Annotated in this window: 72 protein-coding genes, 1 tRNA gene and 3 pseudogenes (2 of these 76 running past the window's edge); 27 read left to right on the top strand and 49 right to left on the bottom strand. The window is 39.9% G+C overall.

The features are described 5' to 3' along the window. The 22 genes and pseudogenes from IHV77_RS09915 to IHV77_RS09815 form a co-directional block, all read right to left on the bottom strand. Window positions 1–992, bottom strand: a pseudogene (locus IHV77_RS09915) (PBSX family phage terminase large subunit); it reaches 360 nt to the left of the window's first position. Beyond that, window positions 973–1,506, bottom strand: a complete 534-nt coding sequence (locus tag IHV77_RS09910) for a terminase small subunit (protein ID WP_194811795.1) — start codon at window positions 1,504–1,506, stop codon at window positions 973–975. The pseudogene IHV77_RS09915 and the gene IHV77_RS09910 overlap by 20 nt, the downstream one beginning before the upstream one ends. An 11-nt stretch (window positions 1,507–1,517) precedes the next feature. Then, entirely contained in the window at window positions 1,518–2,039 is a 522-nt protein-coding gene (locus tag IHV77_RS09905) for a Rha family transcriptional regulator (protein ID WP_194811794.1), read from the bottom strand. A 142-nt stretch (window positions 2,040–2,181) separates the two neighbouring features. After that, window positions 2,182–2,385 carry an Rz1-like lysis system protein LysC gene (gene lysC / locus IHV77_RS09900; protein ID WP_228550010.1) on the bottom strand — a complete coding sequence of 68 codons (204 nt, stop codon included), beginning with the start codon at window positions 2,383–2,385 and terminating at the stop codon, window positions 2,182–2,184. Beyond that, complete coding sequence (locus tag IHV77_RS09895; protein ID WP_194811792.1) at window positions 2,363–2,701, bottom strand: DUF2570 family protein; 339 nt, start codon at window positions 2,699–2,701, stop codon at window positions 2,363–2,365. The genes lysC and IHV77_RS09895 overlap by 23 nt, the downstream gene beginning before the upstream one ends. Further along, window positions 2,674–3,213 carry a lysozyme gene (locus tag IHV77_RS09890; RefSeq protein ID WP_194811791.1) on the bottom strand — a complete coding sequence of 180 codons (540 nt, stop codon included), beginning with the start codon at window positions 3,211–3,213 and terminating at the stop codon, window positions 2,674–2,676. The genes IHV77_RS09895 and IHV77_RS09890 overlap by 28 nt, the downstream gene beginning before the upstream one ends. Further along, a complete protein-coding gene (locus IHV77_RS09885; protein ID WP_408635296.1) occupies window positions 3,203–3,445 on the bottom strand; it encodes a hypothetical protein in 243 nt (80 codons plus the stop codon). The genes IHV77_RS09890 and IHV77_RS09885 overlap by 11 nt, the downstream gene beginning before the upstream one ends. Before the next feature lie 78 nt (window positions 3,446–3,523). After that, a tRNA-Arg gene (locus IHV77_RS09880) sits at window positions 3,524–3,599 on the bottom strand. Window positions 3,600–3,799: 200 nt separating this feature from the next. Beyond that, window positions 3,800–4,708, bottom strand: a complete 909-nt coding sequence (locus IHV77_RS09875; protein ID WP_194811789.1) for a phage antirepressor N-terminal domain-containing protein — start codon at window positions 4,706–4,708, stop codon at window positions 3,800–3,802. Between the two features lie 312 nt (window positions 4,709–5,020). Then, window positions 5,021–5,110 carry a transcriptional regulator gene (locus tag IHV77_RS09870; RefSeq protein WP_194811788.1) on the bottom strand — a complete coding sequence of 30 codons (90 nt, stop codon included), beginning with the start codon at window positions 5,108–5,110 and terminating at the stop codon, window positions 5,021–5,023. Window position 5,111: 1 nt separating this feature from the next. Further along, on the bottom strand, window positions 5,112–5,600 hold the full coding sequence (locus tag IHV77_RS09865) for a helicase (RefSeq protein WP_194811787.1): 489 nt from the start codon (window positions 5,598–5,600) through the stop codon (window positions 5,112–5,114). 147 nt (window positions 5,601–5,747) lie between these two features. After that, a complete protein-coding gene (locus IHV77_RS09860; RefSeq protein WP_194811786.1) occupies window positions 5,748–6,533 on the bottom strand; it encodes a factor H binding protein domain-containing protein in 786 nt (261 codons plus the stop codon). An 83-nt stretch (window positions 6,534–6,616) separates the two neighbouring features. After that, entirely contained in the window at window positions 6,617–6,988 is a 372-nt protein-coding gene (locus IHV77_RS09855; protein WP_194811785.1) for an antiterminator Q family protein, read from the bottom strand. Continuing rightward, window positions 6,978–7,538, bottom strand: coding sequence for a recombination protein NinG (locus IHV77_RS09850; protein ID WP_194811784.1), 561 nt, complete (start codon window positions 7,536–7,538; stop codon window positions 6,978–6,980). Before IHV77_RS09850 ends, IHV77_RS09855 begins: the two co-directional genes overlap by 11 nt. 98 nt (window positions 7,539–7,636) lie before the next feature. Next, window positions 7,637–8,143 carry a DUF1367 family protein gene (locus IHV77_RS09845; protein ID WP_194811783.1) on the bottom strand — a complete coding sequence of 169 codons (507 nt, stop codon included), beginning with the start codon at window positions 8,141–8,143 and terminating at the stop codon, window positions 7,637–7,639. Further along, the gene (locus tag IHV77_RS09840; RefSeq protein ID WP_194811782.1) at window positions 8,133–8,735 is read right to left on the bottom strand and encodes a DNA N-6-adenine-methyltransferase; all 603 of its coding nucleotides are present in this window, start codon (window positions 8,733–8,735) and stop codon (window positions 8,133–8,135) included. Before IHV77_RS09840 ends, IHV77_RS09845 begins: the two co-directional genes overlap by 11 nt. Before the next feature lie 4 nt (window positions 8,736–8,739). Beyond that, window positions 8,740–9,852 (bottom strand): DnaB-like helicase C-terminal domain-containing protein, encoded by a 1,113-nt coding sequence (locus IHV77_RS09835; RefSeq protein ID WP_228550009.1) that lies wholly within the window; start codon window positions 9,850–9,852, stop codon window positions 8,740–8,742. Beyond that, the gene (locus IHV77_RS11895) at window positions 9,834–10,172 is read right to left on the bottom strand and encodes a DnaB-like helicase N-terminal domain-containing protein (protein WP_228550008.1); all 339 of its coding nucleotides are present in this window, start codon (window positions 10,170–10,172) and stop codon (window positions 9,834–9,836) included. Before IHV77_RS11895 ends, IHV77_RS09835 begins: the two co-directional genes overlap by 19 nt. Next, a complete protein-coding gene (locus tag IHV77_RS11890) occupies window positions 10,172–11,032 on the bottom strand; it encodes a replication protein (protein WP_228550007.1) in 861 nt (286 codons plus the stop codon). Before IHV77_RS11890 ends, IHV77_RS11895 begins: the two co-directional genes overlap by 1 nt. Next, window positions 11,016–11,189 carry a hypothetical protein gene (locus IHV77_RS09825; protein ID WP_194811781.1) on the bottom strand — a complete coding sequence of 58 codons (174 nt, stop codon included), beginning with the start codon at window positions 11,187–11,189 and terminating at the stop codon, window positions 11,016–11,018. Before IHV77_RS09825 ends, IHV77_RS11890 begins: the two co-directional genes overlap by 17 nt. Window positions 11,190–11,230: 41 nt before the next feature. Then, window positions 11,231–11,674 carry a YmfL family putative regulatory protein gene (locus IHV77_RS09820; RefSeq protein ID WP_194811780.1) on the bottom strand — a complete coding sequence of 148 codons (444 nt, stop codon included), beginning with the start codon at window positions 11,672–11,674 and terminating at the stop codon, window positions 11,231–11,233. Window positions 11,675–11,722: 48 nt separating this feature from the next. Then, a complete protein-coding gene (locus IHV77_RS09815; protein WP_194811779.1) occupies window positions 11,723–11,929 on the bottom strand; it encodes a helix-turn-helix transcriptional regulator in 207 nt (68 codons plus the stop codon). 130 nt (window positions 11,930–12,059) lie between these two features. Here IHV77_RS09815 and IHV77_RS09810 point away from each other — a divergent pair, with 130 nt between their 5' ends. The 4 genes from IHV77_RS09810 (at window position 12,060) to IHV77_RS09795 (ending at window position 15,021) form a co-directional block, all read left to right on the top strand. After that, window positions 12,060–12,716 carry a LexA family protein gene (locus tag IHV77_RS09810; protein WP_194811778.1) on the top strand — a complete coding sequence of 219 codons (657 nt, stop codon included), beginning with the start codon at window positions 12,060–12,062 and terminating at the stop codon, window positions 12,714–12,716. Between the two features lie 113 nt (window positions 12,717–12,829). Continuing rightward, window positions 12,830–13,129 carry a hypothetical protein gene (locus tag IHV77_RS09805; protein ID WP_194811777.1) on the top strand — a complete coding sequence of 100 codons (300 nt, stop codon included), beginning with the start codon at window positions 12,830–12,832 and terminating at the stop codon, window positions 13,127–13,129. A 183-nt stretch (window positions 13,130–13,312) separates the two neighbouring features. Then, window positions 13,313–14,140, top strand: a complete 828-nt coding sequence (locus IHV77_RS09800; RefSeq protein ID WP_194811776.1) for an NYN domain-containing protein — start codon at window positions 13,313–13,315, stop codon at window positions 14,138–14,140. 644 nt (window positions 14,141–14,784) lie between these two features. Next, on the top strand, window positions 14,785–15,021 hold the full coding sequence (locus tag IHV77_RS09795; protein ID WP_194811775.1) for a hypothetical protein: 237 nt from the start codon (window positions 14,785–14,787) through the stop codon (window positions 15,019–15,021). A gap of 122 nt (window positions 15,022–15,143) precedes the next feature. Here IHV77_RS09795 and IHV77_RS09790 read toward each other — a convergent pair whose 3' ends face one another. Continuing rightward, complete coding sequence (locus tag IHV77_RS09790) at window positions 15,144–15,497, bottom strand: hypothetical protein (protein WP_194811774.1); 354 nt, start codon at window positions 15,495–15,497, stop codon at window positions 15,144–15,146. A 208-nt stretch (window positions 15,498–15,705) separates the two neighbouring features. Between IHV77_RS09790 and IHV77_RS09785 the strand changes: the two genes are divergently transcribed. From IHV77_RS09785 to IHV77_RS09710, 16 genes are all read left to right on the top strand, one after another. Further along, window positions 15,706–16,389, top strand: coding sequence for a hypothetical protein (locus IHV77_RS09785; RefSeq protein WP_194811773.1), 684 nt, complete (start codon window positions 15,706–15,708; stop codon window positions 16,387–16,389). Then, the gene (locus IHV77_RS09780; protein ID WP_194811772.1) at window positions 16,370–17,440 is read left to right on the top strand and encodes a helix-turn-helix domain-containing protein; all 1,071 of its coding nucleotides are present in this window, start codon (window positions 16,370–16,372) and stop codon (window positions 17,438–17,440) included. The genes IHV77_RS09785 and IHV77_RS09780 overlap by 20 nt, the downstream gene beginning before the upstream one ends. A gap of 78 nt (window positions 17,441–17,518) precedes the next feature. Continuing rightward, complete coding sequence (locus IHV77_RS09775) at window positions 17,519–17,914, top strand: hypothetical protein (protein ID WP_194813302.1); 396 nt, start codon at window positions 17,519–17,521, stop codon at window positions 17,912–17,914. Continuing rightward, window positions 17,911–18,117: a hypothetical protein gene (locus tag IHV77_RS09770; protein ID WP_194811771.1), complete on the top strand. Its 207-nt coding sequence runs from the start codon at window positions 17,911–17,913 to the stop codon at window positions 18,115–18,117. The genes IHV77_RS09775 and IHV77_RS09770 overlap by 4 nt, the downstream gene beginning before the upstream one ends. A 2-nt stretch (window positions 18,118–18,119) precedes the next feature. Next, on the top strand, window positions 18,120–18,296 hold the full coding sequence (locus IHV77_RS09765) for a hypothetical protein (RefSeq protein ID WP_194811770.1): 177 nt from the start codon (window positions 18,120–18,122) through the stop codon (window positions 18,294–18,296). Window positions 18,297–18,304: 8 nt separating this feature from the next. Next, on the top strand, window positions 18,305–18,973 hold the full coding sequence (locus IHV77_RS09760; RefSeq protein WP_194811769.1) for a ribonuclease H-like domain-containing protein: 669 nt from the start codon (window positions 18,305–18,307) through the stop codon (window positions 18,971–18,973). A gap of 3 nt (window positions 18,974–18,976) precedes the next feature. Then, window positions 18,977–19,879 carry an ATP-binding protein gene (locus tag IHV77_RS09755; protein WP_194811768.1) on the top strand — a complete coding sequence of 301 codons (903 nt, stop codon included), beginning with the start codon at window positions 18,977–18,979 and terminating at the stop codon, window positions 19,877–19,879. A 9-nt stretch (window positions 19,880–19,888) separates the two neighbouring features. Continuing rightward, window positions 19,889–20,335 (top strand): single-stranded DNA-binding protein, encoded by a 447-nt coding sequence (gene ssb / locus IHV77_RS09750; RefSeq protein ID WP_194811767.1) that lies wholly within the window; start codon window positions 19,889–19,891, stop codon window positions 20,333–20,335. 25 nt (window positions 20,336–20,360) lie between these two features. Further along, entirely contained in the window at window positions 20,361–20,714 is a 354-nt protein-coding gene (locus IHV77_RS09745; protein WP_194811766.1) for a hypothetical protein, read from the top strand. 70 nt (window positions 20,715–20,784) lie between these two features. Continuing rightward, window positions 20,785–21,579, top strand: a complete 795-nt coding sequence (locus IHV77_RS09740) for a DUF2303 family protein (protein WP_194811765.1) — start codon at window positions 20,785–20,787, stop codon at window positions 21,577–21,579. A 57-nt stretch (window positions 21,580–21,636) separates the two neighbouring features. After that, window positions 21,637–22,038 (top strand): hypothetical protein, encoded by a 402-nt coding sequence (locus IHV77_RS09735; RefSeq protein WP_194811764.1) that lies wholly within the window; start codon window positions 21,637–21,639, stop codon window positions 22,036–22,038. Then, complete coding sequence (locus IHV77_RS09730; protein ID WP_194811763.1) at window positions 22,031–22,234, top strand: hypothetical protein; 204 nt, start codon at window positions 22,031–22,033, stop codon at window positions 22,232–22,234. Before IHV77_RS09735 ends, IHV77_RS09730 begins: the two co-directional genes overlap by 8 nt. Next, the gene (locus IHV77_RS09725) at window positions 22,218–22,430 is read left to right on the top strand and encodes a DUF551 domain-containing protein (protein WP_194811762.1); all 213 of its coding nucleotides are present in this window, start codon (window positions 22,218–22,220) and stop codon (window positions 22,428–22,430) included. The genes IHV77_RS09730 and IHV77_RS09725 overlap by 17 nt, the downstream gene beginning before the upstream one ends. 158 nt (window positions 22,431–22,588) lie before the next feature. Continuing rightward, on the top strand, window positions 22,589–22,786 hold the full coding sequence (locus IHV77_RS09720) for a DUF551 domain-containing protein (protein WP_194811761.1): 198 nt from the start codon (window positions 22,589–22,591) through the stop codon (window positions 22,784–22,786). Between the two features lie 202 nt (window positions 22,787–22,988). Then, window positions 22,989–23,315 (top strand): DUF6378 domain-containing protein, encoded by a 327-nt coding sequence (locus IHV77_RS09715; protein ID WP_194811760.1) that lies wholly within the window; start codon window positions 22,989–22,991, stop codon window positions 23,313–23,315. A 43-nt stretch (window positions 23,316–23,358) separates the two neighbouring features. Continuing rightward, window positions 23,359–23,583 (top strand): hypothetical protein, encoded by a 225-nt coding sequence (locus IHV77_RS09710; RefSeq protein WP_194811759.1) that lies wholly within the window; start codon window positions 23,359–23,361, stop codon window positions 23,581–23,583. 107 nt (window positions 23,584–23,690) lie between these two features. On the opposite strand, the gene IHV77_RS09705 is transcribed toward IHV77_RS09710, so the two are convergent. Next, a complete protein-coding gene (locus IHV77_RS09705; protein WP_194811758.1) occupies window positions 23,691–23,936 on the bottom strand; it encodes a hypothetical protein in 246 nt (81 codons plus the stop codon). 300 nt (window positions 23,937–24,236) lie between these two features. Here IHV77_RS09705 and IHV77_RS09700 point away from each other — a divergent pair, with 300 nt between their 5' ends. From IHV77_RS09700 to IHV77_RS09680, 5 genes and pseudogenes are all read left to right on the top strand, one after another. Next, complete coding sequence (locus tag IHV77_RS09700; protein ID WP_194811757.1) at window positions 24,237–24,449, top strand: hypothetical protein; 213 nt, start codon at window positions 24,237–24,239, stop codon at window positions 24,447–24,449. Between the two features lie 18 nt (window positions 24,450–24,467). Continuing rightward, window positions 24,468–24,780: pseudogene (locus IHV77_RS12085) on the top strand (Rha family transcriptional regulator); the annotation flags it as partial. A gap of 98 nt (window positions 24,781–24,878) precedes the next feature. Further along, a pseudogene (locus tag IHV77_RS12080) lies at window positions 24,879–25,198 on the top strand (phage antirepressor KilAC domain-containing protein). An 81-nt stretch (window positions 25,199–25,279) separates the two neighbouring features. Continuing rightward, window positions 25,280–25,489, top strand: a complete 210-nt coding sequence (locus tag IHV77_RS09685; RefSeq protein WP_194811754.1) for a hypothetical protein — start codon at window positions 25,280–25,282, stop codon at window positions 25,487–25,489. A gap of 10 nt (window positions 25,490–25,499) precedes the next feature. Further along, window positions 25,500–25,679: a helix-turn-helix transcriptional regulator gene (locus tag IHV77_RS09680; protein WP_194811753.1), complete on the top strand. Its 180-nt coding sequence runs from the start codon at window positions 25,500–25,502 to the stop codon at window positions 25,677–25,679. 292 nt (window positions 25,680–25,971) lie between these two features. On the opposite strand, the gene IHV77_RS09675 is transcribed toward IHV77_RS09680, so the two are convergent. The 19 genes from IHV77_RS09675 to IHV77_RS09585 all read right to left on the bottom strand — a co-directional run bounded on the left by IHV77_RS09675 (window position 25,972) and on the right by IHV77_RS09585 (window position 49,109). Further along, a complete protein-coding gene (locus IHV77_RS09675) occupies window positions 25,972–27,129 on the bottom strand; it encodes a chorismate mutase (protein WP_194811752.1) in 1,158 nt (385 codons plus the stop codon). Between the two features lie 8 nt (window positions 27,130–27,137). After that, a complete protein-coding gene (gene ushA / locus IHV77_RS09670; RefSeq protein ID WP_194811751.1) occupies window positions 27,138–28,787 on the bottom strand; it encodes a bifunctional UDP-sugar hydrolase/5'-nucleotidase UshA in 1,650 nt (549 codons plus the stop codon). A 98-nt stretch (window positions 28,788–28,885) separates the two neighbouring features. After that, window positions 28,886–29,803, bottom strand: a complete 918-nt coding sequence (lpxC, locus tag IHV77_RS09665; RefSeq protein WP_194811750.1) for a UDP-3-O-acyl-N-acetylglucosamine deacetylase — start codon at window positions 29,801–29,803, stop codon at window positions 28,886–28,888. A gap of 37 nt (window positions 29,804–29,840) precedes the next feature. Further along, window positions 29,841–31,139, bottom strand: a complete 1,299-nt coding sequence (gene ftsZ / locus IHV77_RS09660; RefSeq protein WP_194811749.1) for a cell division protein FtsZ — start codon at window positions 31,137–31,139, stop codon at window positions 29,841–29,843. 83 nt (window positions 31,140–31,222) lie between these two features. Then, on the bottom strand, window positions 31,223–32,500 hold the full coding sequence (gene ftsA, locus IHV77_RS09655) for a cell division protein FtsA (RefSeq protein ID WP_194813275.1): 1,278 nt from the start codon (window positions 32,498–32,500) through the stop codon (window positions 31,223–31,225). Window positions 32,501–32,520: 20 nt separating this feature from the next. Then, the gene (locus IHV77_RS09650; protein WP_194811748.1) at window positions 32,521–33,279 is read right to left on the bottom strand and encodes a cell division protein FtsQ/DivIB; all 759 of its coding nucleotides are present in this window, start codon (window positions 33,277–33,279) and stop codon (window positions 32,521–32,523) included. Then, a complete protein-coding gene (locus tag IHV77_RS09645) occupies window positions 33,279–34,199 on the bottom strand; it encodes a D-alanine--D-alanine ligase (protein WP_194811747.1) in 921 nt (306 codons plus the stop codon). Before IHV77_RS09645 ends, IHV77_RS09650 begins: the two co-directional genes overlap by 1 nt. A 31-nt stretch (window positions 34,200–34,230) precedes the next feature. Continuing rightward, window positions 34,231–35,658, bottom strand: a complete 1,428-nt coding sequence (murC, locus tag IHV77_RS09640) for a UDP-N-acetylmuramate--L-alanine ligase (protein ID WP_194811746.1) — start codon at window positions 35,656–35,658, stop codon at window positions 34,231–34,233. A gap of 231 nt (window positions 35,659–35,889) precedes the next feature. Continuing rightward, window positions 35,890–36,948, bottom strand: a complete 1,059-nt coding sequence (murG, locus tag IHV77_RS09635; protein ID WP_194811745.1) for an undecaprenyldiphospho-muramoylpentapeptide beta-N-acetylglucosaminyltransferase — start codon at window positions 36,946–36,948, stop codon at window positions 35,890–35,892. Window positions 36,949–36,956: 8 nt separating this feature from the next. Continuing rightward, window positions 36,957–38,141: a putative lipid II flippase FtsW gene (gene ftsW, locus IHV77_RS09630; protein WP_194811744.1), complete on the bottom strand. Its 1,185-nt coding sequence runs from the start codon at window positions 38,139–38,141 to the stop codon at window positions 36,957–36,959. Between the two features lie 12 nt (window positions 38,142–38,153). Then, on the bottom strand, window positions 38,154–39,467 hold the full coding sequence (gene murD, locus IHV77_RS09625; RefSeq protein ID WP_194811743.1) for a UDP-N-acetylmuramoyl-L-alanine--D-glutamate ligase: 1,314 nt from the start codon (window positions 39,465–39,467) through the stop codon (window positions 38,154–38,156). 112 nt (window positions 39,468–39,579) lie between these two features. Then, the gene (mraY, locus tag IHV77_RS09620) at window positions 39,580–40,662 is read right to left on the bottom strand and encodes a phospho-N-acetylmuramoyl-pentapeptide-transferase (protein WP_194811742.1); all 1,083 of its coding nucleotides are present in this window, start codon (window positions 40,660–40,662) and stop codon (window positions 39,580–39,582) included. Then, entirely contained in the window at window positions 40,656–42,029 is a 1,374-nt protein-coding gene (gene murF / locus IHV77_RS09615; RefSeq protein WP_194811741.1) for a UDP-N-acetylmuramoyl-tripeptide--D-alanyl-D-alanine ligase, read from the bottom strand. Before murF ends, mraY begins: the two co-directional genes overlap by 7 nt. 18 nt (window positions 42,030–42,047) lie before the next feature. Beyond that, the gene (gene murE, locus IHV77_RS09610; protein ID WP_194811740.1) at window positions 42,048–43,595 is read right to left on the bottom strand and encodes a UDP-N-acetylmuramoyl-L-alanyl-D-glutamate--2,6-diaminopimelate ligase; all 1,548 of its coding nucleotides are present in this window, start codon (window positions 43,593–43,595) and stop codon (window positions 42,048–42,050) included. Between the two features lie 9 nt (window positions 43,596–43,604). Then, window positions 43,605–45,443: a penicillin-binding transpeptidase domain-containing protein gene (locus IHV77_RS09605; protein ID WP_194811739.1), complete on the bottom strand. Its 1,839-nt coding sequence runs from the start codon at window positions 45,441–45,443 to the stop codon at window positions 43,605–43,607. Between the two features lie 26 nt (window positions 45,444–45,469). After that, on the bottom strand, window positions 45,470–45,790 hold the full coding sequence (gene ftsL, locus IHV77_RS09600; RefSeq protein WP_194811738.1) for a cell division protein FtsL: 321 nt from the start codon (window positions 45,788–45,790) through the stop codon (window positions 45,470–45,472). Between the two features lie 8 nt (window positions 45,791–45,798). Then, entirely contained in the window at window positions 45,799–46,767 is a 969-nt protein-coding gene (gene rsmH, locus IHV77_RS09595; RefSeq protein ID WP_194811737.1) for a 16S rRNA (cytosine(1402)-N(4))-methyltransferase RsmH, read from the bottom strand. Window positions 46,768–46,860: 93 nt separating this feature from the next. Beyond that, window positions 46,861–47,319: a division/cell wall cluster transcriptional repressor MraZ gene (gene mraZ / locus IHV77_RS09590; protein WP_194811736.1), complete on the bottom strand. Its 459-nt coding sequence runs from the start codon at window positions 47,317–47,319 to the stop codon at window positions 46,861–46,863. Window positions 47,320–47,513: 194 nt separating this feature from the next. Continuing rightward, window positions 47,514–49,109, bottom strand: coding sequence for a carbon starvation CstA family protein (locus tag IHV77_RS09585; RefSeq protein WP_194811735.1), 1,596 nt, complete (start codon window positions 49,107–49,109; stop codon window positions 47,514–47,516). A gap of 199 nt (window positions 49,110–49,308) precedes the next feature. On the opposite strand from IHV77_RS09585, the gene IHV77_RS09580 reads away from it, so the two are divergent. Beyond that, window positions 49,309–49,542, top strand: coding sequence for a zinc ribbon domain-containing protein (locus IHV77_RS09580; RefSeq protein ID WP_194811734.1), 234 nt, complete (start codon window positions 49,309–49,311; stop codon window positions 49,540–49,542). Window positions 49,543–49,689: 147 nt separating this feature from the next. Here IHV77_RS09580 and artM read toward each other — a convergent pair whose 3' ends face one another. From artM to lpcA, 5 genes are all read right to left on the bottom strand, one after another. Beyond that, window positions 49,690–50,373 carry an arginine ABC transporter permease ArtM gene (gene artM, locus IHV77_RS09575; protein WP_194811733.1) on the bottom strand — a complete coding sequence of 228 codons (684 nt, stop codon included), beginning with the start codon at window positions 50,371–50,373 and terminating at the stop codon, window positions 49,690–49,692. Beyond that, the gene (gene artQ, locus IHV77_RS09570) at window positions 50,373–51,038 is read right to left on the bottom strand and encodes an arginine ABC transporter permease ArtQ (protein ID WP_194811732.1); all 666 of its coding nucleotides are present in this window, start codon (window positions 51,036–51,038) and stop codon (window positions 50,373–50,375) included. Before artQ ends, artM begins: the two co-directional genes overlap by 1 nt. A 3-nt stretch (window positions 51,039–51,041) precedes the next feature. Then, on the bottom strand, window positions 51,042–51,761 hold the full coding sequence (locus tag IHV77_RS09565; protein ID WP_194811731.1) for a lysine/arginine/ornithine ABC transporter substrate-binding protein: 720 nt from the start codon (window positions 51,759–51,761) through the stop codon (window positions 51,042–51,044). Between the two features lie 16 nt (window positions 51,762–51,777). Then, window positions 51,778–52,509 (bottom strand): arginine ABC transporter ATP-binding protein ArtP, encoded by a 732-nt coding sequence (gene artP, locus IHV77_RS09560; protein ID WP_194811730.1) that lies wholly within the window; start codon window positions 52,507–52,509, stop codon window positions 51,778–51,780. 126 nt (window positions 52,510–52,635) lie between these two features. After that, window positions 52,636–53,220, bottom strand: a complete 585-nt coding sequence (lpcA, locus tag IHV77_RS09555; RefSeq protein ID WP_194811729.1) for a D-sedoheptulose 7-phosphate isomerase — start codon at window positions 53,218–53,220, stop codon at window positions 52,636–52,638. 200 nt (window positions 53,221–53,420) lie between these two features. On the opposite strand from lpcA, the gene IHV77_RS09550 reads away from it, so the two are divergent. Then, window positions 53,421–54,248 carry a DNA ligase gene (locus IHV77_RS09550; protein ID WP_194813274.1) on the top strand — a complete coding sequence of 276 codons (828 nt, stop codon included), beginning with the start codon at window positions 53,421–53,423 and terminating at the stop codon, window positions 54,246–54,248. A gap of 22 nt (window positions 54,249–54,270) precedes the next feature. Here IHV77_RS09550 and miaB read toward each other — a convergent pair whose 3' ends face one another. Then, window positions 54,271–54,529, bottom strand: partial view of a tRNA (N6-isopentenyl adenosine(37)-C2)-methylthiotransferase MiaB gene (miaB, locus tag IHV77_RS09545; protein ID WP_194811728.1) — the 3' end only. 1,166 nt of this gene lie beyond the right edge of the window; the window shows 259 of its 1,425 coding nt (coding positions 1,167–1,425); the start codon falls outside the window, past its right edge; its stop codon occupies window positions 54,271–54,273.

Below are 54,529 nucleotides of genomic sequence, written 5' to 3'. Positions count from 1 at the left end.
GGGATTGACAACCGCACCGCTGGCATTAAAACCGGTAAAGCGAATGCGGCTTTCTGTTCTAGCGAAACGTGCCTTTACACCTGCACCAACACCGATAGAATCGAACACCACTTCATCGGCTTGATGGCTTAATGCCCATTCGTGTGTTTTATCCGCACTGTAAATCACATCGCCCGATTGCCAACTCTCTAAATCCAGTACGATTGAGCCGTGGGCAAAGCAATTTGCATTACTATCCGCACCTTCGTCCGCCACATCAAAGCCGATACGTTTTTTGCCTGCTGCAGCAAACCCTAATTTAAGGTGAGCATTGACCGCACTTTCAATCCACAATGGCTTGATAATCGCCAAATCACTGTCGGCAACCGGTTCGCCTTCCCAGATATGCCGATAAAGTTCAAAATCTCTTTCCTTACATTCTTCCATCTCCAACCGTAAGGTTTCGGGGAAGAAAGGGTTGTGATTGTAATTGACTTTGAGTAAGGCGGTATCACTTGGTTTATTCACGACAAATCGCTGATAGGTATCGTCTAGAATATTCTTCGGATTGAATGAAATCCAAATTTCCGAACCGTCTTTGCGAATGGTTGGAATGAGAATATCCCAGCTTTCCTTTGAGACATTTTCTGCTTCTTCCACCCAACAAATATCGATACCTTCAAGGGATTTAATTTTGGTTGGATTGTTTTTAATACCGTAAAATAGAAATACCGCACCGGTTCGCAGATTGTAGATTTTGTTTTTCTGTACATCAAATTCGGCTTGATAGCCGTAACGCTCAATGGTATCGGCAAGTAACTGAATCACGGAATCACTCTGATGGAGTTTTGCAATTCCCTCGCACAGAGAAAACGGCTGGGGAAACGGCGGGCAATTTCAATCAGTAGGCGGGCAATCGTCCACGATTTTCCGCTGCCACGACCACCATAAGCCACTTTGTAGCGATGTGGTTCAATAAAAGGTAAGAATTTGCTAATCAATTTCTGTGTCATTGGCAAATAAATCCCTGAGTGAACCTAACGCCATTGAACCATCACTGGAAGTCATATCCACTTTTTGAGTAAACATGCCCAAATGCTTGCCGAGTAGTTCAAAGGCTTTATTTGCTCCGCTGGCTTCAAACACAAAACATTCCGTATCTACCGCATTTGCAGTGCCTTCTTGATTGTTTTTGACAACTGTAGTTAATTTCAGTGGCTTTCGCCCCATACAAATATCACGGTATTCGATTAAGTCCGAGATAACCTGATCAACGGTTAAATTGTGGCGTTGTTTGTGTTCATTTTGAAGTTCCTCGACCCTTGGGGTAATCTTGGGGTTGTTCAATAATTTTACTGCTTCTTCGTTGATTGTTTTTGTTGTCATTTTTGAACAATCATAAGCCTGTCTGTAAGCCTCACTCGCATTCCCCAACTCAATATAAAGCTGACAAAATTTCTCTTGTTTTGGTGTTAATTTCCCCACGCCTTTAGACGTGGATTTCACCTCGTCTTTTTTACTCGGCATAGGTTAAATCCTTATTTAATCGGAAGTTCAATTTGCATCTTGTCTTCAAAGAGCTTTAAAGTTGCTTCCAGCACGGGCTTGTCGCCTTTCCATTCGTTCAGCCCTTTACCACATAAGCTCGCAAATGCTCTTTTCGCTTTGTGTTCAATGCACAATTCATTATATTTATGCATCAAGCTATAGCCTTCTTGCTGTAATTTCTCACGCATTAAATCAAAGGCTTTAATAAACTCTACTTTGAATTTCATTGCTTTTTTGGTTCTATATCCCATTACCAAAAGTAAAAATCCATTTTTAGTCATTTGATACATTGGTTGCTTTCTACCCCATTTATCAATATATGAGGTCTCCTCAAAATTGAGGAGAGCAAACTCACCGCAATCTTGTTCAGTAACTAACGCTTTAATATCACGGATAATGTTATCGTGACGTTTGCCAAATACTGTAGCGATATGAAGAGAGCTCGTCACAATACGTTGCTTGTCATCTACCTTTAAGAATTGCTCAAAATTTTCAATTTTTTGTAGGTTCATCTTGGACTCCTATTAAATTTGGGATAATAAAAAACCCGACCATTTCTGATCGGGCTATTTAGTCTTTAGTCCTAACGTAACCTACCTTTCGGCTTGGAGTCTACCAATTTAAAGATGTTAGACAAACTGAAGTTGCAGTGAGTTATTTTTGCGCTTGTTCTACTTGCCATTCTCGAATCTTATCAATCCGATTGAGGCATACATCACGCTCACGTTTTAAGATGACTGCATACTGTGTTACGTCTCCATAGGTACGACCATTAAAAGGCGTTTTATCTAAGTGAGCGATAAAGGCTGCAGGAAGTGTAGGACAGGCAACCGGCTCAGTCTTGGCGCAGGAACTCAATGACACTGCGAGGAGCGTTGCTATAGTAAGCATCACTACTTTTTTCTTGCGCTGATATAGCGTTGATAACTTCATCGGCTTTCCTCCGTGCTTCTGATTCTTGTTTGCTGAGTTCAAGGGTTAAGCGTTGGTTTTCTTCCGCTTGAGATTTAAGCTGAGAAATGACCGCACTTTGTTTGGTAATGGTTTGGGCTTGCGTTTGGTTGACAGCTTTTAGCTCAGTAATAACATTTGATTGGTGCCATAACCACGCACACAAGCCCAAAATGAAAAAAAGTGCGGTGAGTTTTATCGCACTTTCAAATCGCTTAAACATAATGCTCTTTCCTTTTCTCGGCGAGTAACAAGACCTTTTAAAATCTTTCCGCCAGAATATTTCCAACGGGGAAATTGCTCGCACATTGCCCGAATATCACCTTGCTTGGCATAGTGGTAAATAGTAGATGTTTTGAGTTTTCCGCACCCTACGTTAAAGGTTAGTGAGGTTAGCGCCTCAAATGCTCCTTGTGGAAGTTTCTCACCATTGGCAAAACGATTCACACATTGTTCAGCTGTCATAATGTCTCTTGCCCAACGGTCAGCGATTTCCTTATCCGAATAACGCTTATTTGGATCGATTTTCTCACCACCAAATTCTGTTGAGCCTATTCCCACAGTTAATACATCTGCCGGACATCGATACGGGTCACGGCGACAACCTTCTGCATTGCCAATGATTTCTAATCCGGTCTGACCCGTTCGGATTTGGTCACTATATTCAGATAACACTACCCCAATAATTACCGCAACCGAACAAACGCCACCTACGGCAAATTTTTTAAGGCTCATCTCGTAACCCTCGTTTTAATTGTTGTACTTTCAAAGCGTGGATTTCTTCTTCACGTTCTTCCGCACGCTTCCTCGCTTGACCTTCTGAGCATTTGGAATACATATTCACCAGCGCCGTCAGAATACCTACAGCAAGGCTTAATAACATCAGATTTTGCTGATCGCCAAGCCAAGCAAGCAAACCGGAAAAACCCGACCACACCATACTTTGATTGCCTGCGTCTTTAAACATTGTTTTCATGCTCCGCCCCCTGTGTTGAAGGCAATAAAAAAGCCCCAAGCATTTCTGCTCAGGGCTGTATCAGATTTATGGCACTCTGTACTGGAATCGAACCGGTATCGATGACTTAGGAGGTCATTGCTCTATCCTGTTGAGCTAACAGAGTAATTTTATAGGTTACTACCTAATAAAAAGCCCTGACTATTCTAAATCAGGGCTACTAAAATTCATTTGTGCGTTGCTTACGTGCAAAAACCGCACTATGGCATAAATGATATACTTTTAGTCTCACAAAATCAAGACTTTTTTACAAAAAGCACAAATACCGCACTCTCTTTCAAAAGTGCGGTCGGTTTTGGGGGAGTTTTAGAAGGTTTGTTCTCTGGCTTTTGGGTTAAATTGGCGTAGATGCTTTAACACTCGCCAGTTGGAATCTTCATCAAAGTGGATATCTTTCGTGATTCGTTGCAAAATGGCGTTACTAGAACGTAGAACACTGAGATATTCGTAAGCCTGCCCGTAGATTTGTCCGCTCATATTTGAGCCGAGCATTTTAAATGCTTTATGAATATGTTGGAATGTACCTATACCACGTTTGAATGCAAACCATAGCCAAGCCAGTTCTTGAAGTTCGTATTCTGTGAACTCAAAGCTGTAAAGTCCATTTTTCTTCGGTTCAATCAACTCCCCCTCAAGTGGCAATCTCGCTATCAAACTTACCGCCTCCACAAACTGATCGTCATTGATATCTTTGTAGCTTTTACCGAAGTGGGTTTTGAGTGCCGACCACTGGGTAATCGCTGCTTTGGCTTGATGTTCTTTCGGTAATCGTTTAGTGCGATCCATTACAAGGTTTTTGATGAACGTCTGATGATCTTTAGAAAGTTTTTCAATTTCGACCGCACTTTTTACCGCTACACCTTTATTCCAATAATCAAACAACGCTTGATAACATTCTTTTTTGTAAGTAATCAGGGTTTCACGAATTTCAGGTTTTACCCGTTTTACATCAATACCAAATAGCCAACCGTTTAGGTATTGGATTGGGAGGCAAAGCATTTGACGTTCTTTTCCATCATTTGCAACTATGGTTATGATGACCACAGTTGAATTTAATACATCATCACGTTTAATTCTGGCATATTGAGATTTCCAGTCTAAACCGATATTTTCACAGATCGGTTTCATCGCAGTGTAATGCGTGCCATTTTGTTCAAAAGTAATTAAAGATTGATTATGGAATTGGATAGTTTGAAGTTGAGTTGAATTTGTCATTTCTGACTCCTTGTGAAGTTTTCTGATATTTCAAAGGTGTTCGTATGATACAAATACCTTTTGGGCGTCGAGAGGTTCAGAAGCCATCACAAGTTGGCTGGAGTTATTCCCCGAAGGTATTGTATTCCTCGCCCTCTCGACATTGATTAAAATTACCATTTTCTATACTAAAACAGAGAGAAGAAAAAGTTTTAGGTACAAAAAAACCGCATAGGTTTTCGGTTGCGGATTACCGCTTGTGATATAAGGTTCTGACACCTTGAGATGAATGATAATGAAAAACCCCGCATTTGTAAAGCAGGGTTTAGAAAATCATTGTTTTTTTGCTTGTTGGTAAGCTAAACGAGAGGCTTGCATTGCTTGTCGTTTTAGCTCTTTGGCGGTAAGTTTTTTTTCTGACATTTTATCCCTCCTGATAATTTGGGGTTTTGATAATAAAACAGTCTTCATTGTCGCCTAATTGCGTTACTGGAATAAAGTCTACCATAAGTGGGTGGCGATTGTCGCACATTTTTTGATACATTCTGCTTAATGATGGACGCTCTGCGATAAAGAAGTAACATTCAGGCTGATAAGCTAAATAGTGTTTATAGAGCAAGGTTTCAAGTTGCTCTTTTAATTGCTGAATATCGGCTTTTTTAAATTGATGATTTACGGGCGGAGCATATAAATCTACATCAGGCTCGGTGCTTTCATAGTAGGCTTTCACACCAAATTTGACACTGTACGTTTTGCGATTTCTTAATAAATTTTCAATACGTTGATCTAAAGGAAATAAACTTTCAATCACATCACGATCAGACGAGAAATCAATAATATAATCAATATGTGCCACTTTAAATTGAGCAAATTGATGTGGAATTGATTGGTATTCTGATTCAATGAATGGCATAGAGAAGAAAAAGTCTTAGATACAAAAAATCACACTGACGGGGTGAGTAACCGTTTTGCATAAGCCTTTTGAGAGCTTGAACACACTATAAATAAAAAAGCCCCTTCAAGTCAAGAGGCTTTGAATATTATTATTTCACACTAAGGTTTATCTTTTACCTGCAAATGCTTCATAAGGATTTGCGTTATCATCTGCAACATAGCCTATCACTTCTTCAGCATTAGGCCCCATAAATTTACCGCCATAGCCAGAACGAACTTCATAACCATCTACATTTGATTTAGCTACACCTGCAAAATGAATCTCTTCTCCACCTTGACTGATACGTCTAATATCTGTTTTAAGCAGATTAATATCAAATAACTCTTTACCACTAGAAAGTAATTTACGATCTGTAATCGCACCACTTAGGGTTTTGTCTGCGAAGTTCACATTTAATGATAATTTGCCTTCACTATTAGCACCAAATGAAACGCCTGAATAACGATATTCACCAGTTGCCGGTAAGTCCTCAAATTTCGTTCCTAAACCAAATTCCCCCATGTCATCTACCGAAGCTCGCCCATCAACAACACGTCCATATTGATCGGTTTTAACATTTTTTGGCAAAGCATAGCCAATCGCAGAGTATGCCTGATTATACGCTTTACCTTTGATATTACCGCCCAAATCTTTTTCAACAAAGCCAATATTTTCAGAAGCTAAATCAATAACAACGCCCCCAACACTTACCTGTTTCAGTGCTTTTACTTGATCTTGTAAATCACTTCTTACACTTGATAGTGAGCCTTTTGCCGTAGATTCCGAATTTGCATTAGATTGAGAATTATCTTTAGCCGGTGTCGCAGGTGAAGTTGAACTACCACCCCCGCCTCCACCACTACAAGCAGATAAAACAATACCTAACGCTGTAACTAATAACAATTTTTTCATAAAAAGATCTCCATTAGTGAAAATACGGATTTTACCTTATTTTTCATAAATTTCCGTGACGGAGATCACAATTAAGATAACTGCTAGCCGATGTAATGATATTTTACATCCAGTATAGAAAATGCACCCTGTAAAAATCTCACCCCTCTACCACGACAGCGATACATCGTTGCCCTTGAAATATTTAATGCCGTAGTAATATCCTTCTCCCCCATATCCTGAACATACATCGCCATTGTTACTTGATAAGCCAATAAATCTACCGAGTGCAGTGCCATAATTGCACTTTCGATTTTCAAACATTCTTCATCGCTTAAATGTTTCAACCACGCTTTTCTTGGTTTCAAGGGTAATACCGGAATGCTAGGCGTAATGAAGGGATATTCCGTACCGATTCTTGCTCGCCCCCAACAACTTCCCCACTTTTCTAAAATGCGTTCAACACTATAATTCACCGTCCAACTCCTTCACTCTTGCCTTGTAATACTTAATAATTTCCTTACAATCTTCTTTAGTGTATTTCTTTACATCGTGGTCTTGTCGTTCTAACCATTCCACTTTTTCAACACCGATTCGCTTTACAAGGTTAATCCGATACTCAATCGCATTACCACTTTTATGTTGATTGCAAGGTACGCATTGCTTATGGACGTTCAACTCACAAAATCTCAGCTCAGGACAAGCCCCCACACTGCGATAATGCCCAGCATCGTATTTCCCTTGATGATAGTTTCCGCAACTGATACAAGGCTCATTCTTATCACGTAAACGGATAAACTGATTGAACACCTTTTGCGCCTCTTTCAGCCACTGAGAACGGTTTTTTAATTTCGCCTTACGTTCCTTTAGCTTTTGCTTTTCGGCTTTCTCTCGGGCTTTCTGAGCGTTATTTTGAGCAAGCTCAAGCGCACACTTTGGCGAACAAACCTTTTGTAAACTACTCACGGTTTTTACAAAATAATCGCCACAGACTTTGCATTTGTATTCTTTTGGTTTCTTAGCCACTTCTACTTGCTCCGGTTATCCCAATAACTCTCAAGCCACACACAAAATGCCAAGGCAAAACAAAAAGCGATAAAGCCATTAAATTCCATTCCATCTCCCTAAAAAAACGCATAAAGCTGATTAATTACATTCTCATCGGTGGTGTTGCCGAAAACGTGTTTAAGGGCCGCATTGATTAAGGCGGAATAACACCGCTCAAACTCGTCTTGCTCCATATTGCCGTAACTCAGGCTTTCAGCTTCCACCCGTAAACTGCCGTCTAAGGTGTAGGTGACTTCCTTAAAGCCTGCAAGCACCGTCAGATTTTTCCGGAACGTATCAAACTGTTTACGCTCATCAAAATGCTGCCATTCGGTTTTATCTGCCGCCCAATGCTCAAAGCAGAAATTGAAGAAAGCGAACACCTTGCGATGAAATGCAGGATTGCGGGTACGAATAACTTCGATTTCATATTGTTCACCTGTTTTCAACGAATTAAGAGCTTCCGCCTCCATATCATTTAGTGGACTAAGTAATCCGCCGGCAAGTTTAATCACTTGAATGCGAAGTCTTGCTTTATAGCGTTTCCCATGTTCTTTTACGATTTTATCAACGCTATGCGCCATAATACCCACCGCACTTTTTCACAAAATCCAATTCCACCTGACGGGTTACAAAACCCTGCATAAACGGATCGAATACTGCCACCATTGAACCTTTGTTGTTGCCTTTCACTTCTTCACCGGTAACCGGATGTAAAAAGTTAATCCGTCCGCCAATGATGTCGATAACCTCTGTGGCGTTCTCCTGAATTACCTTGTACCACTTCGTAGATTTATCTGCCGGCAATAACATCACTACCAAATAGCCTGCCTTTTTCAACTCCGCCGCACGCTCTACGAAAGGTAAGGGATTGGAGTAAGGGGGATTGACGAAAATGCGTAACATTTCTGTCTGTTCAACCACTTCATCAAGTAGCTTTTCAAACAAATCATCTGCCAAGAAATCAGGTGCAACCGAAATATTGTCAGGAAACGGAATATCATCGTCACCGTATCCATCCGGTGCAGGTTCACCGATATAGCGATAACACAATGCATTGTGATAGCTTGCACAACCGTCAATGTGAAACCAATAAAAACGGCGTTCCAACCAATGAAAAACATAGCGTGGCGTGCGGTAATGGTCTTTGTTAAATTCAGCGGTTTTCTCTGTCATTTTCTTAAAACTCCTGCTTCGCATAAGGCTTACGTTTCGGTTCGGGCTTGCCAATTTCTGCTTTGCGCTCTGCTTCCATTTGGTCGCAGTTAAAAATTGCACCGTTGCGTTGTTCTACATACACTTTGCCGGTGATACCGTGGCGATTTAAACGCGGTAAAATTTCCGTTAAATGCGGGTCGGCTTGTGGGTTGTAAGTGTGTTCTTTGTAAAGCCCGAACCAATAATCACATTCTTGTTCTATTTGTCCGGTATCACGGCTGTCACTGGGCAATGGGCGTTTATCACCACGAGTTTCTAAATTTCGGTTAAGTTGTGTGAGCAACAACACGACACAATCCATTTCGCGCGCAAGGTTTTTTAAATCTTTGGTGAGCTGTCCGTAAGCCAAATCATTACGCTCGGCTTTATCAGTTTTCATTAAGGTGAGATAGTCCACCGCAATTAGCCCGATTTCCCCCTTTTGGCGTTTAATACGGCGGCATTCATTGCGAATATGCGCCATTGTGACTGCCGGTGTATCGTCAATAAACAACAAATCATCTTTGATTAGTTTCCCCACCGCATCCACACATTTTGAAAGCTCCGCATCCACTGAAATACCGACTTTCTCAAGTTCAGCCGGGTCATCATAAAAGACTTGGCTATTCACATTGCCAAGCTGACTAAACATACGTTCAAAGATGGCTTTATCCGACATTTCAAGGCTAAACAATAACGCAGGTTTCTTCTCGTTAATCACGCAGTTTGTGGCGATTGTGGCGAACAAAGCGGTTTTCCCTTGTTTTGGTCTTGCGCCAATCACCGCAAGGGATTGTTTAACGAGTTTCTTCGCACCCAGTAATTTATCCAACGCCGTAATACCGGTAGAAAGCCCGGCTACCGCTTGCGGTTGTGTACGGCGGGTTTCATATTCGTTAAACCATTCCCCATACACCTCACGACCGTTACGTAATCCACGGGTTTTACCGGCTTTGGCGTGGTCGGAAATTTCCGTGACTAATCGGCTGATTTGGTCTAATCGTTCCGCCACCGTCATCGCAGATTTGTCTAACAACAAATTTTCGCAATCCTGTAATTTCCCCAAGGCAAAACGGCTTACTGCGTTCTCTCGCACGATTTGAGCGTAACTGAGAATATTCCCGGCACTTGGCGGTTGTTTGATATTTCTGCCAAATACGCCAACCCACCAACTTCATCGCTGATACCTTGTGCTTTCAAACGGGTATCTAACGTGAGTAAATCCACCGGCTGATTGGCTTTCAACAAGGCTTGCATTTCGGTAAAAATACGCTGATGTTGATAGGCATAGAAACTTTCCGGTTTTAACATCGCAAGCACGTTTTGCGCACGTTCTGTGGATTGATTTAACATCAAGCCCCCAATCACCGCTTGCTCGGCTTCAAGGCTGTATGGCACGGTTTTAATTTGATTCATTACAATGCCCCTTCGCGAACTCTCAAAACTTGTTTTGGCTTAATGGCAAAATCAAAATTAGCTCGCCAACCACGATCGTTTTCGCCAAAATGGTGTGGTTTTGCCGATTCAAAAAATGCCTGAAAATATCTTTCTGCACATTCCACCGTTGGTGCTTTCAGCTCACCAAGAAATTTCTTAATCGCTCGCTTTCGCTCATCGTTAATTTTTTCCACGAAAGGTAATTTCCCCCCGTTTTCTTCGTTTTCGAGATTCCAAAGTTCAGCGATTTTGTCAAAATCTATTTTTTCTCCAACGCTACGCGTTTTTCTTGTCTTGAATTTGCCGTCAGGCAAATTCTCCCCATTAGGGGGTAAGGGGGTATTTATTTTTTCTTTTGTAATAGTTTCTTTTGTGTTTGCATGTTTTGTGCAATCGCTATTGCACGATTTATGCAAGTTTTTTTGCACGTTTTGTGCAAGGTTTGCATGTTTTGTGCAATCGTCTTTTTTCCACTCGGAAATGGTTAAATTCAAACCAATTTTCTTACCCTCTTGACGTAGCACCCTCATTTTTACAAGTTCTTGTTTTGTCTTACTGGCTTTTTGCTCATCCGGTAAATCGACAAGTTCACAAAGTTGCGCATTGCTAATCCAATCCATTTCTTTACGCCAAGAAAGTGTTTTTTGGATCACGACAATCAACACATTAAATTGACGTTGCGTAAAACCAAATTGACCGATTGCAAATAACAATTCATTCGGAATTGCCGTAAAGCCATCATCAACACTCACTTTCTTCACACCTTGCTGTTTTGGTTGTTCAACCGGTTTCTCATCTCTGGATTGAAACCAATCTTCGATTCTAATTACATTGCCCATCATTCAACTCCTTAAAAAGTTTATCGGATTGTTTATCAAGTTCATCAATTGAAAGCCCTTGCTCAATTAACTTCATCAACCGTTTTCGATATTCCAAGGCTTGCCAAAAAGAGGAATGACGTGTAGAATGTGTCTTGTATTTAGTATCATTCCTCATAGGAATGCTTCCTTCTTAACCACGGTTGCAGCCGTGGTTTTTTATTGTCGCTTGTTTAATAAAATCACACTCTCGATCGAAAGCTGTGTTGCCGTAAGGTGTTTACTTAATGCCTGACGGATTTTGTCTTCCTCGCTTGAGGTAATTTCCCCGTCTTGTAAGGCTTGTTCTAATGCGGAATAAAGCAGACCGCGGGCAGAAAGTTCTTGTAGCTGAAGCACGGAGATTTCTTGATTGTCTAAATCATTCGTCGCCACATCAGGCACAAAACGTCCACCGGATAATCGGCAAATTTCGTCCGTGAAATCCGTTACCCCGTATTCCTGCTGAATTGCAATCAGCTCCTCGCATTTAAACCGCTGACCTTTGGTTTGATACAAGCGGTTATTTAATTCCGCTTCGCTAAAGCCGAGAAAACCCGCCACCGCAGATTTACCACCCGGCACTTTCTCGATCATTTCTCGGATAATCCTTTTCATCGCCATAATTTCCTTTGGTTTTTTATGGTTTTCGTTTTTTGGGGATTTGGTAAATTAGCCCTCAGCAGGGAATAACTCGTCAAGCGTGCAATCAATGCCATGATTTTTCATCACAGAAATAATTCTCTGGGCTATATTAATTGGTGGCTCACGTCTGCCAGTTTCATAATGAGCAATTGCGCCTTGTGTAATATTGATTTCCTTGGCGAGTTCCTGCTGAGTCAGATTGATCTTTTTTCTGAACTCTGAAATACGATTCATATTTTTCTCCTAGAAAACAATTAACAATAATACTTTATGTATTTGATAATGTAAAGAGGAAAATACAATTGGTATTTTGAATAATTATTACAATGCGTAATAATTAAACTGATAACTGAAAGGTGGATAAATGAAAAAACAATGGAATGAATATGTTCGTGACAAAATGAATCAGTCACGTAAAAAACAAGAGGATATTGCTGAAGCAATGGGTAAAACCCAAGGCGCTATCGGTCATTGGTTGACTGGACGTAGAACACCAAACTTTAATGATGTAGCTAAAATGCTTGAAGTTACAGGGGAAGAAAAAGTAATTTTAAATTCCGATGGAACATTAGAACCTTTTGATGAAAACATTGCACCTGCAACATTACAAAAAACTTATAGCTATCCACTGCTAAGTGCCATTCAAGCGGGAACATTCACCGAAACTTGCGATTACACCTTTTCAGATGGCTATGAATACCTAGAGTCAAACATTGATACAGAAGGTGAAGGATTCTTTTTAGAGATCAAAGGGCAATCTATGGAAAATAAATTTTCTGAGGGCGATCTTGTACTTATCGACACTGGACTTTATCCCCATCCGGGGCAATTTGTTGCAGCCGTAAATGGTAATGGTGAAGCTACGTTCAAACAATATAAAGAACTAGGGGAAATATCCGAATCCTCCGGTATGCCGCATTTTGAACTTGTTCCTCTTAATCCGGTATTCCCAACACTCAGCACCTTAAAACAAGATATTCGTATTATTGGCGTAGCCGTGGAACATAGACGTTATTTGTAACCGGATACCAACGCCCAATCACTAAAGCATAATTGGCGTTGGGGTGGATACCAAGCCCTCAGCAGATAGGTTGGAGAAGAAAGGGATAAGATAGAACATTTATAGGAGTTGAAATGAAAGAGAGATATTTCTTTTACCCACAAAAACATCTCTGGGATTTAAAAACGATTAAGAAAGGTTATTTGGCCAAAATTCACACAAATGATACAGATTGCTGGCAATTCGGTGATTTTGCAATAGTTGAAATAATGGAAGTCAACAATGAGCAAAGAATCGCTACAATAAAGATTCTTGAATCTAAAGGTGCCATATGGAATGGATCACAACAAAAGAGCTACAAAGCAAAACCAACAAAATTCGGCTACTACAATGTCCCTTTTGACTTTTTCAGTGATGTAAAGAATGAGGAATGATTATAAATGTTCTTGAAAAGAAAGTTGAGCTGTTAGTAAATTATTATAAATTTTTAATAAATTAATTGACAATGCTCGATTAAAGATTAAAATTGGACAGGAAATTAGACGGAACCCATAGCAGCTCACAGACCATTTTTACTATCTGTACGGTTGTTATGGGTTTTTACTTATGAGATAAGAATGAAGAAAACAGCAATTTTAATTGATGGAGGTTTTTTCTTTGCGAAAGTAGGATTCTTTGCAAGAAAATACTTTAAAGGTGAGAATATCACAGCTGAAAATTTAATAGATTTAATGTGGAGAATAGTTAGATTTCACACAGAGATAGAACGTGGTAAACACTCGGGAAGAGAAGCGCAAGAACTTTACCGAATTTATTATTATGATAGCCCACCTCTTGATAAGCAGGTTAAGCTACCACACCCAGAGAAAGGCGAAACAACACCTCGAGATAAAAACTTCAAAGCGGAACCAATGAACAAATTACGATCTGAATTCCATTTAAAACTAAAAGAGAATCGTAAAACTGCATTGAGAATGGGGAGATTGCAATCAACAGATTGGAGACTTAACGAACACACCCTGAAAGCACTCCGCCAAGGGAAGAAAAAATGGGAAGATTTAACCAATGATGATTGGTATTATGAAATAACCCAAAAGTCTGTTGATGTGAAATTAGGAATGGATATTACCATTCTTTCTTATGAGAAACTTGTTGATGTAATTGTTCTTATAGCAGGTGATTCTGATTTTGTACCGGCGGCAAAACAAGCAAGAATAAAAGGTGTCGATTTTATATTAAACCCTCTGAAACAAGAGATTTCTCACGATTTAGCAGAACATATTGATGGTATTCAATCGTTTAGTATTGGAGTTGGATTAGCAGAAATATTAAAATGCAATCCTGATGGAAATCCTGAATGGTGGATAGAATATCAAGATAAAGTAGCCGCAAGTAAAGAGAAACGGAAACAAAGCAAAGTAAAGGCTCGTAAGAAGAAAAAGTAACAAACCGCCCCTGTGGCGGTTTTCTTTTATCTCAACGAAACCAATTTCGCCGACATAACGTCCTACTTTTCCCATTCATTTATCCAAAATTCTCCTAAAAACCAACTGCACTTTTCTTTCTTTTTCTTATTCTTGTTCAAAAAACAAGCAATCAAACAACCTTATCGAAAATTTATTTCCTTAAAAATCAACAATATAAATACCTAATGTATTTTATTTTCCACAAATAATACAAAAAGTATTTACAATGATAAATACATTATGTATTATACCCACATCAAAACAACAGAGAGAAGAAAATGTTTTGACCGCCTAGCAGGTTAAATAAGTGTAATTACACCAAATTAACCGAGATTTAGCAGAGATGGCGGATGTTCTTTAAAAATCAACACACCGTAAGTGATTAAGAGATTGCATTACTTATATCAGCTTTCTACGGTGTGCGACACAATTTGGTTAAGTGGGTTTGGGTTAGCTTGTTTAATACCCCCACGCTGCCGGTCAGTAAAACAAGACTTATTTCAAACCGTACACTCTCTTAAATCAGGAAAAATCGATTTGACGGTAACAAGGTTACACCGAAATGACAAAGTATCGGATTTATCACATTGTATGCGGTTTGAAATAAGGAAGGAGGGAAATCTATGAGTATCACAAAAAATCCGGCAAAGAACTTCAAACGGGCTAAACGTCTCGCCCAAAAGCAAAGTGCCTTAGCCGCTAAACCGAAAAGCAACAACGTTGAAAAAGCAATCAACCTTGCCGGCAGAGAGAAAAAGCTGATTGATATCACCAATTACCACTGCACAAAAGGCAAAGCGAAATCAACAACGGTTCGAGCTACGCAGAAACGGCGATTAGGGCATAGAGAATTAATTTAATTCCTTAGGTGACTTGAGCCTTGCAAGTATAAAGAAAGGCAACCATTAAAAACCGCACTAGGTTCAATCCACCCAAGAAATTTCTAGACAGAAATAACAGTTAATGCGGTTTAACGATATTTTTAATTCAGCACCAGTTTTAAAGTTGGTTCTTGACCAATACATTCTTTAATATGATTACTAAAATCTTGAAGAGCCATCTTTACTTCAGAAAATGAGTTATCTTGATTATCCAGATGAAGGACATTGGCAGTATGCCATACATTTTCCTCCGTACTGTAATAAAGATATATGTTAACTATTTCATTATTGAAATCTTTCTTAAAAATTGGGCGATTTACAGTTGGATCTGGATCTATTTTATCAAAAGACCAACCATATTTCGTAGGGGATGACAATTTAATAACCAATGTGTCGCAATCCATACCGTGAGTTCCATTTAAGGACAAATATAAACCATGAGCAAGGTTGTTCATAATAAAACCCTCTTTGTTAAGTGATTGAAAATAAATTTTAGCTACTCTGCATTATACCACCAAGCAAAGAGGGTTTCATTATGGAAATAATATTGATATCACCCTCTATATTAAACAGCTTTTTATCCCCATCTAGATAATTTTCTTGTTTTTAAACATCAGATGATGTTAAATTATAGGAAATGGCAATTCTAAGTTAGGATAAATTATGGCTGCTTTAAATCAATTTGTAGAAAGTCACTCTGTATCAATTTTAGATCTACAACAAGAAAAGCTAAAACAGTTTGCGCCTACGATATCTCAGGCAATTGAACTCTCTATAAAAGACATAAATTCTCTTCCTCCAAATTTTTGCGCTAAAACCGCACCGGGTACATATCTGTATCATAATGTGTTGAGATACACTAGGGAGTTACTGAAAGAGCATGGGTTTGATTCTATCAATGTGTGGGGTGTAGAATTAGCATATAATAAGGAACTTAATATTGGGTTGTATTATTGTCGTGTCACCGAAGAGGTCAAGTCCTTAGAAAGCTATCCCTTATCATTACGTAAACGTGGGAAGCATACCAAGCAATTATTGCATTTGACCGAAGATAGTTTACTTGCTCCAGATCTATTTCCAGAAACACTTAAATGTATACAACATAATGATTCGTTTCCTTCAATGAGTATATGGGTAATAATGCTATATGCTGATTTTAAAACCGAGCAGTACGTTGCAAATATCGGCTATCCTGAAAGTGTTGATCGTCATTCTCGTATAGATAGTTTTTCTCACCGAATTTCATTATCTCTTGATAACACTGAAATTGTGACAGAAAAACAACCTAATTTTGCCGAAAATCCAGAAACAGAAATTCAAATGAAATATGAAAAGCTTATCGTTTAATCCACAAAGACTAAAACTTGCTCGAGAACGCCGTGGTCTCACTGCAATAGAACTTTCAAAGATACTTGATATTACATCAAGAACTTTATCAAGTTATGAAAATGGGCATAAAGAATTAACTGAGCAAGATGCTATTGTGGAAAAAATAAGTAAGGCACTAAATTACCCTATTCCATTTTTTTTCTCTGATGATCTTGTTCAAATTAAAGCTGAAACGGCTAGCTTTCGTTCAATGGCTAGAATGAGTGCAAAGAAAAGAGATGCCGCACTCAGTGCCGGTTCCATTGCAATGGAGTTTGATAAATGGCTTGGTGAACGATTTAATCTTCCTAAGGTTGATATCCCCGAATTTAACCATTCAGAAAGCACCCCTGATCCTGCTGTAGCAGCCCAACAGCTAAGAGAATATTGGAGGCTTGGAGAAAAATCTATTCCGAATATAGTTCACTTACTTGAATCAAAAGGTATCCGGGTATACTCACTCACTCAGGATTGTGTTGAAGTTGACGCCTACTCCTATTGGATAGACGAGCAACCATTTATATTCCTAAATAATCAAAAAACACCTGAACGTAGTCGTTTTGATGCTGCCCATGAACTGGGTCATCTACTCCTACATAAAAGAGCTGATATCACGAATAAAAAAGCTATTGAGACTGAAGCAAATCAATTTGCCTCGGCATTCTTAATGCCGGAAAGTGCCGTTAGAGCCATTGTACCGTTGCAGCCATCTTTCAAACAGCTCATAGAGCTGAAAAAATATTGGAATGTATCTTTAGCTGCACTTATAAAAAGAACATTTGACCTAAAACTTTCAACTGAATGGCATTATAGACAACTACAGATTACTGCTGGAAAATATGGGTATCGCACAGCTGAGCCAAATGGAATGCTAAAAAGAGAAACATCACAAATTCTAGATAAAATTACTTTGTTACTGAGAGAACATAAAATATCGAATAAGGAAATTGAAAAAAAGCTAAATATCCCATTAAGCGATCTAGCAGAGCTTACTTTCCAAAATCCTTATTTCCGTCTCAGAATAGTCTAACTCAACATCACATGAAACCTGCTTAGGCAGGTTTTTTTTCACCCTAAATTCAGCAAATTGATTAAAAAGGAAACAAAAATGAACAAACGACAGAAACGCAGAAAACGTCAACAACGTAACCAAACCGCAATGCGTTCACGCACCGTATTTTTTGAAGAAAACCAAAAGGAAACCACTATGCACAAATCAATCTTTGAGTTTTTATCATCTCTTGGCAATAAATGCCTTGTTTTAGTTTTAACCGCCATTGCTGTTATAGCAGTCCTTGGCATATCCCAAGCGTACAGCAACCCGACCGATTGGCACGATAACGAACTCAGCGAGCAAATCAGCCAAAAAGCCCGAGAAGAAGCCCGTAAATTATGGCGGAAAGAACACGGTGATTGGCAACCAAACCTCACCGAAACCGAACAAAAAAGACTGCTAAAACTGACCGCACTTTTGCAGGCGGAGCGAGATAAGGAGCAAAGATGAGCCGCTATTATCGAATTGAGCCACATCCAAAAGATTTGGGTTATCAGGCGGTGGAATACATTGGGCGAAAAGTTACTTGGAAAAGCCAAAATCATTGCGCTGAAGAACTTTGCGAAACAGAGATCGCCTTGAGAAAAACACTCTTGCGCAAGGTGGAAGAAGGTAAAGGTAAAGTTAAAACAAAAGGAGCACACTGGAGTTGATTATGTATTTTGAACCACGCAATGACATCATCATAAACCGCTTCGAAATTGACCGCACTTTTGCTCAATTTCAAGCGGAGAATTTAAACCAATTTGAACAATGGCTTTTATCCGGTGCGATCAACCCACAGCACGCCTTAGAAATCATTGAAAAATATTACACCAACATGCCATTTTAAGGAAATCTATGAACATTTATTTTGACATCGAAACAATCCCAACACAAAACGCAACCATCGCCCAAAAAGTGCTGGAAACTCTTTCACCCCCAGCGAATTACAAAAGTGAAGAAGCCATTCAAAAATGGCTGGAAGCCAACAAAGAAACGGCGGTAGAAAAGACTGCACTTTCCGGTACGTTCGGCGAGATTATTTCTGTTGCTTGCGCTATTGATGACAGCCCAGTGCAGGTGTTTTATCTAGCAGATTGGCAGGGGGCTGATCGAGAACAACGTATCTTGACAGATTTTTTCCAATACCTAAACCAACATTACCAGGCAAATAAAGATATTCCGCCGGTATTTATTGGCCACAACCACGTTGCGTTTGATATTCGCTTTGTTTACCAACGTGCCATTGTAAACCGAGTAAAACCTTTTGCCTATTTCCCAATCCACGCCAAAGCATGGGATAAGCAGGTGTTCGATACGATGGTTGAGTGGGCTGGTGTGGGTAATCGAATCAGCATGAATGATTTATGCCTTGCTTTAGGGATTGACGGCAAAAGTGATGATATTGACGGCTCAAAGGTATGGGGTTACGTCCAATCCGGACGTATTGCCGAAGTTGCCGAATATAACAAAGCTGATGTAGAGCGCACTAGACAGATTTATAAACGGATGACGTTTAAGGAGTAAATTATGCAATTTCAAAAAGCAGAACGAAAAAAATCAAAACTTCGCTTGGCACTTACCGGTCCTAGTGGTTCGGGAAAAACTTATGGCGCATTACTTTTAGCAAGTGGGTTGGGTAATAAAATTGCAGTTATTGATACTGAACAAGGTAGCGCCTCCCTTTACTCTCACTTGGCTGAGTTTGATTGTTTAGAGCTTGAACCACCTTATACACCGGAACGCTATCGTGAGGCGTTGAAACTCGCTGTGCAATCCGGTCATGAAGTGGTGGTGATTGACAGTATTACTCACGAATGGTCGGGTTCCGGTGGTTGTCTGGAGTTACTGGAGCAAATAGCAAAAGCAAAATATAAAAATAACACTTGGGCTGCTTGGAATGATATTACCCCAAGACATCGAGCGTTTATTGATGATTTGCTTACTGCACCACTACATATCATCGTAACCGCAAGAAGTAAAACCGAAACAGCACAAGTTGAAGTAAACGGGCGAAAGCAGGTTCAGAAACTGGGAATGAAAACGGAGCAACGGGACGGTATTGAATATGAATTTACTACTGTGTTAGATATTGTTCACGATGGGCATTACGCCTTGCCAAGCAAAGATCGCACAGGTTTATTTAACGCAAATACTCCTGAAAAATTATCAAAGGAAACTGGCGAGCGGGTGAAAAAATGGTTGGAAAGCGGTGTTGAGCTTCCTTCTGCGGGATCTCCTTCAGCACCTCCACAACAACCTAATAATCCAACCATGCAAAAACTCAAAGACGGTTTGCGCGAATGTAAAACCAAGCAGGAGTTAGAAGAGCGTTATTCAAAACAAATGCCGTGGTTGGAAGGGAAATACCCTGACCTGATTGACGAATACAACGGCTTTTATGATGAATGTTTATTAAATTTAAACACGTAGGAGAGTGAAATGGCAGGCGTAAACAAAGTCATTATAGTGGGAAATTTAGGCAATGATCCTGATGTAAGAACGATGCCGAACGGTGATATGGTCGCAAATATCAGCGTGGCAACAAGTGAAAGCTGGACTGATAAACAAACAGGTGAACGCAGAGAAATAACAGAATGGCATCGCATTGTGTTCTATCGCCGACAAGCTGAAATCTGCGGTGAATATCTACATAAAGGCTCAAAAGTCTATGTTGAAGGTCGTTTGCGTACTCGGAAGTGGCAAGACCAAAACGGGCAAGAACATTACACCACAGAAATTCAGGGTGATAAGCTACAAATGCTGGATAGTCGAAACGATAGCGGACAGCCGGCACAAACCAAGCCATCACAAAATAACGCTTACGCACAAGCGAAGTCGGGAGCAAAACCAACCCCCGAACAATTTGATGACGATATTCCGTTTTAACAACCTCAATATGGAGAACTTAAAAATGAGCAACACTAAATTTAGTCAAACCTTATCACAACTTAATCGGGGAGAGCTTGATGATGAACTCACCGAAGCGGTATCCAATGTCATCAAAGCAGTACGGGAAACCCGAAAACAAGGCTCGGTCACATTGAGCCTGAAAATCGGAATGTTAAATACACGCACCGAAAATCAAATCAAAATCACGCCACAGGTAACGTGCAAAGTGCCTGAGCTTGACCGAGAAGAAAGCATTGTATTCTCAACGGCAGATGGCGATGTGTTATTTGACGACCCAAATCAAATGAAAATTGATTTGAAAGTTGTTGATGGCGAAAAGAAAGAAGCAAAAGTATTAAAGATGGCAACCGCTTAATTTAATACTTCTTCACTCACGTAGCACCTTATTGGGTGCTTTTTTATTATCTAAAAATAAGGAAAACAAAATGGAACAATCATTAGTGAATGATATTGCAAAAAATGTCGCAAACGGAAAATCGTTAAATACGCCCATTCCGGCAGTGTTAGCAGCCGGTGATTTTGATATTCGATCACTTGAAGAATATCAATCTGCACCGGCACGCATTAGACAGCACATTTTTTTAAGAACCGAACAATCCTTGATTGATTATGTAAATAAATTTAAACAATCAGGGACGGCTATCTTTGCTAACTTAGATGATTTAGAAATCAAAGCGGTATTTGATTACCACGCCAACCCTGAAAAACCAAACTGGGGCGACCATTCCGCCACTTATAATTGCCCCTACTCAAAAGATTGGAAAGAATGGGCTCGTAAAGACAAACAGGCAATGAGCCAAGTTGAATTTGGTGCATTCTTAGAAAATAACATTCATAGCATTGCAACTGACGGCAATATCGTAAGCGGTGCCGAATTGTTGGCAATGGTACTTGCCTTCGAGGAAACCCGTAAATCTGAATTTAAGTCAGTTAAACGCCTACAAGACGGTACGATGTCCTTTACCTTTACCGACGAACAAACCGGTGGCGGCAAAGCACGCTTGCCGGAAGAAATTGTGTTAGGTATTCAACCATTTCATAATGGCGATTTTTATCAATTAAAAGCCCGTGTACGCTATCGAATTAAAGACGGTAGTTTGGCATTGTGGTACGAGCTGATTAATCCGGAAAAAGTCGTTGAAGATGCGTTCAACACCACACTGGATAAACTCAAAGCGAATATTGCCGATGTTGATTTTTATGAAGCGCAACTAAATTAGTTTGCCCTACCTGGCCGCACATCAAAAGTGCGGTCTTTTTTATACGGGAGAAAGAAAATGACAGCACATATACACGCAAAACTTATGGCAGAGTATGCCAAAGATGCAATGGAAACGGATAAACCGTGGAAAAGATGGGAAGTTAAAAATGACTCAGATGTAAAATGGTATGCTTGTAAAAACCATCCAGCTTGGCACGAAGATAGACAATACAGACGTAAACCAAAAACTATTTTAATTAATGGCATTGAAGTTCCTGAACCAGTTAGAGAACCATTACACAAAGGGGATACATATTATACACCAGATTTTGATAAAAATATGTATAGTGCCTTAGGCTGGTGCGATGATGACTATGATATAGAATACCTTAGAAACGGAATTATCCACTTAACAAAAGAAAATGCGATTGCTCACGCAAAAGCATTGATAAGTTTCACGGAGGTTAAAGATGAATAAGGTAAAAGTTCGTTTTTGTGGTGCAAGTCGTTACTCTGATCGACACGATAATTGTATTCAAGAAGTTGAATACGATAAAGAGGAGTGGGATGAAATGACAGAAGAAGAACGGGAGCAAATCGCACACGAAATAGCACACGAGTGCTTTGAAGTTTCTAGTTGGTATGAGGTAGTAGAAGATGAACAACTGGATTAGAGTTAAAGATAGGCTACCACCACGAGGCACAGATATTCTTATCTATATATCGTCTAGAAATGTAATTGACATTGCGTGGCTTGATGATGGAGCTAATGGTGTAGATTGTTTTGTTGGTACTGAATTTGGGTATGATGCAAAAAACGTATCTCACTGGCAACCATTACCAGAAAAACCGGAGGTTAAAGATGAATGACTTTCTTTTAGCAACAATACTTATAGCAGTAACGGCGATGGTATTTATGCTTGTAAGTGTCTTTGTTATACACATATTAATCGATAACAAGATTTTCAAAGAAAAAGAAGTTCGACATTTCGTTAGACATAAAATATTTAGAATAAAGGATATTGAAAATGACAACAAAAAATAACGAGTGGATAAGTGTCAATGAAACTCTACCAATGTTGGACGGTTGGTATTTATGTTACTGCCCTAGTTATAGTAATCCTTATGTGATTTGGGAATACGATGCAGATTTAGGGGCATTTACAGAAGACTGGGAAGAAGTCACGCATTGGCAGCCATTACCGGAAAAACCAAAAGAGAATTAATATGTCTGGAGGTAATTATGTTTATTGAAGATAAAACAAAAGATAAACAATCATATAAAAGACCCATCATAATTCCATTATGGGTTGTGGTTGCAATTCTTATCACTGCTATTTGGTATATTATTCCGACGGAATAATCTTAAACTCCCACCAAACGACCGCTTATAGGCGGTTTTTTATTACCCAAATAAAAAGAAAAATAATGAACATCGAACACACACTCAACGAACGAGAACAAACCCACGGTGATTTTCATCAAGGCGCAGTAGATTTTAAGGAACTGATGAATGTCATCAATTCTGCAAAGCCAACATTAGATTCATCGCAATACTACGCCCTTACAATGATTGCCGGCAAAATCGTACGTATCTGTAATGGCAATCCACACGAACCCGACCACTGGCGGGATATTGTCGGCTATGCCACGTTAGGCGGTCGATTAAATATCCCCAACGAGCCTTTAACACCACAACCGCATGCCCCTTTTGTGGAATTGCCTGTGGTTGATGTAGGAAATAATGCCGCATAAAGTGCGGTTGTTATTTATTGGGTGAATACAAGAGGTACTTAATATGGAAACAGTAACAATAAGCAAGGCTGAATACGAAGCTCTTTTGAAAGATAAAGAGCGGTTGGATTTTATTCAAAATCGCCGCCCTATAATTCTACAAGATGGCGATGAAAAAGGATTTGAAATCAGTCTTGGTGATAACCTAATTTTAGAAGATTTAGTTTATCACGATGATTTTAGAGCTGGCATTGACATGGTAATAAAAGGTCCTAGCGAAAATGAATAAATTAAAATTTTACTGGATTCGTGAAGAAACCGAAATTTATTGTGGGCGTTCAATTGACCCTAAACCACCAGTTGTCAACTCTTAGTTGACAGTTCATAAGGTAAAACCTAAATTATATTTGTATCAACTAAACTCCAACCAAACTGATTATATTTAAGTGTAGCTTCACTTACTCCAGTTGAAAAATAAAAAACAATATCTACAAAATAGACATCCACATTATCTAGTTGATAACAACTTATATCTCTGTGTGATGGCACGTCTTTCCAGGTATTATTAATTGCTTTTTCAAGCCCAATTTCTAATTCTTCAGGCAAGGGGCAATAACGTTTTTGTGGTTTTATCTTTTTCATAAAATTTCTCATTTTACTATTGACACGCCAATACTAACTTTTATATGCTAACAGGGCAACAGCAAAATCTGTTGTCAGGATTGGAACCCTGAAAGGATATAAGGACGCAAGCCGTTCACGGCTTTTTTTGTGCGTGTCGCATAGCTATACCTAAAATTCAATCAATGGTAGGGCTAAGTGAGAGGGCGAAAGCCCGCCAGTTACCTTGTATCCTGGTAGTTCCAATCTTGCTTAGTCCTATCGCCACGATTGGAACCGTGTAGATAGGTTAATTTAAACTTATGATACAAGGTATAAACTATGAACAATATCCAATCCACTCCATTAACTATCGATCATATTGATAACATCAATCGTTATCTCGCCCAAGCAAAATCTATTGTCAACTTAATTTCAGCTGATGGTGAACGTAAATCAGGCTTCGTATCTTCTCACGAAGATATTGGTAATGCTATTTGGGCAGTAAACGATTTATTGACTCGCATTGATCGTGAAATCAACAACAATCTCTAAAATAATAGGAGCAAGGATATGAGCACAAATTCAACCGCACTTATTAGTCTTAATCCAAACAATGAAAACTTAACAATGAGCAGTCGTGAAATTGCGGAACTAATCAATAAAAATCATAGTGATCTATGTCGCTCTATTGAAAGATTGATGGCAAAGCAGGTAATTAAGGGGTATCAGCCAATGGCTTACACCCATCCTCAAAATGGACAACGCTACAAAGAGTACCATTTAGAAAAGCGTGACTGTTTGATTGTGGTCGCTCAAAATTGTCCTGAGTTTACTGCCGCTGTCGTTGATCGTTGGCAAGAATTGGAAAATCAGCAAAAACCGACCGCACTTATTCCAAACTTTGACGATCCTATCGCAGCGGCTCAAGCGTGGATTGTAGAGAAACAAAAAACACTGGAATTAGAACATAAAGTGGAAGAAATGCAGATTGATGTAAACGCATTCGATCGTATTGCAACAAGATCGGAAGGTGCATTAAATCTCACAGAAACTGCCAAGCATTTACAATCACCGCCGAGAAAGCTCACTCAATTTCTTTCATCACATCGTTGGATTTACAAACGAGCAGGTGGCAAAAACTGGATCGCTACCAAGATAAACTACAATCGGGCCTGCTAGAGCATAAAATTCACACCGCAACCAAAGATGATGGTACAGAAAAAATATGTGAACAAGTTTTAGTTACCGCCAAAGGTTTAGCAAAATTATCAAAAATGCTAGAAAGTAATTTATTAAATTAAACAACTACAAAACCACGCTTAGCCGTGGTTTTTTATTATCTAAACCACACCCTCTAGCGAGGTTTTTTATTGGAGTAATAAATGTCATTTAAACAAGAATTACAAGTAATAAACGGCAAGCGATATGTTGTGCTTGAGAGCCAATTCAGAAGAGAATGGAGTGTAGTTATGGAAACGAGGCAAACCGTAACAGAAGGCGAAGCAATAGAGATCGTCCAATATTGGCTTAAATATAAAGATGTAAAACCGGGGCAATTAAAAATTGTTGAGGTGCCGGATATTTTGAAGTGATGGAGGAAATATGGAGCAACAAGCTATATTATTAAGTAAAGCCAAAGTTATAGAAATCACAACCTTGAGTGCAACAACAATTTGGCGTATGATGAAAAGGGGGGAATTCCCTAAAAGTATTAAAGCTTCTATGGGTCGCGTTGCTTGGTACAAATCAGATATAGATAAATGGCTCGCCGAGCGTTCATAAAGCACTTGTTCCCGGTGTCGGTAAAAATGACGGTAAAACAACCTTATTAAAAAAATAAAAAACTTATAAATCAAAATATTACATACCCAATAAACAATCGAATGGGAATAAAAAAACCGCTTTTCATCATATTTCAATTCACTTCAAAAATAGCTCAAAGCCCTGTTATATCAGGGCTTTTCTATTTCACTTCATTTCAATTTTTGTCGGTAATTTTGACGATATTATGCAGCGTGATATTAAAAAAAGAGCGGTCATCAAAAACATGATTTTTATTGACCGCTCTTTTAAACTAAACATTCACCGGTTTTACTATCTCACTAGGGTAACAACCTAGAATTTTGAGATAGTTACTATAATTTTTGAGTTCATTCAGGGCATCTTGCGTATCCGGATGATGAATATTCGCTTCGATTTCAAGATAAAACATTTCCTCCCAAGGTTTTCCGTAAATCGGGCGAGATTCAAGTTTTGTCATATTGATTTGATGTTTTTTGAATACAAGTAATGCATCAACCAAAGAACCGACTTGTTGTGATGTTGTCATTAACAAGAGTGTTTTCGTATGAATTTGCGGTGAAACTTCTCTTGATTCTTTTGCCACAACGATAAAGCGGGTAATATTATTTTCTTGGTTAGCAATATCCGTTTTCAAGACATTTAAACCATATAATTTTCCCCCATCTTCATTGCCTAATGCTGCGATATTCGGTTTATTCAAACTTGAAACCAACTGCATAGCATGAGAGCTACTTTCACAATATTCAATATGAACCCTCGCTAAGCCTTGAATAAATCGACTGCATTGCTGAATCACCTGTGGATGACTATATAAGGTATCAATTTGGTTTAAATCCGTTTGTTCATTCACTAATACACAATGTTTAATCGGGTAGGCTAACTCCCCCACCAATGATAAATCCGTGTGTTGTAACAGATCATAGACTTCGTTAATTGCACCGGAAGTCGTATTTTCTAACGGTAAAATACCGAAATCGGACTCGCCGTTTTGAACGCTTTCAAAGACCTGTTCGAAAGATTGACAACCCAGTTCTACAAATTGTTTTTGATAACGATCCGCATAATTACGAGCCGCCAAATTAGAGTAAGAACCACGCTTACCCAAAAAGGCAATATGTAAATTTTGACTGCGCTCTTCATTCAATTTATTTTGTAAATACACTTGCTGAGTCAACACGGAATCTTCAATAATCTTTTGGAAAATTGAAGTGATATACTGTGCTTCAAGCTGATAATTTTCATTTTCAGCAAATTGTATGAGTTCTTGCAGAAGTTGCTGTTCACGAGCTGTATCACGTAATGCTTTTTGAGTAACTTCTTTACTTCTTACGACATCAAAAGCCAAACGATGGCGTTCGGAAAGCAATTTCAATAAACTACGGTCAATTTGTGTAATTTGTTGGCGAATTTCTGACAGTTCCAAGGTCATATCCATCCTTATTTGAAGATTACCGCATCTTTCGGATCATATTTAGAAGCATCAAGTGGGGCTTTTTGTGAATTTTTCCAAATGTATTTTGCTAATACTTCGGCATCAATAAAGCCAGTATTTAAGAATGTCGGATTTTTGGTCACGATAGGATAACCGTCTCCTCCCGCCGCATTATAGCTTGGTAAAGAAATACGATAGGTTTTATTTAAATCCAGTGGCTTGCCTTGAACCTTAACATTTTCAACCTTTTTCGCTTGTTGATTTACGACCATAGAGATACCGGAATATTGGGCATAAGCACCTGAATCCACTTCCTTCAATGCCACTACATTTAAGTAATCAAGCAATTCTTTTCCGGTCAGATCCACATAGGTTACAATATTACCAAACGGGTGAACTTTCAAAACATCACGGTAGGTAACTTTGCCCGCTTGAATTGAATCACGGATACCGCCTGAATTCATAATTCCCACATCAGCACCTGCACGCTCGCGTTGTGCTTCAGCAATCAAATGACCAAGATTCGTTTGTTTGAAACGAATAACCGTACGATCTCCTTCAAGTTTGCCTATTAATTCACCCAATTCACGACCGAGTAATTCATTCCCTTTATTTTGATAATCCTTTAAGAGTTTTTCAATTTCGGGATCTTGTGGAATTTCTTCAGAATAAAGCACATATTCCGTTTTGCCATCTTCTTTAGTGATTTTTTTCTTCAAATTAACCGGAATAAGTTCATACTTAACGAGTTTTAATTCACCATTTTTAAATTCAAAGTCTGCACGCCCTACATATTTCCCCCACTCATAGGCTTGCATAATCCAAGTGCCATTTTGGAAATCCGGTTTACAAGATTGAGTAGGTTTGTAATCTTTTATCCAAACGCCTTTTTCATCTACACAAACCGCATCATGACTATGGCCGCCAACAATCATATCAAATGCGCCTTTACTTAAATTACGGGCAAGGGAAACATCTCCCGGTGCATTAGAGCCGTATTGAGCATCGTAATAATAGCCCATATGCGTTAAGGCAATTTTGATATCAGGCTTCTCATTTTCATTTAATAATTTTAACGTTTCTTTTGCCGATTCCGTTGGATCTTTAAAAATAACATTACCACTATATTCAGGATTACCCAGCTTTGCCGTATCTTCAGTCGTTAATCCTACGACCGCTATTTTTAAACCTTGCTTATCAAAAATAGTATAAGGTTTAACAAGCGGTTGATTCGTTTTCTTGTTAATCACATTGGCGGATAAAAATGGGAATTTTGCCCAAGATTCTTGCATCGCAAGCATTTGCAGGGGATTATCAAATTCGTGATTCCCTAATACCGTTGCTTCATAACCCATTGCATTCATTGCTTTAATATCCGGTTCGGCATTTTGCATATCAGATTCAGGTACGCCGGTATTAAAGTCTCCTGCGTTTAATAAAAGCACTGACCCGCCGTTTTTTTCAACTTCCGCTTTTACTCTATTGATGATTGTTTTTTGTGCAGGGAAGCCATATTCACCTTTATTATTCGGCCAAAAATGTCCGTGAGTATCATTAGTATGAAGAAGTGTAAAACGATAGGTTTTGTCTTTCTCGTATGCCATTACACTGGAAGTTGCAAGAACCAAAGGTAAAACAGTAAATAATTTTTTCATAAAAAAATTCATCTCAAATAAACCGCTCTTTTAAGAGCTATTCACAAAATAAAAAAGCTATACTTCTTTTGGAAATATAGCTTTTTAACCGAAAACAATTAAATCAGCACTTGAACAGGTGAAACATACCCTTGAGGTACTTGTTTTTTATCTTCAAAGGTAACAAACTCCCAAGCATTTTGATTTGCAAGTACCGCCCGAAGTAATTTGTTATTTAAGCCATGACCTGACTTATACGCTTTGAAATCACCGATAATGTTATAACCTGCCATATAAAGATCACCTATCGCATCCAACATTTTATGACGAACCAACTCATCTTTAAAACGTAGTCCCTCTTCGTTTAGGATACGGTAATCATCCAACACGATAGCATTATCCAAGCTACCACCTAACGCCAAACCTTGAGATTGAAGGTATTCAATATCCTTCATAAAACCAAAGGTTCTGGCACGGCTAATTTGATGAACAAATGCTTGTGCGGAAAAATCCATCACATAATTACGAACATTTTTTCCAATTGCAGGATGTTCAAAGTCGATTGTGAAATCTAAACGGAAACCGTTATAAGGTTTAAATTCGGCCCATTTATCGCCGTCCTCTACACGAACATTTTGCTTAATGCGAATGAATTTCTTCGCAGCATTTTGTTCCTCAATACCGGCATCCAGTAACAAATAGATGAACGGACTCGCACTCCCGTCCATAATCGGAATTTCAGGTGCATCCACTTCAACAATAATATTGTCAATACCAAGACCTGCCAATGCGGCATTCAAATGTTCAACGGTTGAAACACGTACACCTTGCTCATTAACAAGTGCAGTACAAAGCATCGTATCACGAACGGATTCTGCATTAGCCGGGAAAGTTACCGGAGGATTCAAATCCGTACGACAATAAATCACACCGGTATTCGGCATAGCCGGGCGTAACGTTAAGGTTACCTTTTTGCCGCTATGCAAGCCTACACCCGTTACTTTAATACTTTGTTTTAATGTTCTTTGTTTAATCATAATTTTTTGCCTTATTACAAAGTAACAAAATTAATTGTTATTTATCGTCTTTATTCATTGCGTTTGGATCGAATCGTTGAAAAGAAGATAAGCGATCAGTAATCGGTTTTTCCAATTCGCTACGATAAGCCTCTTTAGGTTGCTGTTCCTGAGAATACGAAGAACGAATCGGCTCAGGTTGTCTAAAAGAGGTAATTTGTTCTTGCGTTCTTAACAGAATCGACTGTGCATTTTCGTTAGTTGGTAAATGAAGCGGCGATGTTTGTTGAACTGTTTTTTGAACTTGAACCGGCTCATTTGAAGCGATTTCGCCTAAACCCGTTGCAACAATTGTTACACGAATTTCATCGCTCATTTCAGGCACTAATGTCGTACCAACAACAATAGTGGCGTCCTCAGAAGCAAAACTGTGAATGGTTTCACCCACGACATTAAATTCATCAAATGCGATATCAAAACCACCGGTAATATTAATCAAAATACCTTTCGCATTGGTTAAATCAACTTTCTCTAATAAATCATTACGTACTGCAATTCTTGCCGCTTCTTCAGCACGTCCTTCACCTGCGCCACCACGTGCCGAACCGAAGCCAATCATAGCCTGTCCCATTTCAGACATTACGGTTCTAACGTCAGCAAAGTCCACATTAATCATACCCGGAGAAGTAATCATATCGGAAATGCCCATTACGGAGTTACGTAGCACATCGTTCGCAGCAGCAAAAGCATCAATTAATGTTGCATTTTTAGGGAGAACTTTTTGAATTTGTTGATTAGGAATAATGATCATCGAATCAACATATTGTGATAAATCCTTAATGCCTAACTCAGCAAATTGCATACGTTTTTTACCTTCGAAAGCAAAGGGCTTTGTTACAACCGCAACGGTTAGAATACCCAGATCTTTGGCAACTTTAGCCACTACAGGAGCAGCACCAGTGCCCGTACCGCCCCCCATACCGGCAGCAATAAAGACCATATCTGCGCCTTCAAGCATTTTACGGATTTCTTCCTGATCGTCTTCAGCTGCTTTACGACCTACGTTAGGATTAGCGCCGGCACCAAGACCTTTTGTTGTTGCCCCACCAATCTGCACGGTTTGTTGAACTTGACTTTTGCGTAATGCTTGCGCATCTGTATTCACCGCATAGAAAATAATTTTCCCATGCTCTTCGCTGTTAAGAGTATTCTCACTTAGGAAAGTACCACCAAGATCTTGTTTAATCATATTGGCAACCATATGGTTAACGGCATTACCGCCGCCACCGCCGACACCGACAACCTTAATCAGCGCGCCTGACTGTTCTTCAAAATCACCGTAATCTGGGTATAACATTTGCTGTTCTCCGTTCTGCTAATACTCTGCTAGCACGTTAATAAAGATAAATTGCTCATATTGTAGATGAAAATCCAAAATAATCAAAATTCCGACCGCACTTTATTCGCAATTTTTTTAATTCCCGACCAAATTGCACCGAAAATATTCCCATCGGGATAATTATCTCCACCGATAAGTTCATCATCACTATTACTGTGATTGTATTGTAATAAACCGATCACTGTCGAATATTGAGGACGATTCACATAATCCGTCAACCCAGTGATATTTAATGGGCTACCGATTCTCACTTGGCAACCGAATACATCCATTGCACACTCTTTTAAATCTTCAATTTGTGCGCCACCACCGGTAATAACTACACCTGCAATTAATTCGAATTTAATGTGCTTACTTTCCAAGTCTGCTTTCAACTGATCTAATTCGTCCTTTACAACGCCAAGAAGTTCCGTATAACGTGCAGAAGTGATTAAAGATAAATCACTCTTTGTTAAAGAACGGGGTGCACGCCCGCCAATACTGGCCACTTCAATTTTTTTATCTCCATGTAGCCGGGCAGGATAGACTGCACTAGCATAATTTACTTTAACCCGTTCGGCTTCTGCACGGGAAATCGTACAAGCATGGGCAATATCGTTAGTCACGATATTTCCGGCATAAGGTATAACTTTACTAAAACGCAATGCTCCGTTGGTAAAGACCATCACATTCATTGTGCCTGCACCGAAATCAATCAAACACACGCCAAGATCTTTTTCATCTTCGGTTAGTACGGAATGCGTTGCGGCAAAACCGGAGAACACCACTTTATCAACCTGTAAACCACAACGTTCAACCGCTTTTTTCAGGTTATTTTGCCAATCTTGATGACAAGCGATTAAATGCACATGTGCATTTAAACGTACGCCTTGTAACCCGAGAGGATTTTTAATGTTTAATTGGCGATCCACGGCATATTCTTGCGGTATCACATGCAATAAGGAAACGCCTTCCGGTAATTTAATCGTACTTGCATTATGTAAAGCAGAATCAATTTCCTCTTGTGTTACTTCCGTCTCACCAATGGGCACGAATCCACTTTCATTTAAACTTTGAATATGCTCACCGGTAATGGCTAAAGTAACACTCATAATTTGACAATCCGCCATAGACTCGGCGGATTCAATGGCTCGCTGAATCGAATTGACAACCGCATCTAAATCCGTAATGCTGCCGCGATCAATTCCTTTTGAAGGGCAACTCCCCACCCCAAGCACATTTACCACACCGTCGGGTAATACCTCGCCAACGACCGCAACAACCTTTGATGTTCCGACTTCAAGCCCTACAATTGCTTTTGTTTCAACCAATTTCGCCATTTCTTTATTACGCCCCAAATTTATTTATCCGCCATTCCGACTGCCGCACCCGCCGCATATCGTAAATCTACATAATCAATTCGTTTACCTTCCGGCACTTCAATTTGTGGATAGATTATTGCAAAACGTTCAAGTTTAGACTTCCATTCTCCACGACCTAGTTTCAATACTATATCATTATCAAGTATAACTTGCCACGCACCGCGCTCATCAATCGTAATGCCCTTTACGCTTAAATTTTTCGCTTTAAAATCAGCATAGATCCGATTCCAAGCTTCAAGCACTTTTAAACTTTGATAATCCGGTCCACCTAAATAAGGCAATACTTTATTTTTTAAACGATCCATTGGCAATTGAAAAACCGTTCCCTCTTTGGTGACAAATTCCGTTTTATTCCAAATCGCCACCGGCATATATTCTGTCAACCAAATACTCAAACGGTTCGGCCAAACCTTACGAACCACAGCACCTTTAACCCAAGGCAAGGTTTCCAACTGTTCTTGAATAGCCTTAACATCTTGCCCCCAAAATCCTTTCAGCGTTCCCATTTTTAACAGTGCATCTTGTACATCGGCATAGTCGGTAAATTCTGTTTTACCCACTAAGGCGTAGGCACTTATAGGCTTGGTATCCAAACTTTCCAACCAATTCTGCCAATTTGAATAAACAAAATACCCTAACCCAACGCACAATAACACAACCGAAAGGCGTGCAAAGTATTTAAACTTTGATTCACCGGCTCGAAAATTTTGCGTACTTTTGCGTTTCAGCACATTCATTATGCACTTAACTCCAGAATTTTAACTACGAGCTGTTCAAAAGAAATACCGACTGTTGCCGCTGATTTAGGAAATAAACTGTGGCTGGTCATTCCGGGGTTGGTATTTACTTCCACCAAACGGAAATCGCCTTTTGCATCACACATTACATCAATACGGCTCCAACCTCGACATCCCACCGCATCATAAGCACGTTTAACCAATACCGCTAATTCTTGCTCACGTTCTAAAGTCAATCCGGCAGGGCAAAAATATTGCGTATTATCGGAAATATATTTTGCTTCATAATCGTAAAATTCCCCTTCCGGCACAACACGAATTGCAGGTAACACTTGATTATCTAACACGGGGACGGTTAATTCATCACCGGCAAGCCATTCTTCAATCAAAATCGTCCGATCAAATTTAAGGGCGAATTCGACCGCACTTTTTAACTCTTCTACAGCTTTCACCTTGGTTAATCCCACGCTAGATCCTTCCAAAGAAGGTTTAACCATTAATGGTAAACCTAATTTATCGACAACGGCTTTCGGATCTAACTCGTCAAAGGTTTCACGTGTAACGACTTCCATCTCTGCGACAGGCAGCCCAAAAGCTTTCCATAACATTTTAGTGCGCATTTTATCCATAGTTAAGGCAGAAGCCATTACACCGCAACCTGTATAAGGTAAGCCGATTTGTTCCAGTAATCCTTGCATCGTACCGTCTTCTCCACCACGACCGTGCAAAATATTGAATACGCGATCAAAACCGTCTTTTTTCAAATTCGCCACATCATATTCTTTCGGATCAATCGGCTGAGCGTTATAGCCTTGAGTGACCAATGCCTCTAATACGGCTTTACCGGAATTTAAAGAAACTTCACGTTCTGCTGAAGTTCCGCCTAATAACACTGCAATTTTTTCTTGTTTCAAATTCATTTTTTATTCTGTCTCTGCTTTTTATTATGGTTTAATTTTTCCAAGACTCCGCTAAACCGCGAGAAATTTTGCTTACGCTACCCGCACCTTGCGCAAGAATTAAGTCGCCGTCTTGAACGATTTGATCAAGCACTTCTCCTAATTGTGCCGTATCCGATACTAAAATCGGATCAACTTTGCCAAGATTACGAATCGAACGACATAAGGCTTTACTATCGGCACCTACGATTGGCATTTCACCTGCGGCATAAACATCCAACATAACAAGCGCATCCACTTGAGAAAGCACTTGGACAAAATCATCAAATAAATCTCTGGTACGTGAATAACGATGAGGTTGGAAAATCATCACAATGCGTTTATCTCCCCAGCCTTCACGTGCGGCTTTAATCGTCACGCCCACTTCTGTCGGATGGTGACCATAATCATCCACTAAACGCACTTTTCCATTCGGGCGAATAAATTCACCGAGCTGGTCAAAACGGCGACCGGCACCTTGGAAATCCGCAAGGGCTTCTAAAATCGCTTCATTGGCAATGCCTTCTTCTTTTGCCACCGCAAGTGCCGCCGTAGCATTAAGCGCATTATGTTTACCCGGCACATTGAGTAATACATTGATTCGCTCCCCATTCGGGCAAATCACCGTGTAATGACCTTGAAAACCGGTTTGTTCATAATCTTCAATACGATAATCCGCACTCTCACTGAAACCGTAAGTGATAACCTGACGCCCTACTTGCGGTATAAGTTCCATCAATACCGAATCATCCGCACACATCACTGCTAAGCCATAAAACGGCAAATTATGCAAAAACTTTACATAAGTCGCCTTCATTTTCTCGAAATCCCCTTCGTAGGTATCCATATGATCCGGTTCCATATTGGTGACAACAGAAACCATCGGTTGCAAATGAAGGAAAGAGGCATCGCTTTCATCCGCTTCCGCAATAAGATAACGGCTTGCCCCTAAATGCGCGTTCTTACCAGCTGATTTGATCAACCCGCCATTGACAAAAGTCGGATCTAACTTCGCTTGAGTATAAATCATCGAAATCATTGCTGTTGTGGTCGTTTTGCCATGAGTTCCCGCCACGGCGATACCGTGACGAAAACGCATAATTTCAGCCAACATCTGCGCACGTTGAATAACTGGAATGCGTTTTTGCTTTGCCGCAATCAACTCTTGATTATCTTCACGAATCGCACTTGACACCACAACCACACTGGCACCTTCCACATTTTCCGCTGCGTGACCGATAAAAATCTTCGCGCCGGCTTGCGCAAGACGCTGTGTTACCACGCCATCGGCAATATCTGAACCTGAAATTTTATAACCTTCGTTTAAAAGAATTTCTGCAATGCCGCTCATACCGGCGCCACCGATACCGATAAAATGAATTTGTTGTACGCGGCGCATTTCAGGGATAATTTTTCTAATTTCTTCGTGAGAATGTTTCATTTTATTTTCCTTTTGGGAAGACATTACCGCTTAAAGTGCGGTCAAAAAATCCAAAGAATTTCGATATTATGCATCAGTCGCACAAAGAAAATTCTACATCCAATATTTATTTGGGTAGGGTGCGTTGAGCTTTGGGTAACGCATCATTTCATCTATTGGTGCGTTACGGCTTCGCCTAACCGCATCCTACAATGATTTGTGCAACTGCTACATAATAATGAAGAATTTTACTTATTTTACATTTTCAATAATCACGTCAGCGACACGTTGCGCCGCCAACGGCATAGACATTGCCTTAGCCTTTATTGCCATTTGTAACAAGTCGTCACGCGTAAAATTCCGTAGATAATTAATTAAAATTTCCGGGGTTAAATCCGCTTGCTCAATGATTTTAGCCGCACCGACACCCTCTAAATATTTTGCATTAAGATATTGCTGTCGGTCTTTATGTTGGAAGGGGACAAAAATTGCCGGTGTTCCCACTGCGGCAAGTTCGCATACCGTTAACGCACCGGAACGACAAATTACAATATCCGCCCAAGCGTAGGCTTCCGCCATATCATCAATAAATTCCGTGATTTTTACCAATGGAGCATTTTCCGCATAAAGTGCGGTCACATTTTCCACCGAACCTTTGCCGACTTGGTGACGAACTTCCAGCTTATCGGCTAATTGTGCGACAACCTTCGGTAAGGTTTGGTTCAATACTCTCGCGCCTTGGCTCCCGCCAACAACCAACACACGTAATTTTTCACCACGCTTTGCAAAGCGAATCTCAGGAGGCTGTATTTGAAATAAATCTTGACGAACAGGATTTCCCACTACTTCTGCATCGGCAAAGGCATTCGGAAAGGCTTGTAACACACGTGTCGCAATCTTTGCCAACCATTTGTTGGTTAAACCGGCAATCGCATTTTGTTCATGCAAAATAATCGGAATATCGCAAAATTTTGCCGCAACACCACCCGGACCGGAAACATAGCCTCCCATACCAAGCACCGCATTAGGTTTTTCTTCTCGGATAATTTTCTTTGCTTGGAATACGGCACGTAAAATAGCAAAAGGTGCTGCTAACAAACTTTTAATACCTTTACCGCGCAAACCTGAAATTTGAATAAAACGGATCGGAATACCGTGCTTAGGCACAAGTTGAGCTTCCATCCTATCTTTCGTTCCAAGCCAACAAATTTCCCAACCTTGTTTTTGTAAGGTTTGAGCAACGGCAATAGCAGGGAAAACATGTCCACCGGTTCCCCCTGCCATCACTAATAGTTTTTTCTGTTTATTCATTTTAATTCCTAATCATCACGCAAACGCGCTTGTCCGCCACGTTGCAAGCGGTTTTCATGGTCGATGCGCAATAAAATACCGATAGTCGCCGACATAATAATGATACTCGAGCCACCATAACTGACGAGCGGAAAAGTCAATCCTTTCGTCGGAAGCATTCCAAGTGCCATGCCTAAATTGACAAAGCCTTGGAAGAAAATCCAAAAACTAATACCTAATGCAAAAAATCCGCGGAAACGCTGTTCTAATAGTAAAGATTCACGTCCGATTTTTAAGGCTCGGAAAATCAATAGTCCGAGTAATACGATAACCACCAAAATACCGATAAAACCAAACTCTTCACCAATGATCGCCATAATGAAGTCAGTATGTGCTTCCGGTAAATAATCTAACTTTTGAATAGAGTTCCCTAGCCCTTCACCTGTGATTTCACCACGTCCGAATGCCATCAATGAATTCGTCAATTGAAACCCCGTACCGTAAGGATCTTTAAAAGGCTCTAAAAAGCCGGTGAAACGCTTTAAACGATAAGAGGCAGAAAGGACCAACCACACAAATAATAACGCACCGGTACCGATTAAACCGATAAATTGCCAAAAATTCGCTCCTACGATGAAAAGCATACCAAAGGTTATGACGAACAATACCACGGTACTCCCGAGATCCGGCTGGTATAATAAAAATATCCCCATCGTTCCCATAACAATGAAAGGCTTAAACGCACTGAGTTTATTTGAGCGTACTTCATCATAGCGGCGGGTAAAATAGCTTGATAAAAAGCAGGTAAGGGCTAATTTTGCAAATTCCGCCGGCTGAAAATTAAGCACACCGAGAGAAATCCAGCGTTTTGCGCCGTTCACGGAAGAACCGATAATTAAGACGGTAAACAACAAGGTAATGGCTAAAAAGAAAATTCTAACGTGCCATTTTTCCCACTGTTGAGTGGAAATTTGCATAGTGAAATAGCAGGTTATCAGTGAAAAAAACACATAAACGGCATCACGCTTTGCAAAATAGAAAGGATCATTAAATAATCGCGAGCTATAAGGAATTGAAGCTGAGGTAACGGCGATCAAACCAATCATCAATAAGATCACGAAAAGCCAGAATAACGCGCGATCATACAACAATCCCTGCGGGGTGATTCTGGTCCAACTATCAAAGTTTTGTTTAATTTTCCGAATAAATTCCATTGCGCTATGTGATTAACTGAGTTTCGCTAAACGAGTAAATTCTTCCCCGCGTTTTTCAAAAGAAGTGAATTGATCAAGGCTCGCACAAGCAGGCGATAATAATACCATATCACCGGATTTTAGTGTCGGGCGTAAAAACGCAACCGCCTGTTCCAATGTTTCAAACAAATGACTTTGTGTTGAAAGCTCGGCAAGCTGTGCTCCATCACGACCAAAACAATAACAAATAATATGAGGCTGGTTAATAAGCTTAGCTAATTCAGAAAAATCAGCCCCTTTGCCATCACCGCCAAGTAATAAATGAAGTTTACCTTCCACATATAATCCGGCAAGCGCTGCGACCGTGCTACCCACATTTGTCGCTTTAGAATCATTAATCCAACGCACGCCATTGGCTTGATGAGCTAATTGAAAACGATGATCTAAACCTTTAAATCGGCAAAGTACCTGACGAATCGCTTCTAAATTAACGCCAATCGCTTGTGCCAATGCTGTTGCCGCAAAAATATTCATATAATTATGACGACCTACAAGCGCTACCTCATCACAAGGCAAGATCAACTCATCTTTCGCCATTAAATATTGTTTGCTGTTTTCTGTTTTAAGCCAATAACCCGCATTATGCTCAGCAAAAGAAAGGACTTGTTCGGCTTGATTTTCACCTTCACCGAAGGTGAATTTATCTTCATTATTTACAACGGCGATTTCCGCATTGTGATAAATACGTAATTTAGCTTGGCGATAAGCCTCTAAATCCGCATAGCGATCCATGTGATCTTCCGTCACATTTAACACGGTTGCGGCTGCCGCTTTTAAGCTGTAAGTGGTTTCAAGTTGAAAGCTGGAAAGTTCCAAGACGTAAAAATCATCATCCTCATTCAGTAAGGATAATGCCGGAATACCGATATTTCCGCCTATCCCCGTTTTAATCCCCGCCGCTTTTGCCATTTCATACACAAGCGTTGTCACCGTACTTTTACCATTAGAACCGGTAATCGCCACGATAGGTTTCGTTGCCGCTCGGCAAAATAATTCAATATCGCCAATCACCTCTACACCGGCTGAAAGTGCGGTCTGAATTTCAGGCGTTTTGACAGCAAGCCCCGGGCTAATCACAATAATATCGCTTTCAAGTAACCATTGCTGATTGAGGTTACCGGTGTGAAGTGGAATGTTTTTAGGAAGTTTATCTGCCCCGCTAGGATTTTTACGGGTATCAATAACACGAAGCATTGCCCCTTGAGATTGAAGATAATCAACACAAGATAACCCCGTTTTACCCAGTCCGATAATGGTGATAGATTTATTTTGATATAAGGTTTTCATTCTACTTCTTATTTTTAAATTTATTTATATTGAATTTCATTGATGAGATATTATCTGCTAAGGGCTGAAGAAAAACGGCACACTTTTTGAAAAGTGAAACCGATTATCAGCATTAACGTAATTTCAGCGTAACCAATCCCATTAACACTAACATCAATGAAATAATCCAAAAGCGAATAATCACTCTTGGTTCCGGCCACCCTTTCAATTCAAAATGGTGATGAATAGGTGCCATACGGAAAATACGCTGCTTACGAAGTTTATAGGATCCCACCTGTAAAATGACCGATAAAGCTTCAATCACAAATACGCCGCCCATAATCACAAGTAAAAACTCTTGGCGAACTAAAATGGCAACCGTGCCTAAAGCGCCACCTAATGCCAGTGAACCGACATCCCCCATAAATACCTGAGCCGGATAGGTATTAAACCATAAGAAACCTAATCCTGCTCCTACGATCGCAGTGCAGAACACGACGACTTCTGAACTGTATTTAATATAAGGAATATGTAAATATTCGGCAAAATTCACATTACCCGTCGCCCAAGCAATCAAAGCAAATGCAGCGGCGACTAATGCCGTCGGCATAATCGCCAAACCGTCCAAGCCATCGGTAAGATTTACCGCGTTGCCTGTTCCCACAATCACAAAATAAGCCAATACAATGTAGAACAAACCTAATTGCGGCATAATGTCTTTGAAAAACGGTACGACTAAACGGGTTGCATCCGTATCGTGACCGAGCCAATACAACCAAATAATCGCAATAAGTGCAACGACCGACATCCAGAAATATTTCCAACGTGCAATCAATCCATCCGTGTTCTTACGCGTAATTTTGCGGTAATCGTCGACAAAACCAATCGTACCATAACCAAATAGTACAAATAAGCACACCCAAATATAAGGATTTGTTAAATTTGCCCACAATAATGTACTGGTTCCAATTGCGAAAAGAATCATCACACCGCCCATTGTCGGCGTACCTTTTTTCGCAAAATGGCTTTCAGGACCATCGTTTCGGACTTCCTGACCGAATTTCAGGATTTGCAAACGCTTAATCACCTTCGGACCAATCCAAAGTGAAATCAGCAAAGCAGTCAATAATGCTAAGATTGCGCGAACAGTAATATAAGAAATCGCATTAAATGCGGTTTCATAGCGAACAAGAAATTCAGCAAGCCAAACTAACATCTCATTTTATCCTTTAATGAATAAATCACATCTTCCATTTTCATCGAACGTGAACCTTTTCCTAGTACCACGACCTGTTTATTTTGTTGTAACTGTGCTTTTATAACAGGGAGTAAAAAATCAACCATTTCATTTTTATCAGTGAAGTGTTTACCCGAAACAGCCCCAGAAATGACCGCACTTTCACTGCCAAAAGAGCAGACTAAATCCAAATTAGCCGTTTTGGCATACTGCCCCACTTTGCGATGAATATCCAAAGAATTTTCGCCCAGCTCTTTCATATCACCCACGCAAAGAATACGATACGCCTGATAACCTTTTAGTACATCAATCGCCGCATTCAAAGAATCCATATTGGCATTGTAAGTATCATCTAACAATAACAAATTGTCATTGAGTTGAATTGGGAATAATCGACCTTTTACTTGTGAATGTTGTTCCAAACCGGCTTTCACATCGGTTAAGGTTGCCCCGACATTCATCGCAAGTGCGGTCGCCGCCAAAGCATTTTTCACGTTATGCTCACCCAAATATGGCAAACTAATTTCAATTTCACCTTGCGGTGAAATAAGCGTGAAGTGCGATCCTTGCGTGTGATGTTGAACATTTTTAGCGGAATAATCTTTTCCATTAAAATATTGAATAGGATGTTCAGCAATTTCTTTTTGCCAAATATCAATATAATTATGCTCGGCATTGATTATTGCCACGCCATTTGGTGTTAAACCGCGATAAATCTCGCCTTTTGCCCGAATAACGCCTTCTAAAGAACCGAAACCTTCCAAATGTGCCGGCGCAATATTATTAATTAAAGCGGCATCCGGTTGTGTTAATTTTGTTGTGTAGTCAATTTCACCTTGGTGATTCGCGCCCAATTCAATTACTGCGAAACGATGTTTTTCGGTTAGGCGCAATAACGTAAGCGGCACGCCGATATCGTTATTGAAATTTCCATTGGTAAAAAGTACTGCTTCCGCATCACCTGCGGTTTTCTGTAAAATTCCGGCGGTCATTTCTTTTACCGTGGTTTTACCGGAAGAACCTGTCATTGCCACAGTGAGAGGATTAATTCTTTCACGTAACCATTTAGCCAAATGCCCTAAGGCTAAACGTGTATCCGCCACCACTAATTGCGGAATGAGGATACTCATATCGGGTTGTTGAACGACTAAAGCAACCGCGCCTTGTGCCACTGCTTGATGAAGATATCGGTGTGCATCAAATGTTTCGCCTTTTAACGCAAAAAACAAATGACTTGGAATAGATTGACGAGTGTCGGTATTGATGTTTTTAGCAACAACCGCTCCATCACCGACTAATTCGGCATCAAGAATTCGAGCGAGTTGTTGCGTAGTTAAATTAATCATCGGTTAATCAAATTAAGTTTATTGTTCCAGATATAATTCCGCAGTGACGAAGTCGGAAAAATACTGGGTTTTATCACCGGTAATCTGATACTCTTCGTGACCTTTCCCTGCAATTAGAATCACATCACCTTCTGACGCACCTTTGATCGCAAATCCAATCGCTTCGTCACGATCAGGAATTAATCCCACTTTATCCATATTGCTAAAACCGGCAACAATATCAGATTCAATTTTATCCGGATCTTCCGTACGCGGATTATCTTTGGTAACAATAATCATATCAGCAAATTGTTCCGCCACTTTTGCCATTAACGGGCGTTTACCTGCATCTCGATCGCCACCACAGCCGAAAACACACCATAGTTTGCCGCTACAATGCTCGCGTGCTGCAACAAGGGCTTTTTCCAACGCATCCGGCGTATGTGCGTAATCGACAATAACGGAAGGTTTCCCATTTACTTTTATAATGTCCATTCTTCCTTTAACTCCTTTTAGTAGTGAAACACTATTGACTAATTTATCTAACGGATAACCTAATGCAAGTAATGTTGCAACTACCAACAATAGATTACTCACGTTAAATGCGCCGATCAACGGACTATTCAACACCCCATTTCCCCAGCTTGACGCAAACTGAATAATAGCACCTTTATCGGTGAAATGAACTGAAATTGCTTTTATCCATCTTTCGGAATGCGGTTGAAAATTTGCATTACAGCTTACGGCAATACCATTTGGTAGCGCTTCCAACCATTGCTGACCAATCGGATCATCCGCATTTAAAATTTGTAAACCGGTATTTAGCTCAAAGAAAAAACGTTTTTTTGCTTGAGCATATGCTTCCATTGTGCCGTGGTAATCCAAGTGATCGCGGCTTAAATTCGTAAAAATTGCCGCTTTGAAATCCAAAGATTCAATACGATGCTGCACTAAGCCGTGAGACGAAACCTCAATCGCTGCAAAATCCGCGCCGTTATGAACAAAATCGGCAAGCGTAGATTGGATTTCAATCGGCGATCCCGTCGTATTTTTCGCTTCCTTCATCAGTCCGAATAAACCATTTCCAATGGTTCCCATCACAGCGGATTTATGCCCTAAATGTTGAACCCATTGAGCAAGTAGCTGAGAAACCGTCGTTTTCCCATTTGTCCCCGTCACACCAACAAGGGTTAACTTTTTAGAAGGTGAATCATAAAATTTATCTGCAATTTTTGATAAGTCGGCTGACAAATTATGGTAGTGAATCACCGGTTTTTGCTGTCGATACTCTACATTTAAATGTTGATCGACCAAATCCGTTTCCGCAATAACCGCACTTGCTCCGGATAAAATCGCTTGTTCAATAAAACCTGTCGCATCAATTTGATGTCCTTTTACGGCGATAAAAAGATCCCCGGCTTTCACTTTACGGCTATCAAGAACCAATTCATTAATCTCAAGATCCGCAGGAAGTGAAGGTAAATTAAAAAGTGCGGTCACAAAATCTTTAGATTTTGAACGTTGGCTTTGCCAACAGTGCCGTGAAGCATAACAATCGCTCAAGGCAATTGTATGTAATTTTTTCATCATTTTTCCTTAATTCACCTGTTCGGTTTTATTTTGTTTCAATTTATTCGGCGTAATACGCACAGTGCGTCTTGCCGTTTTTTCCGTTGGTTCGGCATCCGGTGCAATACCATTCGCCCGTAGTGCGTAGCCCATAATGCTGGAAAATACCGGTGCGGACACTGCCCCACCGTAATATTGTCCTGCTTTCGGATCATTAATCAAAATCACAAGCGCATAACGGGGATCACTAATCGGTGCAACACCCGCAGTGAAAGCCACATATTTATTTACATAGCGACCATTTTCGATTTTACGTGCCGTACCGGTTTTCACCCCTACACGATAGCCTTCAACCATCGCCCGTTTATTTTTGATTGCAACTTTCTCCAATATATTCACAATTTCTTTTGTCGTTTTTTCTGAGAATACCCGTTGACCGATTACCGGCGGATCCACTTTAGTAATGGAAAGCGGACGATAAATCCCAAAACTCCCCAAGGTTGCATAAGCACGTGCCATTTGCAACGGTGTTGCCGTAATTCCATAACCATAAGATACCGTTGCACGATCAATATCCGCCCAGCGTTTACGGTTTGCATTTAAGATACCGGCTTGTTCACCGACTAATCCGAGATCCGTCGCACGACCTAAACCCGCCGCTTGATAAGTATCCATGAGCGCACTCGGCGGCATCCGCAATGCAAGACGGCTTACCCCACGGTTACTGGAGTTAATCAAAATTTCATCTAAAGTTTGTTGCGGGCGCGGCGCAACATCCATAATTTCTTTGCCGCTCACGGTGAAAGAACCCGTATTGATAATTTCATTACGTTTGGCGACACCACGTTGAAGTGCGGTCAAAACGACAAAAGGTTTTACCGTAGAACCCGGCTCGAATACGTCGGTGATGGCTCGATTACGCATTAATTCGGCTTTTACCCCCACACGATTATTCGGGTTATAAGAGGGTGCATTCGCCATAGCCAACACTTCACCGGTACGAATATCCACAAGAACCGCTGTGCCTGATTCGGCTTTATTCTCCGTTACGGCTTTTTTAATTTCACGATACACCATCGATTGCAATTTTTCATCAATACTCAAAGTCACATCTTGAGCATCATATTTTTTCTGATCGGCAATATGCTCAACAACATTTCCGCGTTTATCTTTACGAACTAAACGTGCACCATCTCTTCCGACCAACATAGTGTTAAAGCTTTTCTCAATACCTTCAATTCCGTTCCCATCAATATCCGTATAGCCGATCAAATGCGCAGTTTCTTCCACGCGAGGATAAAAACGGCGAGGCTCGTTTTCTAAACTAATTCCCTTAATTTTGAGTTCTTTCACGTACTGCGCTTTACCCGCTTCAACTTGACGCGCTAAATACAAGAAACCCGATTTTGGATTTTTCTCAATTTTTTTGACAAGTTCGCTATAGCTTAAATCCAGTACCTCGGCAAGCGCTTTAATACGTTCTTTATCATCTAAAGCTCCCTCTTTAAGAATACGTTTAGGATCCGCAACAATGGCACTCATCGGCACACTGACCGATAATAACTGGCCGTTACGATCTAAAATAGAACCACGAACAGAAAGAATTTCGTCTTTTCTCAATGAGCGTTTATCCGCCTCACCGGATAATACATCCGAATTTACGGACTGAACATAAGCCGCACGTGCTACCAATGCCCCTAAGCCCAAGAAAATCAAACTTGCGGCAATAATATAGCGTCCACGCAAGAAACACTTTTCAAACACCATTTTAGGTTTATTCGGTTTTACTGCTGCAACCGGTGTTGAAAGTTTTCTAATCGTCTTTTTCGCTTTATTTGATTTTTTTGACGAATTGAACCTAACCATTTGTTCTATCTCAATTTATTTTCAACCTATTCCAAAATAACGACTTCTTGATCGCTATCTATTCTTTTCATTTTTAATGTACCGATCGCAATAGATTCTACCCTTGTGCTATCGCCTTCAGTAGCCTCTTGCAACTGTAAATTACGATATTCATCTTGTAACGCTTGGTACTGTAATACCAACTGACCATTTTCAGAAATCAATCCTCGGGTTTGATGCGTCACCCAAATTGTCGCCATGGCAGAAATTAAAATCAGTAATAGCAGCAATGTCACTAATTTATTTGATGAAAATAAATCTTCAACTAAAAGATGTTGTAAAGGATAACGTTCACTATTCTCTAACATTTTTCACCTTAACTTATTCTTTCCGCAATACGTAACACTGCACTTCTTGAACGAGGATTCGCTTGTATTTCCGCTTCTGACGGTTGAATGGCTTTGCCAATAGTTTTTAACTTTTGATTCCGCTGAATTTGATCTTCACGTAAAGGCAAACCCTTTGGAATCGCCTCACCTTTACTTTGTTTCTTCATAAAATGTTTTACCATTCTGTCTTCTAAAGAATGAAAACTAATAATGGATAGACGACCTTCCGGAGCTAACATATCCAAAGCGGCATTCAATACGCTTTCCAATTCATCCAACTCCGAATTAATAAAGATGCGAATTGCTTGGAAACTTCTGGTTGCAGGGTGTTTGTGCTTATCTTTAAAAGGTACGGATTGTGAAATCAGTTCGGCCAATTGTGCAGTGCGTGATAAACATTCTTTGCCATTTTTGACCGCACTTTTATTGTATTCTACAATTGCCGTTGCGATGCGTTTAGCAAAACGCTCTTCTCCAAAAGTTTTTAGTACCCAAGTCAAATCATCAACCGAAACTTGTTTTAACCATTCCTCAGCAGAAACCCCCTGCGTTGTATCCATGCGCATATCAAGCGGCCCGTCTTTCATAAAACTAAAACCTCGCTCGGCCTCGTCAAGCTGTGGAGACGACACGCCGAGATCAAGCAAGATCCCATCAATCTTCCCTACTAAACCTAAATTTTCACAAATTTCAGGAATATGGGAAAAACTATTATGTTCAATTTGAAAACGGGGATCTTGAATTGTTTTTGCTTCGGCAATTGCCAGTGGATCACGGTCTATAGCGATTAACCGACCGTTTGGGGAGAGTTTTGAAAGAATGAGACGGGAATGACCACCACGCCCAAAAGTACCGTCAATATAAATGCCGTTCTCTTTCAGCACCAAACCGTTCACTGCTTCATCAAGTAAAACAGTAATGTGTTTCGGAGAAGAAAAAGAATTTTGCATCATCATAATCGTTAATAGAAATAAACCAAGAGAAAAGATAATGCGGTGCAAGCACCGCTTATCCTGCTAGTGCTGCTGTTCTTTTTCTAATTTTTAAGATTAGAATGACAGCATATTTAAATTCGTATCCATCGCAAATTCGACTGTTGCCGCAACCGCGATGTCTTCATCAATTTGAGCGCTCCATTCGGTATCGCTCCAAATTTCAAATTTATTTAATTGTCCGACCAACATTAATCCTTTTTCTAATTTTGCGTGTTGGCGCAATGGACCACTTAATAAGATACGCCCTTGCGCATCCATCTCACATTCAGTGGCATAACCAAGCATTACGCGTTGCAAACGGCGTTGGTTAGGATCAAAGTTAGAAAGTGAAAGAAGTTTTTCCTCAATTTTTTCCCATTCATCTAAAGGATAAAGCAATAAACAAGGCTGGCGAATATCAACAGTACAAACCATTTGTCCTTGATTTTTTTCAATGATTTCAGCGCGATAGCGGGTTGGAATCGCAACCCGACCCTTAGCATCTAAATTTACCGCTGCTGCACCACGAAACATTTTATGTTTTAACACCTTTAAAAATTAAAATTTTTGGAAAAAATCACCACAAAAAACCACTTTTTACCACCTCAGGCTAGTTTATCGGTTGTAAGACAAAGTTGCAAGTTATTCCAATATAAAGTTCGGTAAATTTTAGGAAACAAAAAACCGTTCAAGTTTTCACTTAAACGGTTTAATTATTTTTGAATGAATTATGCGTTTGTTGTATTTACATAAGCTTCTTCATCACGATCACCTAAGGGCTTTAATAAAGTGAAGAATAACACAATACAAATTATCGTTGTTGCGAAACCTAAATATACCGATAACTGATAATCCAAGCTAAATCCGATTTTATTGTAATATAAGTACGTTGCACAAACCGTTGTAATAAACCATGCAGGGATAGAGGCAACCCAGTGGAATTTACGATAACGATATAAATATGCCGCCGCAGTCCATAACATCACCATTGCAGTCATTTGATTCGCCCAAGTGAAGTAACGCCATAACATACTAAAATCAATGGTTGAAACAAAATAACCCAGTACAAACAATGGTACGGCAATCAACAAACGTTTTGAAAGCGAACGTTGATCAATATTGAAAATTTCCGCCAATTGTAAGCGTGCAGCCCGGAATGCCGTATCACCTGATGTAATAGGAAGAACAACCACACCTAACACTGCGAAAATACCACCAATGAATCCTAAGAAGTGTAATGAGCTATCATACACCACTTTAGACGGAGAACCGGCTGAAATCGCATCTTGTAATGCTTGTGGGTTTTCATAAAATGCCAATCCCACCATACACCACACTAAAGCGATAACCCCTTCTGTAATCATCGCACCGTAAAAAATAAAACGACCTTCACTTTCATTTTCCGCACAGCGTGCCATTAATGGCGTTTGTGTTGCATGGAAACCGGATAAAGCCCCACAAGAAATCGTTAAGAACAACAATGGCCAAATAGGCACATCACCTTTAACTTGGAAATTTTGCGTAAATTTAGCCCAAGTTAAGCCCTCACCGTCCGTATTGATAGTACGGAAAAACTCTATCGGATCCGCAACCTGCAAATGTGCAGAAACCAAACCATATACCATACCAACAGACATAAAGAGCAATAACGCACCAAAGAACGGATAGATTCGACCGATAATTTTATCAATCGGCAACAATGTCGCAAGAATGTAGTAAGCGAAGATAATAATAGTCCATACCGCAACAACAGTCGCTTTATCCATCCCCCATACTTTGACACCACCGGCTTCAACAGCTTGATGAACAGCCTCTGCATCGCCAAGTTGTAACGCACCTTGAGAAGCGCCCAGCACATCCATAGTAATCGTACCCATTAACTGTGCGGGACTGGCCACGAATACCACGCCAACCAATAACAGAAGCACTAATGCAAGGATATTAATGAAAACTTTAACCGGGCGACCTAAAAATTTACCGGCAAGGTAAGGCATTGTTGCACCGCCATGGCGAATACTTAACATTCCGCAGAAATAGTCGTGCACCGCACCGGCAAAAATACAACCGAGCACAATCCAAAGCATCGCAACCGGTCCGTATAACGCACCGAGAATAGGACCAAAAATCGGTCCTGTTCCTGCAATATTTAAGAGCTGAATTAACCAAATTTTGGTTTTGGACATCGGCATATAATCCACACCATCATTGATCTGATAAGCCGGTGTTTGACGTTTAGGGTTAATAACAAAGATTTTTTCGATAATTTTTCCGTAAATGAAGTAACCAAGAATCAAAATGGCTACACAGAAGAAAAACCACAACATAAAGCACCTCAGGAATAATAATTTGTATTGCTAAAAAACACGCTAAAATAAGCGGCGTGCTATTTTATGCTAAGTTCCGATAAACCAAAAATTTAATTTATATGATTTTCACAATTTTGTGATGAATATCACATTTCCTACATATCTATTTTTGAATACAATAGGAGCCGATGAAAACTTTACTCAATGAGGATCAAAAATGGCACTCACCCGTTGTCCGGAATGCCGTAAAAAAATTAGCAATCGCGCGGTGCATTGCCCGAACTGCGGCTTTTCTTTTAAAGAAGAGGAGTTAGAAATCTACAAACAGAAATTAGAAGAGCGACGTTTACATAATGCAGAAATAAATCGAAAAAGTACAAAACTTCAATTAATTTGGCTTTGTATTTTTGCTTTATTTCTTGCTGTGGCAAGTATAGTGAACTCAATTTAAATGCGGATACAAAAGCAAGCCGAAGACAATACAAGCAGAATGGCAAGGTGCAACAATGCAATGGACAAGTTTAAATTTAACTTGCTTACATTACTCAGGGATAAAAAATGGGTTGCTTTCGCAACCCAAACAAATTTTGACCGCACTTTATGCCTTGTTCATATCCAATCGCTCAAAAGCGAGCACCTTATTTTCCAGCTTACGCAATAATAAAGTGGCAATTCCGGTGATCACTAAATAAATACCGCCGGCAATGCCATAAATTGTTAACGCATCATATTCTGTGCCATAAAGCTGACGCGCATAGCCCATAATATCCATAATCGTAATGGTTGAGGCTAAAGCCGTACCTTTAAACACTAAGATAATTTCATTACTGTAAGAAGGTAAAGCACGTTTCAATGCATAAGGAATCAAAATTTTTAAGGTTTGTACACGGCTTAAACCGAGCGCCGCACAACCTTCCCATTGCCCTTTCGGAATTGCTTTTACCGCACCGTGAAATAATTGGGTAGAATACGCCGCACTGTTTAAGGCTAAAGCAAGTACCGCACAAAACCACGCATTCGATAAAATATGCCAAAACGGGCTATTCACTACCCATTCAAACTGCCCCGGGCCTGCATAAATCAGGAAAAATTGCACAAGTAACGGTGTACCGGTAAATAAAGTAAGATATAAATTGACCGCACTTTTCACCCATACACTTTCCATTGAAAGCAAAAATGTTAAAAATAGTGCCAAGAAAAAAGCAATCAATAATGAAACGACCGTAAGTAATAAACTGGTCGGAATTCCTTGCGCAATCACGGTTAAATATTCTTGAAACATTATTTCACTCCTCTTTCAAAGCGAGTAAAACGCAGTTCTAAACGACGAATACCGGCTTGACTAATCAAGGTAACGGCTAAATAAATTAATGCGGCAATACCGTACCAAGTAAACGGCTGATGCGTATTGGTATTAATCAACTGCGCCTGACGCATTAGATCCTCCACACCGATAAGGGAAATCAACGCCGTATCTTTTAACAAAACCAGCCATTGATTACTTAGTCCGGGTAAAGCATGACGCCAAACTTGCGGCATAATAACGCGTGTAAAAGTATAACCTTTGCTCAATCCTAAAGCCGCACCGGATTCCCATTGCCCTTTTGGAATCGCTTGAATCGCACCGCGTAATGTTTGTGAGGCATAAGCCGCAAAAATTAACGACAACGCAAAAACACCGCAACCAAAAGCACTAAACTCAATGTATTCACCGGTAAGCATTTCTACCGCTTCCGTAGAACCGAAGTACACCAGTAACACGACTAAAATTTCAGGTAACCCGCGCAATAATGCGACAAATACGGCAACAGGTTTGCCCACAAAGCGATTCGCTTCCAACACAGCAAATACGATACTAAATAGCAACCCCATGATTAAAGAGCAAACTGCAAGCCCTAACGTCATTAGGGCGGCAGAAAACATTAAAGAAAGAAAATCAGCAAACATAGATTATTTTGTCATCCATTTATCATAGATTTTTTGATATTCACCATTTGCTTTGATGGCAGCCAAACCTTTATTTAAACTTGTAGCCAACTCTTTTTGGGATTTATTCATTGCAATGCCCAAACCGTTACCAAAATATTTTTTATTGGTCACTTTCTCACCCACAAATTGAATTTCCGGTTCTTTATTAATCATATCCGCAAGCACCGCAGTATCACCAAAAATGATATCGATACGACCGTTTTTTAAATCCAAAATGGCATCTTGTAAACTGGCGTAAGGTTTAGGAGTATATTGCTTCGTTTCGGCTACGGTATATTGTTGGAAAGTCGTGCCGTTCTGCACACCGATATTCTTAGCCGTCTCTAAAGTCGCTTTGCCTTTTAATGCCACATAACTTGCAGTGCTGTCATAGTAAGCATCAGAGAACAACACTTGTTTTGCACGGGCTTCGGTAATATCCATTGCCGAAATCGCCGCATCAAAGCGTTTTGCCTTTAAACTTGGAATTAATGAATCAAAAGATTCACCTTTAAATTTACAATTTGCTTCAATCTCTTTACAAATTGCCTTGGCGACATCCACATCAAAACCCACGATCTCGCCTTTTTCATTAGTAAATTCAAAAGGCGGATAACTCGGCTCCATTGCAAAAGTAATGTCCTGGGCGTTTGCTACGGCGGTAAAACCTAATAATACTGAGCTTAAAAGTAGTTTTTTCATAATATGTCCTTAATCCTTAGTGAGAAAGATATTGTTTAAATTGTTCGGTTTTCGGATATTCAAAACAGTCGGCAGATCCCATTTCCACAATCTTCCCTTGTTCCATATACACCACTTTAGTTGCTACTTTTTGAGCTACATTCACCTCGTGGGTTACAATCACCTGCGTAATGCCGGTTTCTTGTAATTCTCTAATAATATCAACAACCTGAGCAGTAATTTCCGGATCTAATGCCGCCGTAGGTTCATCAAATAACAGCACTTGCGGCTTCATCATTAATGCACGGGCAATTGCTACACGCTGCTGCTGACCGCCGGATAAATGCAACGGGAAACGCTCGGCATATTCTTCCAATCGTAAGCGTTTTAATAGTTCCATCGCTTCTTTTTTCGCTGTCGTTTCGTTTATATCCAATACTTTCATTGGTGCTTCAATAAGATTTTCAATCACTGTCAGATGAGGCCAAAGATTATATTGTTGAAACACCATTCCCACATCTTGGCGTAACTGGCGAATCGCCTTCGGGTTTGTTGTTGCTTTAGATAAATCAAATTCATTATTAGCAATACTTAATTCACCGGAAGTCGGGACTTCCAATAAATTTAACGTGCGAATTAACGTACTTTTACCTGCTCCGCTCGGGCCAAGCAACACAACGGTATCCCCTTCCTCAGCCTCTAAATTGATATCAAATAATGCTTGGGAAGACCCATAGAAAAAATTCAAATTTTTAACACGAATAGCCATTTTCATTCTCTTATCTTACAAACTGAAGAAATATTATGTTTTTATGCATAATTATGCAAGCGTAAAAAATAAAAAATCCCAAAAACTTTTGGGATTTTCCAAAATTTGGTTAGAAATGACCGCTCTTTATGCGTTTTTTGCCATTTCAAACTCAATTAACATCATTAAAATATGAATCACCTTAATGTGAATTTCTTGAATACGATCTGCATAACGAAAATGTGGTACACGAATTTCAACGTCCGCTGAACCTGCCATTTTTCCGCCGTCTTTACCGGTCATCGCAATCACTTTCATTCCTTTTGCTTTTGCCGTTTCAATCGCATTCAATACGTTTTTAGAATTGCCAGAAGTAGATAAACCGAATAATACATCACCTTTTTGTCCTACGGCTTCGACATAACGTGAAAACACATAATCATAGCCAAAATCATTACTCACGCAACTTAAATGACTTACATCAGAAATCGCAATTGCCGGATAACCGGGGCGATTTTCACGATAACGTCCGGTCAATTCTTCCGCAAAATGCATCGCATCGCAATGGGATCCTCCATTTCCACAGGAAAGCACTTTGCCCCCTTGTTTAAAACTCTCTGAAATTAGCAATGCTGCTTGTTGAATTAATTTAATGTTATTTTCATCTGAAATAAATTTATTTAATACATCTTGTGCTTCAACAAGCTCGGCTTTGATTTGATCCAAGTACATTTTTGCTCCTTTTAAAAATGAGAAAGTCTCGCAACATTGTATAGTAGATAACATGCTTTATCTAGTGATAATACAAATTCTAGACTTTCAACATTCCAATCATCATTTTTTGCGATCTCGCTCACAAAATTAGTCCAAAACACTTTGAAAATTGACCGCTCTTTTCTAGGCTCTCCATAATTTTTATTCGGAGAAATATGATGAAATTACTACGTGCCATCTTTATTTTATTTATCAGCCTAAGTTCTTATGCCAATGTTGATCTGATGCTACTAAAAAATTATGATAACCAACCCATTGAAGGCTGGGTAATGTCTGAAAAATTAGACGGTGTACGAGGATATTGGGATGGCAAACAGCTTTTAACTCGGCAAAACCAAAGGCTTTCTCCTCCCGCTTATTTTATTAAAGATTTTCCTCCCTTTGCCATAGACGGCGAACTTTTTAGCGAACGTAATCACTTTGAAGAAATCACCTCTATTACAAAGTCTTTCAAAGGCGAACGTTGGGAAAAACTCAAACTTTATGTTTTTGATGTGCCTGATGCAGAAGGCAATTTATTTGACCGTTTAAACCTATTAAAAACCTATTTGGCCGAACACCCCACACCTTATATTCAAATTATCGAACAAATTCCCGTGCGAGATAAATCCCATTTATATGAATTTTTGACTGAAGTAGAAAACAGACAAGGTGAAGGGGTTATAGTAAGAAATCCGAATGCGTCTTATGAACGAAAACGAAGCTCGCAAATACTCAAACTTAAAACCGCCCATGATGAAGAATGTACGGTCATCGCACATCACAAAGGCAAAGGACAATTTGAAAATGTCATGGGTTCATTAACCTGTAAAAACGAACGAGGCGAATTTAGGATCGGTTCAGGTTTTAATTTTAATGAGCGTGAAAACCCGCCGCCAATCGGCTCAAGCATTACTTATAAATATCGTGGATTAACAGGTTCCGGCAAGCCACGTTTTGCGACTTATTGGCGAGAAAAAAGTAAGGGCGAAAATAAAGGCAGGTGATAAAGCCTGCCTATTCATTGCATTACCCGTGGTAGCGTCCTACACCTAATTCGTCTTCTTTTCTTGTTCGCTTCATCACTTCCTGCGGTGATTGTGCAATACGCAATCCCATTTCATCTTCGGTACGCACCACTTCTCCACGTAGGGAGTTCGTGTACACATCCGTGATTTTCACATCCACAAATTTACCTATCATTTCCGGCGAACCTTGGAAATTCACAATACGGTTCGTTTCCGTTCTACCGGTTAATTCCATCAGATCTTTTTTAGACGGCCCCTCT

Source organism: Rodentibacter haemolyticus, assembly GCF_015356115.1.
In the GTDB taxonomy this organism is placed as follows: Bacteria; Pseudomonadota; Gammaproteobacteria; order Enterobacterales; family Pasteurellaceae; genus Rodentibacter; species Rodentibacter haemolyticus.
Note: the sequence above shows the minus strand (reverse complement) of the source record. Positions and strands in the feature narration are given on the sequence as shown.

Coding starts and splice junctions, on each gene's coding strand:
- IHV77_RS09680 (WP_194811753.1), top strand. CDS start 25,500: ATGGAGCAACAAGCTATATTATTAAGTAAAGCCAAAGTTATAGAAATC.
- IHV77_RS09780 (WP_194811772.1), top strand. CDS start 16,370: ATGAAAAGCTTATCGTTTAATCCACAAAGACTAAAACTTGCTCGAGAA.
- IHV77_RS09740 (WP_194811765.1), top strand. CDS start 20,785: ATGGAACAATCATTAGTGAATGATATTGCAAAAAATGTCGCAAACGGA.
- lpxC (WP_194811750.1), bottom strand. CDS start 29,803: ATGATTAAACAAAGAACATTAAAACAAAGTATTAAAGTAACGGGTGTA.
- IHV77_RS09720 (WP_194811761.1), top strand. CDS start 22,589: ATGACAACAAAAAATAACGAGTGGATAAGTGTCAATGAAACTCTACCA.
- IHV77_RS09790 (WP_194811774.1), bottom strand. CDS start 15,497: ATGAACAACCTTGCTCATGGTTTATATTTGTCCTTAAATGGAACTCAC.
- IHV77_RS09550 (WP_194813274.1), top strand. CDS start 53,421: ATGAAATTACTACGTGCCATCTTTATTTTATTTATCAGCCTAAGTTCT.
- IHV77_RS09840 (WP_194811782.1), bottom strand. CDS start 8,735: ATGACAGAGAAAACCGCTGAATTTAACAAAGACCATTACCGCACGCCA.
- lpcA (WP_194811729.1), bottom strand. CDS start 53,220: ATGTACTTGGATCAAATCAAAGCCGAGCTTGTTGAAGCACAAGATGTA.
- IHV77_RS09735 (WP_194811764.1), top strand. CDS start 21,637: ATGACAGCACATATACACGCAAAACTTATGGCAGAGTATGCCAAAGAT.
- IHV77_RS09775 (WP_194813302.1), top strand. CDS start 17,519: ATGAACAAACGACAGAAACGCAGAAAACGTCAACAACGTAACCAAACC.
- IHV77_RS09870 (WP_194811788.1), bottom strand. CDS start 5,110: ATGTCAGAAAAAAAACTTACCGCCAAAGAGCTAAAACGACAAGCAATG.
- IHV77_RS09885 (WP_408635296.1), bottom strand. CDS start 3,445: ATGTTTAAAGACGCAGGCAATCAAAGTATGGTGTGGTCGGGTTTTTCC.
- mraY (WP_194811742.1), bottom strand. CDS start 40,662: ATGTTAGTTTGGCTTGCTGAATTTCTTGTTCGCTATGAAACCGCATTT.
- IHV77_RS09755 (WP_194811768.1), top strand. CDS start 18,977: ATGCAATTTCAAAAAGCAGAACGAAAAAAATCAAAACTTCGCTTGGCA.
- IHV77_RS09785 (WP_194811773.1), top strand. CDS start 15,706: ATGGCTGCTTTAAATCAATTTGTAGAAAGTCACTCTGTATCAATTTTA.
- ssb (WP_194811767.1), top strand. CDS start 19,889: ATGGCAGGCGTAAACAAAGTCATTATAGTGGGAAATTTAGGCAATGAT.
- IHV77_RS09605 (WP_194811739.1), bottom strand. CDS start 45,443: ATGGTTAGGTTCAATTCGTCAAAAAAATCAAATAAAGCGAAAAAGACG.
- IHV77_RS09745 (WP_194811766.1), top strand. CDS start 20,361: ATGAGCAACACTAAATTTAGTCAAACCTTATCACAACTTAATCGGGGA.
- IHV77_RS09710 (WP_194811759.1), top strand. CDS start 23,359: ATGGAAACAGTAACAATAAGCAAGGCTGAATACGAAGCTCTTTTGAAA.
- IHV77_RS09865 (WP_194811787.1), bottom strand. CDS start 5,600: ATGCCATTCATTGAATCAGAATACCAATCAATTCCACATCAATTTGCT.
- artM (WP_194811733.1), bottom strand. CDS start 50,373: ATGTTTCAAGAATATTTAACCGTGATTGCGCAAGGAATTCCGACCAGT.
- IHV77_RS09705 (WP_194811758.1), bottom strand. CDS start 23,936: ATGAAAAAGATAAAACCACAAAAACGTTATTGCCCCTTGCCTGAAGAA.
- IHV77_RS09905 (WP_194811794.1), bottom strand. CDS start 2,039: ATGAACCTACAAAAAATTGAAAATTTTGAGCAATTCTTAAAGGTAGAT.
- IHV77_RS09765 (WP_194811770.1), top strand. CDS start 18,120: ATGTATTTTGAACCACGCAATGACATCATCATAAACCGCTTCGAAATT.
- IHV77_RS09565 (WP_194811731.1), bottom strand. CDS start 51,761: ATGAAAAAACTACTTTTAAGCTCAGTATTATTAGGTTTTACCGCCGTA.
- IHV77_RS09820 (WP_194811780.1), bottom strand. CDS start 11,674: ATGGCGATGAAAAGGATTATCCGAGAAATGATCGAGAAAGTGCCGGGT.
- IHV77_RS09770 (WP_194811771.1), top strand. CDS start 17,911: ATGAGCCGCTATTATCGAATTGAGCCACATCCAAAAGATTTGGGTTAT.
- IHV77_RS09890 (WP_194811791.1), bottom strand. CDS start 3,213: ATGAGCCTTAAAAAATTTGCCGTAGGTGGCGTTTGTTCGGTTGCGGTA.
- murE (WP_194811740.1), bottom strand. CDS start 43,595: ATGAAAAAATTACATACAATTGCCTTGAGCGATTGTTATGCTTCACGG.
- IHV77_RS09815 (WP_194811779.1), bottom strand. CDS start 11,929: ATGAATCGTATTTCAGAGTTCAGAAAAAAGATCAATCTGACTCAGCAG.
- ushA (WP_194811751.1), bottom strand. CDS start 28,787: ATGAAAAAATTATTTACTGTTTTACCTTTGGTTCTTGCAACTTCCAGT.
- IHV77_RS09725 (WP_194811762.1), top strand. CDS start 22,218: ATGAACAACTGGATTAGAGTTAAAGATAGGCTACCACCACGAGGCACA.
- IHV77_RS09650 (WP_194811748.1), bottom strand. CDS start 33,279: ATGAATGTGCTGAAACGCAAAAGTACGCAAAATTTTCGAGCCGGTGAA.
- IHV77_RS11890 (WP_228550007.1), bottom strand. CDS start 11,032: ATGGGCAATGTAATTAGAATCGAAGATTGGTTTCAATCCAGAGATGAG.
- mraZ (WP_194811736.1), bottom strand. CDS start 47,319: ATGTTTCGTGGTGCAGCAGCGGTAAATTTAGATGCTAAGGGTCGGGTT.
- IHV77_RS09685 (WP_194811754.1), top strand. CDS start 25,280: ATGTCATTTAAACAAGAATTACAAGTAATAAACGGCAAGCGATATGTT.
- IHV77_RS09825 (WP_194811781.1), bottom strand. CDS start 11,189: ATGAGGAATGATACTAAATACAAGACACATTCTACACGTCATTCCTCT.
- IHV77_RS09760 (WP_194811769.1), top strand. CDS start 18,305: ATGAACATTTATTTTGACATCGAAACAATCCCAACACAAAACGCAACC.
- IHV77_RS09805 (WP_194811777.1), top strand. CDS start 12,830: ATGAAAGAGAGATATTTCTTTTACCCACAAAAACATCTCTGGGATTTA.
- rsmH (WP_194811737.1), bottom strand. CDS start 46,767: ATGATGATGCAAAATTCTTTTTCTTCTCCGAAACACATTACTGTTTTA.
- IHV77_RS09580 (WP_194811734.1), top strand. CDS start 49,309: ATGGCACTCACCCGTTGTCCGGAATGCCGTAAAAAAATTAGCAATCGC.
- IHV77_RS09795 (WP_194811775.1), top strand. CDS start 14,785: ATGAGTATCACAAAAAATCCGGCAAAGAACTTCAAACGGGCTAAACGT.
- IHV77_RS09800 (WP_194811776.1), top strand. CDS start 13,313: ATGAAGAAAACAGCAATTTTAATTGATGGAGGTTTTTTCTTTGCGAAA.
- murF (WP_194811741.1), bottom strand. CDS start 42,029: ATGATTAATTTAACTACGCAACAACTCGCTCGAATTCTTGATGCCGAA.
- IHV77_RS09845 (WP_194811783.1), bottom strand. CDS start 8,143: ATGGCGCATAGCGTTGATAAAATCGTAAAAGAACATGGGAAACGCTAT.
- IHV77_RS09895 (WP_194811792.1), bottom strand. CDS start 2,701: ATGTTTAAGCGATTTGAAAGTGCGATAAAACTCACCGCACTTTTTTTC.
- ftsZ (WP_194811749.1), bottom strand. CDS start 31,139: ATGTTATACCCAGATTACGGTGATTTTGAAGAACAGTCAGGCGCGCTG.
- IHV77_RS09860 (WP_194811786.1), bottom strand. CDS start 6,533: ATGAAAAAATTGTTATTAGTTACAGCGTTAGGTATTGTTTTATCTGCT.
- artP (WP_194811730.1), bottom strand. CDS start 52,509: ATGGCTATTCGTGTTAAAAATTTGAATTTTTTCTATGGGTCTTCCCAA.
- murD (WP_194811743.1), bottom strand. CDS start 39,467: ATGAAAACCTTATATCAAAATAAATCTATCACCATTATCGGACTGGGT.
- ftsL (WP_194811738.1), bottom strand. CDS start 45,790: ATGTTAGAGAATAGTGAACGTTATCCTTTACAACATCTTTTAGTTGAA.
- IHV77_RS09675 (WP_194811752.1), bottom strand. CDS start 27,129: ATGACCTTGGAACTGTCAGAAATTCGCCAACAAATTACACAAATTGAC.
- IHV77_RS09700 (WP_194811757.1), top strand. CDS start 24,237: ATGAACAATATCCAATCCACTCCATTAACTATCGATCATATTGATAAC.
- IHV77_RS09715 (WP_194811760.1), top strand. CDS start 22,989: ATGAACATCGAACACACACTCAACGAACGAGAACAAACCCACGGTGAT.
- IHV77_RS09810 (WP_194811778.1), top strand. CDS start 12,060: ATGAAAAAACAATGGAATGAATATGTTCGTGACAAAATGAATCAGTCA.
- IHV77_RS11895 (WP_228550008.1), bottom strand. CDS start 10,172: ATGAATCAAATTAAAACCGTGCCATACAGCCTTGAAGCCGAGCAAGCG.
- ftsA (WP_194813275.1), bottom strand. CDS start 32,500: ATGGCGAAATTGGTTGAAACAAAAGCAATTGTAGGGCTTGAAGTCGGA.
- IHV77_RS09645 (WP_194811747.1), bottom strand. CDS start 34,199: ATGAATTTGAAACAAGAAAAAATTGCAGTGTTATTAGGCGGAACTTCA.
- murG (WP_194811745.1), bottom strand. CDS start 36,948: ATGAATAAACAGAAAAAACTATTAGTGATGGCAGGGGGAACCGGTGGA.
- artQ (WP_194811732.1), bottom strand. CDS start 51,038: ATGTTTGCTGATTTTCTTTCTTTAATGTTTTCTGCCGCCCTAATGACG.
- IHV77_RS09585 (WP_194811735.1), bottom strand. CDS start 49,109: ATGTTGTGGTTTTTCTTCTGTGTAGCCATTTTGATTCTTGGTTACTTC.
- IHV77_RS09730 (WP_194811763.1), top strand. CDS start 22,031: ATGAATAAGGTAAAAGTTCGTTTTTGTGGTGCAAGTCGTTACTCTGAT.
- IHV77_RS09910 (WP_194811795.1), bottom strand. CDS start 1,506: ATGCCGAGTAAAAAAGACGAGGTGAAATCCACGTCTAAAGGCGTGGGG.
- ftsW (WP_194811744.1), bottom strand. CDS start 38,141: ATGGAATTTATTCGGAAAATTAAACAAAACTTTGATAGTTGGACCAGA.
- murC (WP_194811746.1), bottom strand. CDS start 35,658: ATGAAACATTCTCACGAAGAAATTAGAAAAATTATCCCTGAAATGCGC.
- IHV77_RS09875 (WP_194811789.1), bottom strand. CDS start 4,708: ATGACAAATTCAACTCAACTTCAAACTATCCAATTCCATAATCAATCT.